Here is a 56,517-nt window from a genome sequence, read left to right on the forward strand (position 1 = left end):
CTGTCATGACTGCATCCACAATCCCGCTCAAGGATCCATCTCTCCTGACCGACAAGGCATTCGTTGCCGGCGAATGGATTTCTTCGCCAACTGGCAAGACGTTTGCCGTGACAGACCCTTTTGACGGCTCTTTGATCGCAAACGTACCGGATCTCGATCGCACTGTTGTGCAGAAGGCAATCGATGCCGCTGAAGCCGCGCAGAAGCTGTGGGCGCGGAAAACGGCAAAGGAGCGCGCTCAGGTCCTGAAGCGCTGGTACGATCTGATTGTCGCGAATGCCGACGACCTGGCTCTCATCCTCACGACGGAGCAGGGCAAGCCGCTTGCCGAAGCCAAGGGCGAGGTCGTCTCGAACGCCGCCTATCTCGAATGGTTTGCCGAGGAAGCAAAGCGCATCGATGGCGACATCATTCCGGGCGCCAATCCCGGCCAGCGCATCATGGTTCTGAAGCAGCCCGTCGGAGTCTGCGCAGCGATCACGCCATGGAACTTTCCAAACGGCATGATCACTCGCAAGGCCGGTCCTGCACTTGCCGCCGGCTGTAGCATGATCCTGAAGCCGGCGTCGCAGACGCCGCTGTCGGCATTGGCGCTTGCGGTCCTCGCCGAGCGGGCAGGTGTCCCCAAGGGCGTCTTCTCGGTTGTCACGGGCGAAGCAAAGCCGATAGGCCTCGAATTCTGCCACAATCCGAAGGTTGCGAAAATCACGTTCACCGGATCCACCGGGGTTGGCCGCTGGCTGATGAAGGAAGCAGCTGACGGCATCAAGCGCCTGTCGCTGGAACTTGGCGGCAATGCTCCGTTCATCGTCTTCGATGATGCCGACATTGATGCGGCAGTCGCTGGCGCGATGATTTCCAAGTTCCGCAACGCCGGTCAGACCTGCGTCTGCGCCAACCGCATCTATGTGCAGGAGAGCGTCGTCGAGGCCTTCACGGAAAAGCTGCTCGCAAAGGTTTCCGGGCTCAGGCTTGGCCGTGGCACCGAGGAGGGTGTCAGCCAGGGACCTCTCATCGACGAGCGCGCCGTGGCCAAGATGGAAGAGCACGTTGCCGATGCGCTCGCCAATGGCGGTAGGCTGCTTACCGGCGGCAGCAAGAGCGACCTTGGCGGCAACTTCTATCAGCCGACCGTCATCGCAGGCGTCACGCAGGCTATGAAGGTTGCCAAGGAAGAGACGTTTGCTCCGCTCGCTCCGATCATCTCCTTCAAGACAGAGGAGGACGTCATCGCGATGGCAAACGACAGCGAGTTCGGACTTGCTTCCTATTTCTACGCCCGCGACATGGCGCGGGTCTGGCGGGTTTCGGAAGCGCTCGAGGCGGGAATGGTCGGAGTCAACACCGGCATGATCGCCAACGAAATGGCGCCGTTCGGCGGGATCAAGCAGTCGGGCATGGGCCGCGAAGGCTCGAAGTACGGCATCGAAGGCTTCCTCGAGCTGAAGTACGTCTGCGTCGCGGGCATCTAGTTCGCCATCCACCTTGCGCAAATGACGAACGGCAGCCGGCAAAGGTCGGCTGCCCCCTAGACGATGCCGCAAGGCCGCTGGCCGACTAGTTTTCAAGCATCGCATCGTCTTCTTGAACGCCCGAACGGAATTGGAAGATGAAGAACGGCTATATCCTGGCAGTTGATCAAGGCACGACGTCCACGCGATCCATCGTGTTTTCCCCTGACTTCAAGGCGAAGGGGGCCGATCAGCAGGAATTTCCGCAGCAGTTTCCGCGGTCCGGTTGGGTCGAGCACGATCCGGAAGACTTGTGGCGGACAACCGTCGAGACAGCGCGCGGCGCAATTGCCAATGCCGGCCTCACGGCAACTGAGATTGCCGCAATCGGCATTACCAACCAGCGTGAAACAACTGTTGTCTGGGATCGGCGAACAGGCAAGGCGATTCACAACGCCATCGTATGGCAGGACCGTCGAACGGCCGACGCCTGCGATCGTCTTCGTCGCGATGGGGCGGCTGAGCTTATTGCCAGCCGTTCGGGCCTCCTCATCGACGCCTATTTCTCGGCCAGCAAGATCGCATGGATCCTCGACAATGTCGCTGGCGCGCGTGCTGCTGCCGATGGCGGCCACTTGGCATTCGGAACTGTCGATAGCTGGCTCGTCTATCGCCTGACGGGCGGCAGAAAGCATGTGACCGATATCACCAATGCTTCCCGCACGATGCTATGCGACATCGCAACCGGTCAGTGGGACGAGGAACTGCTGCAATGCTTCAGCATCCCCCGTTCCATTCTGCCTGAGATCCTCGACAACGTTGACAGCTTCGGGATTACAGAACGCAGCATCCTTGGTGCCGAGATTTCGATCCGCGGTGTTGCCGGCGACCAGCATGCATCGCTGATCGGGCAGGCGTGCTTCGAGCCAGGAATGATGAAGGCGACCTATGGCACCGGTTGCTTTGCGTTACTTAATACCGGGAGTGAGCGGATCACGTCCAAAAACCGGCTGTTGACGACGATTGGCTACAAGATCGGACCGGAAATCACCTATGCGCTGGAAGGCTCGATCTTCGTCGCCGGTGCCGCCATCCAGTGGTTGCGCGATGGTCTTGGCATAATTTCCAATGCCGGCCAGAGTGCCGAGCTGGCGGCAAAGGCCGATGCCCAGCAACAGATCTATCTCGTTCCGGCCTTCACCGGTCTCGGTGCGCCCTGGTGGGATCCGTCGGCGCGAGCCTCGTTGTTCGGCATGACACGAAATTCGGGTCCCGCTGAACTGGCGCGCGCGGCCCTCGACTCCATATGCCTGCAGACCTACGACCTGATGCACGCAATGAAGGGCGATTGGCCGGAGGCGTCGTTGTCCCTCTTGCGGGTCGACGGCGGCGTCTCGAAGAATGATTGGGCAATGCAGCGGCTTGCCAATATCGTCGGCGTTGGTGTGCAGCGGGCGCAGTCGGCCGAAAGCACCGCACTCGGAGCGGCATGGTTGGCCGGCTATGGGCAGGGTGCTGGCCTGAACCGAGCCGCTTTGCCACGGAATGGGTGGCCGGCGAAAGCTTTGCACCTTCCACCGATACCGAATGGAACCGTGCGCTCGTCAGGGGATGGGAAGCTGCCGTGCGTGCGACGATTCAATTTGCCGCGCACGCCTAACGATGTCCGGGCGTATGCCCGGATCCGTTCGCAACGATGATCGGCTTTCGGCTCAGGCGAAAGGTTCGGTGGGGCTCTTCGCCGGCTGGGTGAACCACTTGGCGCCTTCGGCCGTCATGTGGATATGATCCTCCAGGCGGATACCGAACAGATCCGGCAGAACGATCATCGGCTCGTTGGAGAAGCACATGCCTTCTCTGAGAGCCGTGGTGTTGCCGCGTACGATATAGGGCTCCTCATGGATCTCAAGCCCGAGGCCATGCCCGGCGCGGTGAGGCAGACCCGGAAGGCGGTAATCGGGGCCAAGCCCGTGCCGGACGAGAACGGCGCGGGCCGCATCATCAAGAGTGTGGCAAGGGGCACCGAGCTGGGCGGCGTCGAAAACGGCTTGCTGCGCTTCGCGTTCGATCGACCAGATCCGGGCGAACTCCGCATCGGGGTCGTCGATCATGTAGGTTCGCGTCAGGTCGGAATGATAGCCGTCGATGCGCGTTCCGGTATCCACGAGGATTGCCTGGCCGAGCTCAAGAACCTGGTCGCCATCGGCGCCGTGCGGCAATGCGCTGGCTGCGCCGAAGGAGACGATGCAGAACGTCGAGCCAATAGTTGCACCGAGGGCTCGATGCTGCTCGTCGATATATCGCACCACATCGGATGCGCGGATGCCGGGCCGCATGATCGAATGCGCGCGCCTGTGAACCTCGAGCGTCAGGTTCATGGCGTATTGTATCAAGGCGATTTCGGAGGCCGACTTCCGCGCACGCTGGTCGCGGATGATGCGTGTGCCATCCATGAGGCCTTCGGCGCCGAGGCTCCGCGCTAGCGCGTGATAGACAAAGAGGGGCAGACTATCATCAAGCGCTACCTTTCCCTTTGAACCGGCCAGTGAGGCAACCAGATCGGCCGGGCTCTGCTCTTCCTCCCAGGTGGCGACATCGCCCGGGAGATGCGGCAGCGTCTCGACGCGGCTAAGCTCGAATCCGGGAACGACGTAGGTGAGGGCGTCTGACGTGACAAGAGCGCCGAGCAACCGTTCGCTCTGATGCCAGACGAGACCGGTGAAATAGCGCAGGCTTTCCGACGAACCCAGCAATACCGCCGATACGCCGGCTGCGCTCATGGCCTCCCGCAGTCGCTGTAGTCGCGCGAGCCGTTCGGTGTCGTCGATAAACGGCGGAAGGGCAGGCAAAGACATGTCGACTCCTTGATCGAAAAACGGGATCACCATCGGGCGTTCTCGTCCTTCATATTTTACACGTACACAAATTGTCGACAAGAAAATTGCGTTCGCTGCCGTCCCTTGCGGATGGAATCTGTTGTTTGCGGTTTTCCGGGATGTGCGGGGTGGCATAAAAGGCAGCGATGGTTAGAAGAAGAGATCGTGTTGAATTTGCAGGAGTCGTTCCTTGCGTATCCATCCTCTCCTCTTCTTGGCCTATCTTATCTTGCCGCCGAGCAATTCCGCCTTGGCGGCGAATTTCATGACGGTCGAGCAGTTCCAGGCTCTCTGCAAGAGCGACCAGCAGGGCGCAACAAACTACATGGCCGGGTTACTGGACAGCCGGGCATATCTCGAACACCGGTTCTATGAAAGCATCCGTTCGCAGCCGACCCGTGCGGCATCATGGGAACGTTTGAGAGAGCGGCTTCTGCCAGAATACTGCATACCGACATCGAGTGCCGCGCAGGTTACCCAGGAGCTGTGCCATTGGCTCGATACCCACGAGTTGAAGAGCACGACTTCGATGAGCGCTGCGGTCAATCGGGCATTTCCGAAGAAGTTTCCCTGCCCGGAGGAGTAGGAGAAATGCGGGTTCCCACTCCTACGCCTCTGGCGCGCCAGGCACTCACCCTAGCTTCGCGAGTGAACGCAAATGTTCAACTGTCGTCGTCGGAAAGCCGAAGAACTCGAGATAGGCGGGAATTTGCTCGAACAGCATGTCCGTTCCAACTTGATAGTCGCAGCCAAGCGCCTTGGCGGCCTGCAGAAGCGGCGTCATCTGCTCCTTCATGACAACCTCGCCAACGAACGTCGAGGAAGCAAGGCGGGAGACGTCGAAGGGAAGCGGATCATTCTTCTGCATGCCGAGCGGCGTCGCGTTGACGATAATGTCGAAGCCATCTGGATCATTTGAGCCGGTCGTGACGTGAACGCTGGGGTAATGTGTTCGAAGTCGCTCCGCCAGTCCCGCCATCGATCCGCTGTCGGGATCAAAAAGCGCGATCCTGCCCACACCGGCATTTGCAAGCGACGCCGCGATCGCGGAGCCGACGCCGCCCGCGCCGGCGATAAGGACACTGGCGCCGGAGACTTTCCGGCCCTTTCGCAGAAGTCCACGTACGAAACCTTCGCCATCGAACATGTCGCCGATCAGTTCACCTTCCGGTCCGAGGCGGACTGCATTGCATGCCCCGGCAACCTTGGCATTGGTCGACGTCCGATCGAGCAGCCGCATCGTCGTGACCTTGTGCGGCATCGTGATCAGCGCACCGTGGATATTAGAAAGCCGGAAAACAAGTTTCAGAAACGAAGCATAGTCGGCTGGCTTGCATCCCATCGGCACGACCACGGCATCGATGCCGGCCTGTTCGAAATAGGGATTGTATATCAGCGGCGCCTTGAACGCCTCCGTGGGATAACCGAGGTGCGCGATGAGTTTCGTTGTACCGGTAATCATGTCATTGAACTCTTGGATGAACCCGATCGTCCGGATCGGGCCGACGGCGCGATGGGCTCGATCTAGTTGCGCAGGATCTCTCCGAGAAACTTGCGCGTCCGCTCATGTCGCGGGTTGGTGAAGAACTCCGCTGGTGGCGCTTCCTCGACGACTGCGCCGCTCGCCATGAAGATCACCCTGTCGGCCACCTGGCGCGCAAAACCCATCTCATGCGTGACGCAGATCATCGTCATTCCCTCTTCGGCAAGGCTGATCATCGTGTCGAGCACCTCCTTGACCATCTCCGGATCGAGGGCGGACGTTGGTTCGTCGAACAGCATTATCTTCGGCCGCATGCAAAGGGCTCGCGCGATGGCGACGCGCTGCTGCTGGCCGCCGGAAAGCTGCAAAGGGTACTTGTTGGCCTGTTCGAGAATCTTGACCCGGCCGAGCAGCGAGCGGGCGCGCTCCTCGGCCTCCGCCTTGCCAAGACCAAGGGCGCGCATCGGCGCCAGCATGCAATTCTGCAGGACAGTCAGGTGCGGGAAGAGATTAAACTGCTGGAACACCATACCCACCTCGCGGCGAATGGCGTCGATTGCCTTCGACTGGTTGCCCAGGAGAATGCCGCCGACCCGGATTTCCCCCTTCTGGTAGGTCTCGAGATGGTTGATGCAGCGGATGAGCGTGGATTTTCCGCTGCCGGAAGGTCCGCACAAAACGATCTTCTCGCCCTTGTGGACGGACATGTTGATGTCGTGGAGCGCGTGAAACGCGCCATACCACTTCTCCACGTTGTTCATCGTGATCATCGTATGGCCGGTCGAAGCCAAGTCGGACGTATTCATCGTTCAAGTCTCCAAAAATCGCTGGAACAGCCAGTGATCTATTCAGCGCGCCGAGGCTGCGAATTTGCGTTCCAGTCGCGCGCCGACGATCGTCAGCGGGCAACACATCAGGAAGTACAGCGCACCGACGACGCCGAAGACCGTCAGCGGCTGAAAGATCTGGTTGGAAATGATGTTTCCAGCCCGCGTCAGCTCGGTGAAGCCGACGATCGAGGCCAGCGAAGTGCCCTTGATCAGCTGGACGAGAAACCCGATCGTCGCGGGCAGCGAGATGCGGAGGGCCTGTGGCAGGATGACGTCCTTCATGCGCGAGACGTATTTGAGACTAAGAGCCTTCGCGGCCTCCGTCTGTCCTCGCGGAACCGCATCGATCGAGCCTCTCCAGATTTCACCGAGATAGGCGCTTGCGTGAAGTGTCAGGCCAATGGCCACGGCGACCCATGCGTCGAGCTTCAAGCCAACGAGGGCCAGGCCGTAATAGACGACGAAGAGCTGCATGAGCAGCGGCGTGCCTTGGAAAATCGCGATGTAACCTGCGGTCAGACGCTCCAACAGCGGGATCTGGCATGTGCGTGCGAGGGCGACGCCCAGTCCAGCGATGCATCCGCAGATAAAGCCGACGGCTGACAACAGCACCGTCCACTTGAGACCAACCAGGAGGAAAACGAACTCTTCGCGACCCATGGCTTTCGCTCCCTACTTGACCGGATAGGTGAAATAACGCGCCGAGAAGAGGGCAAAGAGGCGCATCATGACCCAGGAAATCACGAGGTAGAACAGCGTGACGGTGAAATAGACCTCGAAGCTTCGAAAGCTCTCGGACTCGATCCGTTGCGAAACCGAGGTCAGTTCGTAGGCCGAGATCGCCGACGCGATGCTTGTCGACAGCGTCAGCAAAACAAACTGGCTGGTCAGCGATGGATAGATCGCGCGCAGCGCCGGTTTGAGAATGATCAGTCTGAAGACCTGTGCCTTGTGAAGGCCAAGGGCGAGGCCTGCTTCCATTTGTCCCTTCGGGATCGACTGGACACCGCCTCGGATAATCTCGATCGCATAGGCTCCGCCGTTGATGCCGAGCGCGATGATGGCTGTCGGTGTCGGATCGAGCCGAATTCCGGCGAGCGGCAGGGCGAAGTAAAGAAAGAAGATCTGGACCAGAAACGGCGTGTTGCGGATCAGCTCCACGAAGGCGATCACCAGCCAGCGCACCGGTTTCAAGGCGCTGTCGCGTAGCGCCACGCCGCCGACGCCGATGATGATGGCGAGGATCATGCCGCAGATGGCGAGAAAGAAGGTGCCGAGACAGCCGAGAAGGAGGGTCGGGAGCCCGTCGATAACCGGCGAGAAGTCGAGTGTGTAGTTCATCGCGATCCCTCAGCCCCGTCGAACCATTCCGGCCATGGCCTGCACGGCCAGTTCATAACCATCGGCTCCGAACCCGATCAGGATTGCGGTCGCGATGCGGGAGATCAGCGATTTGTGGTAGATCTCCTCGCGCGCATGGACATTGGAAATATGCAGCTCGATCTTCGGCGGGTCGAACGTCTTCAGGGCATCGAGCAGCGCGATCGAGGTAAATGTATAGGCGGCGGGGTTGATGATAATGCCGCATGCTTGGTTACGCGCCTGATGAACGCTTTCAACGAGTTCGCCTTCAAAGTTGCTCTGCCGGAAGTCGATCTCGAAACCGAGGCCTTGCGCCTTGCTGATGCATTTCGCCCTGATGTCGTCGAGTGTTGTCGTTCCGTAGATCGCCGGCTCGCGCTGCCCGAGCAGGTTCAAATTCGGTCCATTGAGAACGAAAATCGTTCTGGTCATGATCTCGCTCCATGGCGCAAGGCAGTCTGACGGTATGAGGTGCAAGCCGGTTGGGCACCGAAGCAATGCCCAACCAACCGCATCGTCTTCTCGCTAAAGCGCGAAAGCGTCAGTTTGCGGTGAATGGAATGCCTTCGAGTGTTGCCGGGAATTCCGGAACTGGAACCTTCATCCACTTGTCGTAGACGGCCTTCAGCTCGCCGTTGCCCTTGATCTTGTCGATGAAGGTGTTGAGTGCGGCGTTGATTTCTTTCTCGCCGAGGCGTGTGCATGCGCCGTTGTAGAGCTTCTGGAACTCAAGCTTGTTCTCGAACTCGCCGGGGCGAGCCTTCTCGACGCGGTCCATGTAGAAAATGTTGCCACCGAGAGCCTGTACCTGTCCGGATGCAAGTGCCTGGACGCTGGCCGCATCGCCGTCGAAGCGCCGGATCGTCGCGGTTTGCGGGCATTCTTCGTGACCTGAGTGTCCTGGGCCGCGCCCTTGGCGACGCCGATCGTCAGGCTCGCCATGTCCTCGTTCGTCTTGATCGGCATTGACTTCGGTCCGATCAGCACGATCGCATTGGCGACATAGGGTTTGCTGAACTGCACCGCCTTGGCGCGGTCCGGCAGCATTGCCATCGTCGCAAACAACACGTCGACGCGTCCGGTGGTCAGGGCAGGAATGCGGTTGTTGACCTCGAGCGGAACGAATTCGACCGGAACGCCGAGTTCCTTCCCGAACAGGGTTGCGATGTCGGCGTCGAGACCGTCCTGCTTGCCAGCGCTGGTGACGAAACCCCATGGCGGGTTGTCGCCCTGAATTCCGACGATCAGCTTGCCTCTCGCCTTGATTTCATCCGGCGTGATTGCCGCTGCCGGTCGGGAAAGTCCGACCGCCGTCATGAGAGCTACGGCGCCCAGCATTGCGTTGCGGCGCGTCAGCATCGATTTGAACATTGTTTCCTCCTCCGTTTGACGGTCGCGTGGCTTGGCGGGCCTGCGCTCCTCTGACCGTAGGCCCGCATTGTTGTCAGAGGAGGCGACCGAAGGCAACATAGTTTTTATAAATCGTATGAGATTTTCTATTTAACCAACTGAATTGAAATTCTCACGATATTCGACATAATGTCTTTAGGCGGCGGTAGCAGGATCACTGCTTTGGGCCGCGCGCACGAATTTCCGGCGAGAAAGGCTTGGCCATGAAGACCTCAATTGCGACGGTAACCTTGAGCGGCGAGCTTCCGGAGAAGCTGGAGGCGATTGCCCGGGCGGGCTTCGACGGCGTCGAGATATTCGAGAACGACTTTCTAGCCTTTGACGGCAGTCCGGCCGACGTCGGCAGGATGGTGCGCGATCTCGGAATGCAGATCACGCTGTTCCAGCCCTTCCGCGATTTCGAAGGCATGCCGGAGCCGCTGCGCTCGCGAACCTTCGATCGCGCCGAGCGCAAGTTTGATGTCATGCAAGAGCTCGGAACGGACCTCGTCCTCGTTTGCTCGAATGTCTCGCCGGCAGCACTCGGTGGCATCGACCGCGCGGTCGCGGACTTCCACGAGCTGGGTGAACGTGCGGCAAAGCGGGGGCTGAGAGTGGGCTACGAAGCCTTGGCGTGGGGGCGATATATCAATGACCACCGCGATGCCTGGGAAATAGTTCGCCGCGCCAACCATCCGAACGTCGGGCTCATTCTCGACAGCTTTCATTCGCTGTCCCGCAAGATCGAGGTCGATTCCATCCGCTCCATACCGAAGGACAAGATCTTCATCGTCCAGCTCGCGGATGCGCCGCTGATCGACATGGACCTGCTCTACTGGAGCCGTCATTTCCGCAATATGCCCGGTGAAGGCGATCTTCCCGTTACCGCTTTCACCGAGGCGGTCGCGTCCACCGGATATGACGGCTACTTCTCGCTTGAGATATTCAACGATCAGTTTCGAGGCGGCTCAACGCGCGCGGTCGCTGCCGACGGCCATCGCTCGCTGATCTACCTTGCTGACCAGGTGCGCGCGAAGACGCAAACCCTGATCGGAGCGGCCATGCCCAAGCGCGCGGTCGTCACCGGTGTCGGGTTCGTGGAATTCGCGACAGATGAGGATGAGGCCGGCGATCTGATCGCTCTGCTCAAAACGCTCGGTTTCCGGCTTGCCGCCAAACACCGTTCCAAGAAGGTCAGCCTGTTCCAGCAAGGGGAGATCAAAATCCTCGTCAACGTCGAGCCGACGGGCTTTGCAAATGCCGCCTATGCTGTCCATGGAACATTCGCCTACGCTCTGGCGCTTGTCGTCGATGATGCAGCGGCTGCCTATCAGCGTGCACTTGCACTTGATGCAGAGCCGTTTTCCCAACCGGTCGCCGAGGGTGAACTCGAGTTGCCTGCCATCCGTGGCGTGGGCGGTGGAGTGATCTATCTCATAGACGACAAGAGCGCGCTCGGGCGCTTTTCCGATATCGACTTCGAGCCGGTTACGGATAGCGATGACAATGGTGATGCTGGCCTGCTGCACGTCGACCACGTGGCCCAGACGGTCGCGTTCGACGAGATGCTGACCTGGCTTCTGTTCTATACCTCTATCTTCGAAGCGGCGAAGACGCCGATGGTTGATATCATCGATCCGGGCGGTGTCGTGCGCAGTCAGGTCGTGGAAAGCGATAACGGCGCCCTGCGTATCACCATGAACGGCGCTGAAAATCGGCGTACGCTCGCGGGGCATTTCATCGCCGAGAAGTTCGGTTCCGGGATTCAGCACCTCGCCTTCGCGACCGATGATATTTTCGCGACCGCCCGGTCGCTGCGCGCCCAAGGCTTCAGGTCTCTCCACATATCGCCGAACTACTACGACGACATCGAAGCGCGGTTTGGCTTGGATCCGGATCTGACGGATCGGCTTAGGGCAGAGAATATCCTTTATGATCGGGATGACGGCGGCGAGTATTTTCAGCTCTACAGCGGAACCTATGGCGAAGGCTTCTTCTTCGAAGTTGTCGAGCGTCGCGGTTATCGCGGCTACGGCGCTCCAAACGCGATTTTCCGTATCGCCGCCCTGAAAAAACAGATGCGCCCTGACGGCGTGCCGAAGGATGCCGGATAGACCACAGCCAGTGGGTGACATCGTCATCCGCTGTCTAGTGCCGACAATCTGAAAGGCCCGAAAACGCTCGCCTGCTAAATCCGGCTTGACAAATGTTATCGATAACATAGTCTCCGGATAGCTGATGGAGGAGAGCATGGGCGAAAGGCGGGTTCTGTTGGAATTCCGGGGCGTGTCGAAGGATTTCGGCGGTACGAAGGCGCTCACGGACGTGAGTCTGAATCTTCAGCGCGGTGAAATCCTGGCGCTCCTCGGGGAAAACGGCGCGGGGAAGTCCACCCTCATCAAGACCTTGGCCGGCATATACAAGCCTGACGGAGGGGAGATCCTTCTGAGAGGCCAGCCGTACAATCATCGGCCTCCGAAGCCGAATGAGCGGCAGCCCGTAGCGTTTATTCATCAGGATCTCGGCCTCATCGAGTGGATGACGGTTGGCGAGAACGTCGGATTGGCTCAGGGCTTTTCGCGGCGCGGCGGGCTGATCGATTGGGCGGCAACGGAGCGTCGTACGGCGGAAGCCTTGAAACTGGTTGGCTGCGATTTTGACCCGTCGACACGGGTCCAGAGCCTTACACGCACCGAGAAATCCCTTGTCGCGATCGCCAGAGCTCTCGCCGTCGAGGCCGATATCCTGGTGCTGGACGAGCCCACGGCAAGCCTCCCGGCCGATGAAGTCGAACGGCTGTTCGCAGCCATCCGCCCACTGAAGGAACGCGGCGTGGCGATGATCTACGTCTCGCATCGTCTGGACGAAATCTTTCGGATCGCGGATCGGGTCGCGGTCTTGCGCGATGGAAGGCTGGTGGGCCAGACCGCCGTGAGCGATACGAACTCGGACGAGCTCATTCGGATGATCGTCGGCCGAAAGGCCGATCAGCTTTTTGCCAAGGCTGAGAGCACGCCCGGTCGAACGCTGGTGTCGGTAGACTCTCTGATCTGCGAGGGCGCAGGGCCGATCTCCTTCGAGATGCGCGAGGGCGAGCTTCTCGGTCTGGTCGGCTTGCGCGGCGCAGGTCAGGAACTGGTCGGTCGCGCGCTGTTCGGCTGTGTGCCATCCGAAGGGCGGGTTGAGGTTCGCGGAGTAGCGCCGGACCTTTCGAGCCCAGTCAAAGCCATTGCATCTGGGATCGGCCTCATCGCACGCGACCGCACGGAGGAATCCGTCGCCATGTCGTTGTCGATCCGAGAAAACACCTTCATGAATCCGGGTGCGTCTGGCAGGCGTCTTTTCAAATTCCTCTCGCCGTCGAACGAAGCGCGACAAACGGCCGAGATCGGTGAGAAAGTCGGGTTGCGGCCGAACGACCAGTCCCTCGCCATCGAAGCGCTCTCGGGCGGCAATCAGCAGAAGGTCGTGGTCGGCCGGTGGCTCGCGACCGGACGAAAGCTCCTGATCGCCGAAGACCCGACCGCAGGCGTCGATGTCGGCGCCAAGGCGGACATCTATCGGCTGATTGCCGCAGCTGTCGAAGCGGGGCTCGCAGTTCTGGTGATCTCAACCGATTTTGAGGAGATCGCGCATATCTGCCATCGCGCGCTCGTATTTTCGCGCGGACAGATCGTTCGCGAACTCTCCGGCGCCAGCCTGACAACGTCCGCAGTGATCGCTGCGGCCTCCGCCTCCGAAGCGGCCTGACATAGGGGATATCAATGCAATCCATCCAATCAAATGCGCTCGAACCCACGAAGGTCGATCTCAAGGGGCTGAGTAAGACGGCGAGAATTCAGCGCCTTTTGCCGGTCTACGGATTGGTGATCCTGACGGCATTGCTGATCGTTCTCTTCTCTGTTCTGCTGCCCGATACGTTTCCGACGGTCTTGAACGTGCGGTCGATAATCGCGAACAAGACGATCATCGCCATCCTTTCGCTTGCCGCCATGATACCGATGGCCTGCGGCCGCATCGACCTCACGATCGGCTACGGCATCGTGCTCTGGCACATCCTCGCAATCAGTCTCCAGACCATGTTCGGTCTGCCCTGGCCAGTTGCCGTGTTGATCGTGCTTATGCTTGGTGCCGCAGTTGGCCTGCTCAACGGCTTGCTGGTTGAGGTTGCGAAGATCGACAGTTTTATCGCCACGCTGGGCACTGGAACGGTCATCTATGCCATCGCGCTCTGGCACACCGGAGGGCGCCAGATGATCGGTGTCCTGCCTGATGGCTTCTATGCATTGAATGGTACGATGCTTTTTGGCCTTCCGATCACGGGCTATTACGTCCTCGTGCTCGCACTCGTCATGTGGGTGGTTCTCGAATACCTGCCCATCGGTCGCTACATCTATGCGATCGGGGCGAGCCCGAAAGCTGCGGCTCTGAATGGCATCCCGGTGCGCCACTATGTGATCGGCGCGTTTATCGCCTCGGGAACACTCTCGGCGGTCGCCGGCGTTCTGCTTGCCTCGCGCCTGCGGATCGGTCAGGCAAGCGTGGGGCTGGAGTACCTGCTGCCTGCCCTGGTCGGCGCGTTCCTCGGTTCGACGACAATCAAGCCCGGCCGCGTCAATGTTTGGGGAACGATGATCGGGGTCATCATCCTCGCTGTCGGCATCGCCGGTATCCAGCAGTTCGGCGGTTCGTTCTTTGTCGAGCCGCTCTTCAACGGCGTGACCCTGCTCGTGGCCATCGGCATCGCCGGATATGCGCAACGACGCCGCAGCGTGGCGGGATTGCTGCGTCCAAGGTCCGAGCAACCTGCCGAAACCAAGCAGAAATAGTCAATTCCAGCTTCACAGCTCATGGGAGGAGAAAAACGTGAAACGCAGGCATTTCTTGAACACAACTGTAGCTGTCGTCACCTTGATGATCGCAGGTCCGGCATTCGCCGATGCCATGGCGGATGCAAAGGCGGTCGTCGAGAAGTATGCGACCAAGGTCGACAAGTGGGATGGCCCGACCACCGGTCCAAAGGCCGCTGAGACAAAGAAGATCGTTGTCGTGGCCGCGGACATGAAGAACGGTGGCATTCTCGGGGTGGCGAATGCGGTCCAGGAGGCCGCTGCAGCTATCGGATGGACGGTGACGGTTCTTGATAGCGCCGGATCGATCGAAGGGCGTACTGCCGCGTTCAGCCAGGCGCTGACCTTGAAGCCGGATGGGATCATCATCGCAGGCTTTGACGCCGTCGAGCAGAAGCCCTCGATGGAGCAGGCAAAGAAAGACAATATCCCGATGGTCTCCTGGCATGCCGCCCCGGCGGTCGGCCCGGTGCCTGACGTCGGCGTCTTCGCCAACGTCACGACCGACGCGATGGAAGTCTCAAAATCTGCCGCGGACTACGCCTATGTCGACGCGGGCGGCAAGCCCGGCGTGATCATCTTCACCGACTCCACCTACTCGATCGCAATTGCCAAGGCCGATCGCATGAAGGAGGAGATCGAGAAGCTGGGTGGAACGGTTCTCGAATACGTCGACACGCCGATCGCCGAGACATCCCAGCGTATGCCGCAGCTGACGACGACGCTTCTCCAGAAGTACGGTCAGAAATGGACGCACTCGCTCGCAATCAACGACATCTACTTCGACTTCATGGGACCGTCGCTGTCCGCGGCCGGGATTGCCGGTGACGGCGCTCCGAAGAGCGTTGCCGCCGGCGATGGCTCCGAAGGCGCCTATCAGCGAATTCGGGCGAAGCAGTATCAGGCAGTGACCGTCGCTGAGCCGCTGAGCCTCCAGGGCTGGCAGTTGGTCGACGAACTCAACCGTGCTTTCGCTGGGGAGAAGTGGTCGGGTTATGTATCGCCGTTGCATGTGGTAACCGCAAGCAATGTCGAGTTCGACGGTGGTCCGAAGAATACGTTCGATCCTGATAACGGCTATCGCGACGCCTACAAGAAAATCTGGGGCAAATAGTCTCCCGACGTAAAAGAGGCGCGGTCTCGATGAGATCGCGCCTCTCGCCATCCCGGTACGGGATCAACCCCGTCGATTGAGTGCGATCGAGTAGATACTGGTCGATGCTGTAATGAACAGCACGTGTTTATGCCGGCCGCCGAAGCAGACGTTTGAAACGGTCTGCGGCACGAGAATCTTTCCGAGCAGGCGGCCGTCAGGCGCAAGGCAGTGAACCCCATCGCCTGCCGAAGACCAGAGATTGCCGTCACTGTCGACGCGCATCCCGTCCGCAGCGCCCGGCGTGATCGAGTGGAACACGCCTCCTCCCGTCAGCTGTCCATCCGGTCCCACATCGAAGACACGGATATGACGCGGATCTTCTGTGAAGATCCTTCCGGTATCCGCCACATAAAGCCGCTTCTCGTCGGGGCTGAACGCGAGACCATTCGGGCAGTTGAAGTCCGTCAGCACGGCCTCTATTCGCCCGCTGGGATCTACGCGATAGACGTTGCAGGGTAGCTCCTGCTCAGCCTTCTCGCCTTCGTAGTCCATGGAGATCCCATAATGGGGATCGGAAAACCAGATGGCTCCGTCGGATGCCACGATGACATCGTTCGGCGAGTTCAGGCGTCTGCCCTGATAGCTGTCGGCGATGACCGTTATCGATCCATCCATCTCGGTCCGCGTGACACGCCGGCCGCCGTGCTCGCACGTGATGAGGCGACCTTGCCGATCTCGCGTATTGCCGTTCGCGAAATTGGAGGGAGAGCGAAATACGCTCGTCCCCACCTCGGGAATCCAACGGTGCATGCGGTTGTTGGGAATGTCCGAGAAGACAAGGCAATTCAGATCGCCAAACCAAACAGGCCCCTCGACCCAATCGAACCCCGATGCAATCTCTTTCAATGGCGCGTTGCCGAGCACGAACGTGTTGAAGATGGGATCAACAGCCTCAAAGAATGTCACCTAAAATCTCCCATTGGTCTAGTTTCATCCAATTCAAATTCTCCTCCCGGAACCGAAGGTTCTGGTGTGACGATCGCTAGGAAAAGTCGATGTGAACCTTCATGGCCTTCGTCCGGTCCGACGCGGTTTGGAAGGCCGCCAAGGTCTCGTTCAGGCCTAGCGTGTGCGTCATGAGAGGCTTGACGTCGATCAGCCCCTTCCGCATCAGATCGACACCGATCGCAAACTCCTCATGGAAGCGGAACGAGCCGCGGAGCTCGAGTTCCTTGGCAGTAATTGCCCCCATCGGAAGGCTCATGTCTCCGCCCAGCCCAAGCTGAACGATGATGCCGCGGGGCCGCAGCGCCGCGATGCCAGCCGTCAGCGCTGCTGCTGCTCCCGAGCATTCGTAGAGCACGTCGAACGTTCCCTTGTCGGCGGAGTACTCGCCCAAGGCATCCGGCGTTTCAGCCGAGTTGATGACGCGGTCGGCTCCGACGGTCTTGGCGATCGACAGCGTAAATGATGAAAGGTCGACGGCGACAATCTCGGCTGCGCCTGCGCGCCGCGCACATAAGATCGCCAGCGCCCCGATGGGGCCGCAGCCAGTCACTAGGACGCGCTTTCCCACCAGGCTGCCGGCGCGGCGTGTTGCGTGGAGTGTCACGGCCAAGGGTTCGGCCATGGCCGCCTCCGCAGCAGAGAGACCGTCCGCCGGAACGCACTGGATCGCGTCTGCGACAAGCGATTGGCGAAAGGCGCCCTGGATGTGCGGAAACGGCATTGCGCTGCCATAGAACCGCATGTTCAGGCATTGATTGTGCAGGCCGTCTTGGCAGTAACGGCATTCGCGACACGGCCTGGATGGTGAAACGGCGACCAACTGGCCAACGCTCAAGCCCGTGACATCAGGCCCAAGCTTCTCGACGATCGCCGATACTTCATGACCGAGGATCATTGGCTGCTTGAGCCTGACGGCACCGAACCCGCCATTGTGGTAGTAGTGCAGGTCGCTGCCGCAAATGCCACCCATTGCGAGCCTCAGCTTTACCTCGCCGGGGCCGGGCTCCTCTTCAGGGCGGTCTTCTATGCGGATGTCGTGCGCCGCGTGAACGACTATCGATTTCATGGTGCCCTCACAGAACCGGGGTTGGCAGATCCCGACCGGCGAAGTGTGCCGCCAGGTTATCGCGCACCAGCTTTCCCATCGCCTTGCGGGTTTCGATTGTCCCCGAAGCATGGTGGGGCTGCAGCAAAACGTTGTCGAGCTTCAGGAAACGCGGATTGAGCTTCGGTTCGCCTTCGAAGACATCCAGCGCAGCCGAACCGAGCGTTCGTGTCTCAAGCGCTTCAAGCAGGGCCTCTTCATCGATGTTGGAGGCGCGCGCGATATTGATCAGCATGCCTTCATCACCAAGTGCTGCCAGCACATCGCGTCCAACAATATGGCGCGTCGCTGCGGAAGCGGCGAGGGTTACGAAGAGGAAATCGGAGCGGGCAGCAAGGGCGACCGGATCGGAGATAAACTCCATCCCTTCGGCGTAAGGCTTTGCCGCCGGACCGCTGTAAGCGATATCCATGTCGAACGCCTGCAGCCGTTTCGCGACCGCGAAGCCGATCCGGCCGAGGCCGAGGATACCGGCGCGTCGCCCCCAGACTCTCCGCTTCAACGGAAAGAGACCCTTCGCGGCCCAGCTTCCATCTTGCACCCACCGCTCGGCGCTGATCATCCCGCGCGACTGGCACAGCATCATGGCCACGCCCAGATCCGCGACGTCGTTCGTCAGCACGTCAGGCGTGTTCGTGACGCGAATGCCTTTTTCCCGGCAGGCTGCCAGATCGACTGCATCATATCCGACGCCGTAAACCGAAACGATCTCGAGGTTTGGACACGCGTCGATCATCGACCGCGCCGCCCCCAACTCACCTCGCGTCGCGATCGCGCGTACCTGTGGACCTACGCTGGAAAGGAAGGCAGACTTGTCTGCGGCATCGAAATAACGGTGAACCGTGAAAGCGGACTGAAGAGGAGCTTCATCCCATTCCGGATAAGGGCCGACCTGGAGGATATGCGGTTTTTCCATTGTGATGCTAACTCCCTTGACATCGTATGTTATCGATAACATAAACAGGTGAATTAGACTTGTCGAGATATGGAGAGGCGGGAAAGTGTCGCTGGAATTATTCGATCTGACCGGCCGGCGTGCCCTCATCACCGGATCGTCTCAGGGCATTGGTCTGGCACTCGCCCAGGGGCTGGCGCGGGCGGGAGCTAAGGTCGTTCTGAACGGGCGCGACCCGGAAAAGCTGGACGCGGCAGCAGCGACGATCGACGGTGCGGACACGTTGCAGTTCGACGTCACGAACCACGCAGCCGCTCGGCAAGCGATCGACGAGTTCGAGGCGAAGAGCGGTCCTATCGACATTCTCGTGAACAATGCAGGCATGCAGCATCGGACGCCGCTTGAGGACTTTCCCGCGGATGCTTTCGAACGGTTGCTGCGGACGAATATCTCGTCGGTCTTCAACGTCGGGCAGGCGGTTGCCCGCCACATGATCGCCCGGGGTGCCGGGAAGATCATCAATATCGCGAGCGTACAGACCGCGCTGGCGCGTCCGGGCATTGCCCCCTATACCGCAACAAAAGGCGCCGTCGGAAACCTGACCAAGGGAATGGCGACCGACTGGGCAAAGTATGGTCTGCAGTGCAATGCCATCGCACCCGGTTATTTCGATACGCCGCTGAACACTGCGCTCGTTGCCGACGAGGCCTTCTCTGCCTGGCTTGAGAAGCGGACGCCCGCCGGTCGCTGGGGGCATGTCGATGAACTTGTCGGTGCCTGCGTCTTTCTCGCTTCGGCAGCTTCCTCTTTCGTGAACGGGCACATTCTCTATGTCGATGGCGGCATCACGGCTTCGCTCTGAGCGCGTTTCGCGCATCGTTCTGATGGGTGTTTCCGGCTGCGGGAAAACGACCGTTGGGGTTGCCCTCGGCGCGCGGCTCGGATTGCCGTATATCGATGGAGACGACCTCCATCCGCCTGAAAACATTGCGAAGATGAGCCGGTCCGAACCCCTCGACGATTCCGATCGCTGGCCATGGCTGGCGCAGGTCGGCGATGCTCTGGCCTCCCTCAACGGAGGAGCAATCGTTGGATGCTCGGCCCTGAAGCGCGTCTATCGCGAACGGATAAGTCGTGAGGTTGGAGCGCCCGTTACCTTCGTGCATCTTGCCGGGTCTCGCGGCCTCATCGGCCAGCGGTTGGCTGAAAGGTCAGGCCACTTCATGCCGACGAGCCTGCTGGACAGTCAGTTCGCCAGCCTCGAACCGCCGAGCGCGGACGAACAGGCGATAACTGTCGACATCGACCAGCCGTTCGACAAAATCATTGCGCACATCGTTCGTGCCTTAGAGGAGCAGGATAAATGACGAACCGGGTAGCACTTATCGGCGCGGGCGCGATGGGTGGCGCGATCGGAAGCCGCCTCGTCCAGACGGGAAATCAGCTTACCGTCTTCGATCTCGATCCTCAGAAGGTGGCCGCGCTGACGGACATCGGCGCATCGTCCGCAAAGAGTGCAGCCGAAGCCGCAGCGACCGCTGATTTTGTCATCTTCAGCTTGAACTCCCCTCGGATCGTGAGGGCAGCGGCCTTTGGCCCTGGCGGCGTTGCGGATCTCGCTCGGCCCGGCACGCTGCTGATCGATATGTCTTCGATCGATCCGGATGAGACGCGCGAGCTCGCGGCGGAGGCCGAACAAAAGGGACTGCGCTGGGTCGACAGCCCGCTATCCGGCGGGGCGCCGAAGGCATTGACTGGCGAGCTGACGCTTATGGCCGGCGGGCGAACCGAAGATGTCGAAGATGCCCACCGGGTCCTGAAGCACCTTGCGACGAACTATACGCATATGGGTCCTGCGGGCGCCGGCCAGACGACGAAGCTCATCAATCAGGTGCTTTGCGGCCTGAATTTTCTCGCGGTCGCCGAGGCGACGCAGCTCGCGATCGACGCCGGCGTCGATGCGATCAAGATCCCGCAGGCGCTTCGGGGAGGGCGCGCCGACAGTGCGATCCTTCAAGAGTACATGCCGCGTTTCGTGACCAAGGACTACCGCCGCACGGGCCGTATCGACAACATGGTCAAGGATCTCAACGGTGCGCAGGATCTGGCGCGTCGGACGAACACCGCCATGCCGCTGACGGCCGTATGCGCGGAGATCCATCGCATGCTGACGGCTGCGGGGCTGGGCGGCGAGGATCAGGCTGCGCTTATGGAGTTTTTCAAGGGTACAAAAGGGGAGGTCTCGGAATGATTACGCGGTATGCGCTGTTCGAAGGCAAGGTGAAGGATGGTGAGACGGTCGCCTTCAGGCGAGCGGTCATGGAGACGATCCTGCCGAAGTGGAAGCAATTCCCGGGCGCGCTCGATGTTCGCGTCTCCTTTGCCGAAGCGCGGGACGACGGCGCGCCTGAGTTTCCGATGATCCTCGCGGTCAATTATCCTGACATGGCCGCCGTCGATGCTGCGCTGGCAAGCCCTGTACGGACGCAGGCGCGCGCAGCCACGGAAGACGTTCTCTCGCGCTTTTTCGAGGGACGTATCCACCATCATGTCACTGTGGCCAACGAGTTCAAACTCTGAAATGGCGCCGCTTGCAAACAGGCGCGATGAACTTTAGAAACGGAATGGTATCGATAACACGAGCCCGGTAGAGTTGCTGTATGCCGAACCGAAAGCCGCCGACCATGGCAGACATTGCTCGTGTTACGGGTGTATCTCCGATGACGGTGTCACGTGCGTTCAAGGGCGAGAACTTGATCAGCCCGGACACGCGCAACGCGATCCTGGAGGCGGCCGAGTCGTTGGGCTACGTGTTCGACGCCACGGCGTCGAGCCTGCGCTCACAGAAGACCGATTTCGTCGCTGTCACCATTCCGTCCGTCAACAATGCTAACTTCGCCGATACTGTCGGGGGGCTGTCGGACACGGTGGCCGCTCATGGCATGCAGATTTTGCTCGGCTATACGAATTACGATGTGGTCGAAGAGGAGCGGCTGATCGAGCAGCTGCTTCGAAGGAAGCCACAGGCGATCGTCGTCACCGGGGGCAAGCATACGCCCCGCGCGCGCCGCCTTCTCGAAAATGCCCACATACCTATCATCGAGACATGGGATGCGCCGGGCGAACCGATCGGGCACTACGTCGGCTTTTCGAATGCGAACGCTGTTCGAGAGATGGTCGATCATCTCGTCGGCGTTGGTTATCGGAAGATCGCCTTCATCGGGGGGGATGCGAGCCGGGATACGCGCGGTAGCGACCGCCGGCTCGGGTTCATCGAGGCTCTTACGAACCATGGCCTCGATGCGAACAGGCTTATTTCTGCTGGAGTTCCGCCGATCTCGATGCGGGAGGGCGCAGAAGCCATGGCGCGGCTTCTCAAGGACTTTCCTGATACGGAGGCCGTGATTTGCGTATCGGACCTTTCGGCATTCGGAGCCCTCACGGAATGTCAACGGCGCCAGATCTCGGTGCCGAGCGATATCGCGATCGGTGGCTTCGGTGACTACGAGATCGGTGACATCTGTGTACCTCGCCTGACCACAATCAACGTCGGGGCTCGCCAGATCGGTGTCGAGACGGGCAGGCTTCTCCTGAGCATCCTGGACGGCAACTCGGACGCGTCAAACGTAACGATCGTCCCGAGACTTATCGTTCGCGAGACGACGCGATAGCGCACGGCGTCGTCGCCAAGCGTCGCCTTTATCGCCGCCAGACAACCTACCTCGTCGGCATTTTGTCGAACGTCGGCAGAGCCGGGTCTATGTGATCCCAAAGATATCCGGCGGCAGTCCAGGATACCAGTTGCGGCTTGTAGCGAGCTGGGTCGTCAAGGCTTGCCGGCGTGACGATGAACACATCGGGCATGGTGGGAAATGTCAGGTAGACGGACGAGCCGCAGACCGGGCAGAAGGCGCGCCGCTTCACGGTTCCTCCGTCACCCACGGTCTGCCAATGCGTTGCCTCGCCTTCGACCTTGACCTCGGCCGCGACGAAGGTCAGGTGCGACTGATGGCCGGTTCCGCTGTCGCGTTGGCACTGGCGGCACTGGCAATCAAGCATGATGGCCGGATCGCCTGCGATCTCGTATCGGATCGCGCCACAAGCGCAACCACCAGCATAAGACATGCTCATGTCGTTCTCCCGTCGTTCAATGGAATGTTGTCGAAGACGCCTCTTCGGCGATCACCGTGTCGAGCTTCTTGACGACCTTCTTCCAGCCCTCGCTCATGTTCTGATAGGCTGTGTCGTTCGTCGGACGTTGGAAACCGGAGTGAATAAGACGCAGACGCGTCCCTGTCTCTAGGCTGGAAAGAATGAAGGTGACCACCGTTTCCAGCTTCGAACCGTACCCCTCATTTCCCGCGTGGCCGCCCCTCCATGCGTATGAAAGTCGCTCGTTTTCCACGACCTCGAGTACCTCGCAATGAATGGTGCCGTCCCATTCACCCGCGGGTCGGGTTTGAAAGGTGAACTGACTGCCAACCACGGGCTTGAAGCCGTTTGGCGCCATCAACCACCGACCGATCAGGTCGCCGTTTGTCAGTGTCTTCCAGACAACCTCTCGAGAATGCGAAAAGACCTCATCGACGACAATCGCTTGTCTGTCCTGGCTTGCGGTGTCGGTCATGGGTCGATTTCCTTCAGCAGGTTTCTCAGGTCGGCGAAACGATCACGCCAGAAGACGCCATAGTGCGACATCCAGTCGGCCAACGGCGCGAGCCCACCTGGTTGAGCGCGATAGTAGACATTGCGACCTTCCGGGCGTTCGCTGACGAGCCCCGCCTTTTTCAGAGACTTCAGGTGCTGCGAAATGGCGCCCTGGGTCACGTTGCTGCCGCGGGTCAATTCAACGACGGTAATTTCGCCGGTATTGGCGATGCGCTCGAATACAGCCCGCCGGGTCGGATCGGCGAGGGCGCGGATGACAGTCGTCAGGTCTTCAGGTTCAATCATGAAGAAATGATAGTCATCACTAATCAATTAGTCAATGCTATTTGATTTTTGCTCGCCCGCTCGCGCCGACGGTATGTATCTTCAGTACCCCCCGATCTGACCATACCTGGCACTTCGACCGCCGATTCCTTCGGTTGAACAAACGCTACCTTCCCTGTGACAAGGTGAAGCTCGCGTCACCGGCAATAGTTATTATCTGCGACCTTGCGACGGAGACTTAAATTCGTTTACTGCCTTAGCACGATCACCGGACAAGCAGCGACGTCGAGGCCCCCATGTCAAAACGGAAGACAACGATTGCCATCAACGGTTTTGGCAGGATCGGCCGATCCATTCTGCGGATCCTGCTGAGCGGCCAGCGCGACCTCGACCTGGTGCTGATCAACGATGTCGCGCCATTGGAGAGCTGTGCCTATCTCTTTCAGTATGACAGCGTGTTCGGCGCTTGGCCGGACGACGTGGTGGCTGACAATGGCGTCTTGCAAGTCGGCTCGCGTCGCATTCCATTTCACGGTGCGCGCGATATTCGCGATCTGAATCTCGAAGGCGTCGATGTGTTTCTGGAGTGCACCGGCCAGCCCTACACACGGGAATTCGTGTCCCGGGCGATCGAGGCCGGGGCGAAGCGGGTTCTCATCTCCGGACCCGCGGAGGCAGCGGATGTCACGGTCGTACTGGGTGCGAACGAGGCTGTTATTGATACGCAGACGATCATCTCGAATGCCTCATGCACGACTAACGCACTGGCACCAATCCTCAAGGTGATCGACGAAGCCTATGGCGTTGTCGGTGGACAGATGACCACCGTTCACTGTTACACGGGGAGCCAGCCGACCGTCGATCAGCCGCGCGATGATTTCGCGAGAAGCCGGGCTGCCGCGCTTTCGATGGTTCCGACCAGCACCAGCGCACACAAGCTGCTCGGCAAGGTGCTGCCCGGCCTTGCTGGCAAGATCGAGGCGCGCGCGATCCGCGTTCCAACGGCGAGCGTATCCGCCATCGACCTGACCGTGTCGCTCGATCGTGCTCCGACACTCAATGAAGCCCGAGAACACCTGCGCGATGCAGTAAAGCTATCGGCGGTACTTGGATGGATTGAGAAGCCGCTGGTCTCCGTCGACCTGCGCGCTCGGTCCGAATCCCTGGTCATCTCCGGGCCAGAGGTTTCGGTATCTCCCGGCGGGCTTCTGCGCGTATTCGGATGGTACGACAACGAGTGGGGCTTCGCGAACAGGATGCTTGATATGGCGATGCTTCTGGGCGGGAAAATCCCGCCGCGCTAGCCTCCGAGCGCGACCGCGATTGCCACCAACACCAATCCGAGGCAGGTCATCGTGATGCCTGCGTGAAACGGCCGGCCTCCCGAGGAGTTCGCCCACGCATAGCCGGTGATGAACAGCAGGATTATCAGGAACAAGTTGCTGACCCTCAAGGCCAGATCCGGATTGCCGATGAAAAGGAAAGGGATCACTGCAGGCACGGCGGTAGCGGTGACCAGGCAGAAGATAACCAGCGCGGCCAGCATATCGGCTTTTGACAGTGGGGCGTTCGCAGGGTCAGCTCGCTTCGCCAGCATAAGAAGCGCTCGATAGAGCGCATCGGTATCGCCGGCCTTCGGAGACAGCGGCATTTCATCGACGGGAAACTCTTTTGCGATCACGGCAAGTGCTGTGGTTTCGTTCTTCGCGGCCTTGATCTGCCGAAAGAGGCGCACGCGCCGACTCCTGTAGAAGGTGGTGCCGAGAATGAAGAGAATTGCATCGATGATACCCCAGGCGAGGTTGCAGCCGATCGTCGCAATGACCAGTTCGCCGACATCCAAGCCTTCCTGTTTAAAAACGAGCCTGGAGCCGACGGTCCAGGTCAGCGCCATGATCAGTCCAAACAGAACCTCGCCAAGCGCGTCGCCGGGATCGATGATTTCGGAAATGTCGTCGAGCAACGTTGGTTTCATCTACAAAATCCCAATGCCGATATCAGGTTCGAAACAACTCGACTCGATCGTGCGCCAACTCCGCGCATTGGTCATTGATCCTACGCGGGGAGCGCGCCCGCCCCGATTGCCAGAACCGTCGGCGGTGGGGCACGCAGATTTCTATCCGGAAGGTCCCATGATATAGTTCGAATAATGGCGATGTCCGCCATTGGGTTATGTGCACTGGGGCTTGTCCAATGAGCGAAGTCGACGTGCTTTTTGCCACCCTGCGCCAGGCGGCAGACCCGCAGACGGTTGATCGTATCGAGAGCGTGGTCATGTCCGGTGCGGATCGCGATCTCAACCGCATAAATGCGCTTGCCTTCGCGGACGCGCACCAACTCGATCAGGAAAAGACCATTGCAGCGCTTCTGCATGCAGCGCGCATAGGGGCCTTCGAGATGACCTGGAACGTCCTATGTCCGGGATGCGGTGGCGTCCTCGACACCGGCGCGACCCTCAAGGGCGTTGATCGCGAGACCTATCATTGCGCGCTATGCGCGGCCGGATACGAGCCGACCCTGGACGAGATGGTCGAGGTCACCTTCACGGTCAGCCCGAGAGTGCGCAGGATTGAGGCTCACGACCCCGATCGCCTCTCCCCGATCGAATACTATCGCCAGATCTTCTTCAGCTCCGGAGTCGATCTGCCGGAAGATTTCGAAGCGAAATTCTCCCGAAGCCTTTTGGAGTTGATCGAACTGGCCCCAGGAGAAAAGGCGTTCCTTTCTCTGCAATTGCCGGCGCAATTTGTCATCATCTTCGACGCAGTGACGCACTCGGCGCGGTTCCTCGATGTGAAGGGTGATGCTACGAGCGAGCGCCAGAACCTTTCGATGGTCATCAGTCAGGGGCACGCGGTAAATGAGACACTTGAATTGCGTCCAGGCCTGCTCCGGCTGACGCTCGAGAACCACACCGATCGCAGGGTGGTGCCGAACGTCTGCGTCGCGGGAGATGACCTTCATGAAATACTGGGCCGCAGGAGGCCCTTTCTGACAGCCAAGCGCCTACTGACCAACCAGAGCTTTCGGGACATCTATCGCACCGACACGCTCGACGTTGATCAGCGCCTCAAGATCACGAGCCTGACCTTCCTGTTCACAGACCTGAGGGGCTCGACCGCTCTTTATGAGCGAGTCGGAGATCTCGCCGCATTTGATCTCGTACGCGCGCATTTCAGGGTTCTTCACGAGATTGTCGCCGCCGAGGCGGGAGCGGTCGTCAAGACCATAGGCGACGCCGTGATGGCGACCTTCCCGACACCTGATCGCGCGGTGGCGGCGGCGCTGAGGATGCGCGAAGCGATGCTTCGGCTGAATACCGAACACGGCAGCGACGATCTCCTTTTGAAGATCGGCATTCACGAGGGACCTTGCCTCGCGGTCAACCTGAACGATCGGCAGGACTACTTCGGGCAGACGGTGAACATTGCCTCCCGCGTACAAGGCCTTGCCGATCCCAATGTGATTATGACCACGGAGGCGATCGTCGGGGACGCCCACGTTTCAGAGATCCTCCGGCACAGCGGCATTGCTTCGGTGTCCCGCATGGAAGAGCTTCAGGGCATAGCGCGGGAAGTCAGGATCTTCGCCCTGTCGTGAAGCGGCCTGCCGGGGCATTTCTGCAGGCGACCTCTCAGTTCAAAGAGGCCTGCCGTCTCGCGCAGCTCCAGACGGCGGATCATTCCTTCACTGACACTTTGGCATCATCTGCGATGAGGTAGCGGTTCCGGCCATCATGGAACTTGACCCCGGCGTTGCCGTCGTCGTCGACTTCGTACCGTTGCTTGTCATGCCGTTGCAATCGGGCGTTTCTCTGCCCATGCCGTTGCCGGTCCCGGAGGGGCCTCGCGTGGCGGGATTGGCGGTCTTGGGGTCGAATGGAGTGCTTCCCCGCTATTCGTGCCGTTGGGTGATAGCGTGTTACCAGTGCCGGCATCTGTTCCGGTCCCAATGCCACCGGACGCTCTGGCGCCGATCGCGCCGCCTCCCGAACTACCGGCACCCGCTGTGCCGCCGCCTCCGCTGGATGATTGTGCCACCGCAGCCGTAGCGAGGCCGATGGATAGGATAGATGTCGCGATGAGTTTCAAGAGCATGGGAAACCTCCTTGATGCCTTGTTGGTCATCGGTCACAACCTGAGCATTTCGAGCAAGTTCCCCTCAGTCGCAGATATGTGATCACGGACTCCCTCATTCGCCGGCACTCCATTCCGTTCTGAGCACGGCGGAGCGGCTCAGATCTGAAGGTGCAGGTCGCCGCCGTCAGCGGGCACCGCGCTGCAGATCAGTACCTCGCTGTCCTCCACTGGATAGCTGGGCTCCGAAGGGTAACTGACGCTTCCTTTAGTAATGGGTACGCGGCACTCGCCGCAATTTCCGGCACGGCAGCCGTATGATGGTGAAAGCCCGCGTGCCTCCGCGAGTTCCAGCAGCGAGCCGTCACCCGGCTTCCAGCTCGCCTCTTTGGCCGACTGGGTAAAGATGACCCGCGTCGGTGCGGACGCTGCGGGCTTTGCTCCCGCACGCGGTGCCGTAGCTTCTTGGCCATCGCGCTTGAAGGTCGATGGGCCGAATGCCTCGGCGTGAATGCGCTCCTCCGAGACATCAAGTCCTCTCAGCCCATCATGGATTCCCTGCATGAAGGATGATGGTCCGCACAAATAGAAGTCATAATCGCCGAAGGGCAAATACTGCTTCAGCAGTTCCACATTGATGCGCCCGGCGACATCGTAGGCTCCTTCGTCGCCCGCGGCCGGCGCACTGAGCACGCGTATATCGCGCACGGTGCCCCGGCTTCGTTCGACCAGTTCCTCGATCTCGCGATCGAACGGTCGCTCGGCAGCGCTGCGCGACGACCTGAAAAGCCAGACCGGGCGGCGATGGCGGGTCCTGTCGCCTTCGTGCACGATATGGCGTAGCATCGACAGCAACGGTGTTATGCCAATGCCAGCGGCAAGCAGGACAGCGGGCCGCTTCCGCTCCATCGCTTCGATCGTGAAGTTTCCGGCTGGCGCAAGCGCTTCGATTTCGTCGCCCGGCCGCAGGCTATGCAGCAGCTGTGAGCCTCTTCCCTCCTTCTTGATGCTCAGTCGATATTGGTGATCGGCCGGCGCGCTGGAAATGGTGTAGCTACGCCTGATGTGGCCTGCGCCATCGACGATCCTGATCGGAAGATGCTGCCCGGCGCGATGCGGAACGAGTGCTTCTGCATCCGTTGGCGCGAGATGAAGAGAACGGACCGTCGCGCTTTCGTCGACGGTGCGCTCGACACGAAAACGCCTCCAGGTGTTCGCCGTCGTAACTGCCTTCAGGCGGCGCTGAGCTTCCTCCCAGCTACCGGTCATCAGGCTGCTCGGTGAAAATCCGTTCTCCGCGAACGTCCACCGCAGCGGCAGTGCGTCGGGTCTCAGGACAACTCTGTCAGGCATTACCCGCCACAGACGTTCGGCGCCTTCAAAGGCGGCAATCTCGGGGGAATCGAGGATAAGCTCCACCCGACCAGTCAACTGAAGTACGTCGCCCGTTTCATCATCGATGAACAGCAGCCCTGCGCGGGGATTGACCACGAAGTTGCCGAGCGTGCTGAAGAACAGATTGCCGTTGAAGTCCGGTATGGTCAGCCCTCCATCAGCGTCGACACGAACGAAGCCCGGCTTGCCGCCGCGATGCGAGACATCCACCTGCCGTCCGTCATCATCGCGGTCTGCGTAGGATGCGACAAAGAACGTATCGGATGTCGCGATGATCCGGCGTGCGTCATCCGTCAAACGGTCCGTTATCACGGGTATTGAAGTCGGCTGTTTCGCCGGATCGCGCACAAAGGCAAAGTGGCGGTTCTGGATGTAGCGCGGGCAGTTGCCGAAGCTCTGGCCGACAACAACGCTGAAGCCATTGTCGCTGTCGCGCCTGATTGTGCCATTCAGCCGGTTGCGTCGCCGGGTAACAAGGTCGACGCCAACGAGACCGATCGGATCGCCGTCTTCCATCCCCCGATCCGCCGGGTCGCCCGGATCGCGCCGAGCGTCGATGGCCAAGGTCAGGGGATCAGGGGAATGAAGGAAACCCGGCTCGCCGGCCCGTATCGTTGCCCAGGGCGCACCATCCGGATCAACGGCTCCGATGATGATGAAGGGCAACAAGGGATAGAATTCGCGATGCTGGTCGAGCAGGAAATTGCGCAACACCTTGCGCCCGACGGGATCCATCTGGTCGGCAACGCCCAGTCGCCGCTGCAACTCCAGTTCACCTTCATGCCACGGTGAAAAGTTGGATTTGACGCCATCAAGCATTAACGCCTCCTGTGAAAAGCAAGGCAGCCGGAAGGACCGGCCGCATCAATGTCGTTAGGCCGCGAGCCCGGCAGGCGTGGTGGTAAACTCGACAAAGCCAGGCAAAGCTTCGATACGCGCCAGCCAATGGCGCACCTCGGGGTACGGCTTCAGATCCACATTCCCTTCGGGCGCGTTGGCGATGTAGCTGTAGAGCGCAACGTCGGCGATGGTCGGCCGATCGCCAACGATGAAACGGTGCTCTGTGAGCTCGCTTTCGATCAGCTTGAGAATCCGGTGCGCGCGGGCGATCACCTCGTCTGCGCGAAAGTCGGCGCCGAAGACCGTAATGAGGCGCGCGGCGCAGGGGCCGTAGGCGATCTCACCAGCAGCGACCGAAAGCCATTTTTGAACCTTTGCAATCGTCGGCAGATCATCGGGCAGCCAATCCTTCCGATTGAGCTTCGTGGCGACGTAAACCAGGATCGCATTGGAATCGTTCACCACCACGCCCTCGTCTTCGAGGACCGGAACCTGGCCGAATGGATTGAGCTTCAGGTAGTCGGGTGCTTTGTGACCGCCATTTGGAATATCGACCTCCACTAGGTCTGCTTTCACGCCAAGCAGCGACAGGAAGAGGACGGCGCGGTGCGCGTGGCCCGATAGCGGATAGTGATAAAGTTTCATCGCGAGTTCCTTTGCGGCGATTGAGATCATCGGCCCGAAGACCTGCACGCAAAGTAGTTGTTTCCAATTTTCTGTAGTAGGCTTCTATTTCGATAGGCATCCTCTCGATTTATGGAATGAAGATATGGATCGTCTCGACGCTATGAGCGTCTTTCTGGCGGTGGTGGACAATGGCAGCCTGTCTGCCGCCGCGCGGGCACTGCGGTCGCCGCTTCCGACGGTTAGCCGCAAGATTGCCGAGCTTGAAGCCCACATTGGCGTCCGATTGATAACGCGGACCAGCCGAAGGATTCTGCTGACGGAAGCGGGGGAAGGTTATGTCGGCGCTGCACGCGAGATATTGGGTCGCGTCGAGGAGGCGGAGCGTCGCGCCTCGGGCGAGTATCTGGCCCCGAAGGGCGATCTGACGATGACGGCGCCGATCGTCTTCGGCCGCCTGCACATCCTGCCGGTGATCACCGAATTCCTGAAAGCGTTTCCTGATATCAATATGCGGCTCACGATGAGTGACCGCTCAGTCAGCCTTGCAGATGAGCACATCGATGTCGCACTCCGCATCAGCGATCTCTCGGAAAACAACCTGATCGCCACCAGGCTCGGCTCCATTCGGCGTATTGTCTATGCCAGCCCCGACTATCTGAAACGCCATCGGCGACCGGTTCATCCTCATGAACTTGCGAGCCACGACTGCGTGGCTTTCGAGGGCATATTGTCGGCGCAGTCCTGGACTTTCAGGGAAGGGAAACAGGACATTTCAGTGTCCGTGCGCCCGCGGCTGTCGGTGAACACGGCCGAGGCGGCCGTCGACGCGGCCGTCGCTGGATTGGGCGTTACAAGAGTGATGTCGTATCAGGCCAAGCGCGCGGTCGAGGATGGCCTCCTGATTCCGCTGCTGGAGGAGTTCGAACAACCCCCGTCACCGGTCCATCTTGTACACATTTCGCAGGGAGTTCTGCCGTTGAAGCTCAGGGCATTCCTCGATTTCGCAGCGCCACGTCTGCGCACTGTCCTGCGATAGAAGTTCTGTTGGTCGCTTCAGGCGTTCGTCTAATGACACTATTTGAGCATCGTTGTCAGGGAAGCCGGCCGCTTTGGAGCACGTGCTCGACGCCGCTTCGGACGTGCCTGTGGACGACCGCACGCGCGCCGTCGATATCGCGTTTAAGCGCAAGTTCGAACAGCAGCTTGTGGTCGTCGACGACGGCTTGTCCTCGAAAGCTGCGCGCGAGCATATGGTAGCGAAGAAAGCGGTCGAAGACCGACGAGAGGGTCGCCATCAAGGTTGCGGAATTGCAGGCGGAGACGATTGCCTGGTGGAATTCCCAGTCGTATCGAACCCAATCCATGGTGCGCGACGCATCACCGGCCAACAGTTTTCTCTCTGCGGCCGTGAGCTTGTGATAGGCGGCGACGATCCGGCCCTCCCATTCGAGATTGCCGGCGACGAAGGACAGGCCGATCGCGTGGGACTCGAGGACCGTTCGGAGATCGGCCAGTTCAGCAAGCTCCTGGCGTGACGCCGGACTTACCTCGAAGCCGCGCTGTCCTTCGGCCACGACGAGGTTTTCGGTCGTCAGTCGGCTCAGTATCTCCCGCAATGATGAAATACTGATCGAGTAGCGCTCCTTTGCCTGTTCGAGCTTGATCTTGGCGCCCGGGGCAAGGACGCCTGCGATGATGTCCTGCCGGATCTGTCGGAAGACGACATCACTCACGGTCTCGGCAGGTGCGCTCAACGGCTTCAGCATGACATTTCCCGATCCCTGTAAAGGTGGAGCACCATTCTTCTCAGGGGAGCGGTCCCTTGGCCAGTGCGTGCTCCACTCCGCCCTGGATATGCGCGACCAATATCATCTTCGCAGTCTCGCCATCGCGCTTGAGGGCCGCGTCGAGCAGATGCTGGTGTTCCTGTGCGGCGACCGCGCCACGATAGGAGAGCGCTACCATCTGATAGCGCAGGTATTTGTCGAAGACGGCCGCGTGTGCCTCCATCAGCAGCTTTGAGCCGCAGGCCGAAATCAACGCCTGATGAAATTCCCAGTCGTACCGCTTCCATTCTTCCGCGTGGCTGGTGTCACCCGACGCCATCGCTTGCTCCATGCGTGCCAGCTTGTAGTGCGCGGACACAAGCCGCGCTTCCCACTCCATCTCGCCGCGGGCAAACGACTGCTCGAGCGCATGAGTCTCCAGAAGCAGGCGCAGCTCGGCTATCTCCTTCAAATCCGCAACGGACATGGGGGAGACCTCGAAACCGCGCTGGCCCTCGGCGACGACAAGGCCCTCCGATGACAGCCGGTTGAGTATCTCGCGCAGAGTACTGATGCTCGTGTCGTATGCCGTCTTCAGGTTATCGAGTTTCAATTTCTGGCCTGGCGGCAGACGGCCAAAAAGAATGTCGGCCCGAATCCTGCGATAGCTGCTTTCTGCAATGGTTTCGGTGGATGTTTCCTGGGGCAATGAGATTCTCTTTGAGATTTGGCTTTTTATCATATGCTGCCATTGATCTTCCCACGCAAGCGTTGATCGACGATGGGGCGCTCAACGGCCCGTCCAATGGTCGTCAGTCGTGGCCAAACGTGAGACATCGATCGAGAAACTGCTTCCTCTCCCAGGCGCGGGATCATACGCGCGCGGGGCGGCGGCGTAGGCTTTATCGACACCGCCAGCCAATCAGGTTGGACGGCTAGCTGTTATTTGATCTTCTTGCGCGCTTCTTGCTCACTTCAAAGACGGCGTCGACGAAGCTCTTGCTCATATCGAAATGCAATTTGATCGCCGGAAGACTTTCCCGCTGCGACAAACGCTCTTCCGCAGTCGGGTGCTGGAGATCACCGGACGGCCGTGCGTCACGATCAAGGTCGCCCCAGCTGTGTCGACGTGCGGTCATATGCTCCCCTTCAAGTCTCATCGAGGTGTCGCAGAATCGAGGCGACAATCGAAATAAAGTACCATACGGTACGATTATTTTGAATACCTTAGATCTAGTAGGGAAATTGTCCGTCGGAGGTAGCTAATCCGCACGACTTCGGCATCAACCGCGTGCAGCCCAGGAAAGTCCGCGTTGCAGTATTCGCCGCATGTGGGGGTTCTCGAACTCGGCGGCGACATGTCCCAGTGCCGAGTAGAACACGCGACCTGTGCCAAACTGACGTTTGAACGCAACCGGCATCGTCACATTGCGGCACGCGGGATCATGCTCTCCGCTGAAGAGCGTCGTCGCCAGGATGTCGATCGAAGGATCAAAGTGAAGGTAATATTGCTCGGACCGGTAATCGAAATCCGGGATGTCAGCCACAACAGGATCGTGAGGCTTGGTCACGTTGACGCGGAAATCGATGATGTTGCCGGGATGCGAAACCCATGTGACCCCACAGAGATAGCGAAACGGTGCGCTTTCCTTGAAAGACGTGGCGAGTGAGCCGTGGTGGCCGCCCAATCCCAGCCCGTTTCGCACGGACTCGACAAGTGCGTCCGCGTGGGGCTTTTCAAGCTTCTCTCCCGTGATGATGGGGACGAGAAGGTCTGCTTCGGCGACCGCTCGCCAGCCAAAGATCGCGAGATCATCCGTCACCTGGACGTCGAAATCCTCCTCGCGCAGCAACGCGGCAACTGCCCTCGCACACTCCTCCGGTTCGTGGCCCTGCCATCCGCCCCAAACGATGATCGCCTTTCGCAAAACTGCCTCCCGCTATTCCTCGGCCATGTCCTACACAATAGGGCAGCAAAGCTCCAGATCGACATTCAGGCCTTTGCAACTGGAAAGCGACAGGGGCGGTCACGCAAATGACCGCCCGATCGTTCTCGCTTTAGGGCCGAGCGTGAATCGGTTCCGCGCGATGCCAGTTTTCGAGGATCCGACCGTCCGTGTGGCTCTGCTTCGCCCAACGGATGCCGTTCGAGATGACCTTGTGCACGGTCGCGTCGTGGTAGATCGGATAGGTCTCGTGGCCGGGGCTGAAGAAGAAGATGCGACCGCGACCGCGCTGCCACGTGCAGCCGCTGCGGAACACTTCGCCGCCGGAATACCAGGAGATGAAAACCAGTTCGTCGGGTTGCGGAATGTCGAAGGGCTCGCCGTACATTTCGGACGCGTTCACTTCGAAGAACGGCGGCAATCCCTCGGCGATCGGGTGTGCCGGGTTGACCACCCAGACGCGCTCGAGATCGCCCTGCGGCGTTTCGCGCCAGGAGAGATTGGCGTTTGTCCCCATCAGTCGCCGAAACAGCTTGGAGTGATGCCCCGAATGCAGGACCACAAGGCCCATACCTTTGAGCACGCGCTGCTGTATCCGATCGATCAGACCGTCGCTGACCTCTTCATGAGCCATGTGCCCCCACCACAGCAGGACGTCGGTGTCATTGAGAAGAGAATCCGGGAGCCCCTCGTGGGGATCGTCGAGCGTGCCGCGACGGATTTCGAAGTCCGGGTTGGCGATACCGGCTGCGATCGCGCCGTCGATACGGTCCGGGTAGATCTCCTGGACCTCCTTGTGCAGCTGCTCGTGACGGCCTTCGTTCCAGATGGTGACCTTGATTGTCATGGTATCCTCGATGTTATGAAACTTGTGCCGAACGGATGACCCGGCCGGCGGAATCGAACAGGTGGCAGGCGGATGTATCCGCCGTTAGCGAGACGCGATCGCCGGTCTGAGCGCGATGTCGCCTTCGGCGCGGACGACGATTGGCTGCTCCTGCGAGCCGACGGTCATGTAGGTCTCGACCCCCAGACGCTCGACGATCATGACCTCTGCGGATAGATCGCCCTGGCCTCCCGTGGTGATCTTCAGGTGCTCCGGACGGATGCCGAGTGTCGCCTGGCCCGGCGGAACAGCCCCATCGGCGTCGGGCAGGTCGAGGTTCAAGCCAAGCGGGCTTTGGGCATGGAGCCTGCCGGCAACCGGCTTCGTGATCGACACCGGAATGGTGTTCATCTTTGGAGAGCCGATGAAGGTGGCGACGAACTCGTTGTCTGGCTGATGGTAGAGCGCCATCGGCGCCCCCTGCTGTGCAACAACACCCTTGTTGAGGACGACGATGCGGTCAGCCATCGTCATCGCCTCGACCTGATCATGCGTCACATAAACGACCGTTGCCTTTAGCTCGCGGTGCAGGCGCTGCAGTTCGGCGCGCATCTGAACGCGAAGGGCGGAATCGAGATTGGAGAGCGGTTCGTCAAAAAGGATCAGCGACGGCTTCTTGATGATTGCGCGACCGATAGCAACGCGCTGCCGCTGCCCGCCTGACAGGGCCGCCGGACGACGGTCGAGATAGTCGGTCAGCTGCAGGATCTCGGCTACCGCTTCCACTTGCCGGCGGATCTCCGTTTCTGGCACCTTCTTCAGGCTGAGCGAGAAGCCGATATTCTCGGCGACCGTCATATGTGGATAGAGGGCATAGGACTGGAATACCATCGCGATTCCGCGCTTGTCTGGCGGGACGTCGTTGATGCGTTTTCCGTTGAGAATGAGATCGCCATCGTCGATGCCCTCAAGGCCCGCGATCATCCGCAGCAGGGTGGACTTTCCGCAGCCGGATGGTCCAACGAATACCGCGAACTCGCCGTCTTCCACAGTGATATCAACGCCCTTGATGACCTCCAATGCACCGTAAAATTTGCGAACGTTCCTGAGATTAATCATCGTGTAGCTCTTTCTGGTGTCAGCCTTTGACGCCGCCGGCAAATGTCTGCACGAGGAAGCGACGCGCAAAGCCGAAGGCGACGACTGCCGGCAGGAGATAGATAAAGGCGAGTGCGGCAAGCAGGCCGTAGTCGATCTCGTTGATGCGAAGGAATGCGCGGAACAGGCCAAGTGGCAGGGTCTGCAATTCCGGAGAGGAGAGAAAGATCAACGGCAGCAGGAAGTCACCCCAGGCGGACATGAAGGCAAACAGCCCGGCGGCAGCAAGACCCGGCAATGCCAGCGGAATGAGAACGCGACGAATGCGTTGAACCAGGGTCGCGCCGTCCATAAGTGCCGCTTCCTCGTAGTCGCGCGGAAGGCCGTCGAAGAACGTCTTCATGATCCAGAGCGCCAATGGCAGCTGCATCGTCGCGAGCACGAGGATCAGGCCGAGATAGCCGTCGATGAAGCCGGTCCAGCGCATGATGGGCCGTGCGTACTCGCCGAAGATCGGCCGGAGGATAGCGCCTTCGGCATTGTTCAACGTCAGCAGGAACTTATAGAGCGGCACGACCAGCGCGGTCGGCGGCAGGACGCGGATCAACAGGATCGCATAGAGGAACGGCAGTTTCCACCAGGCCCGGGTGCGCGACAGAGCATACCCGCCAAGGCCTGCCAGCACCATCACCAGAACCGTGGCGCCGCCGACGACGAAGAGCGAATTGAACAGCCATTTCGCTCCGTCTTCCTTGGTAAAGACACGGATGTAGTTGGCGAGCGTCCATTGCTCGGGCCAGCGAAGAAAGAGCTGGGCGTTGCCGTCCAACGAGGCGAGAAGTACCCAGAAGAAAGGAACCGCACAAAAGATCGAGATCAGCGACAGCGTTGCATAGGCAAGCAGGTCCGATCGCGTCTTGTTGGCGTTTTCGCTTGGGGAGATCACCGTCATCTCAGACCTCCACTTTCATGGCGCGGACATAGCCGATGCCGAGCACAAGCGAGATCAGCAGCGCGACCACGGCCACTGCGGCGCCGTAGCCAAGCTGGAACGCCGTAAAGGATTGATTGTAAATGTAGATGCTGACGAGTTCCGTCGCTCCGCCCGGCCCGCCGCGGGTGAGGGCGTAGACGAGGCCGAAGACCGCTATGGTCGAGACTGCCGAGATCAGCATGTAGAGAAGAATGGTCGGCATCATCAGCGGCAGGGTGATCCGGCGAAACATCTGCGATGGCGTCGCGCCGTCCATGCGCGCGGCTTCGTAGATTTCGGTGGGAATGGTGCTGAGCCCTGCGGTCAGCAGGATCATGGCGGTGGCAATTCCGCGCCAGATGTTGACGATGATGATCATCGACAGCGGAAAGACCTGCAACCAGTCGGCGGGCGTTACCCCAAAGAAGCTGACGATGCGGCTGAGCGTTGCCTGCTCTCCGCCGGCCAGCATCGAAATCCACATGAAGCCAGCGACCACCTCGGGCGCGGCATTCGGGAGAAGAATGATCGAGGAGAAGAGGCGCCGGAAATGAATGCGGCGGCGAAGCGCCATCGCCGAAACGAGGCCGAGCACGAACTGCCCGATGACAGCCGATCCAACGACGAACAGGAATGTGACAAGCAAAGCGTTCCAGAACTTCGCATCGTTCAACAGTCGCGCATAGTTCCGGATACCGACGAAGCGCGGCCGCAAGGCCGCGGCCCCGGTCAATGCTTCGTTGGTGAAGCTCAGATAGACCGAGTAAAGCGCGGGATAGATCACGAAGGCCAAAAGCAGCGCAAGCGAAGGCAACAGGATCAAAAGAAGCTGTCGTTCAGTGCGCCTTTCGTGGACGTTTAGGGCCATGGAAAGCTCTGCTACTCGTTCGAACGGAAATTTGGAGACGCGGATCGGGCCGCGTCTCCTGGCGGTGAGTAAGAGGAGGCTTACTTCACAACCTCGTCGCCGAGGGTTTCCTTGACGTAGTCGACAAGGATCTTCTGTGCGCCGGCAGCGTCGGTTTCCTTGCGCAGCAGCGCTTCCGTGGCGCGGGCGACACCTTCGGCAACGGTGCCGAAGCCGGACGCCTGCTTGAGGAATGTGCCGTTCTCGGCCGCAGCATGGATCGGAACAAGTTCCGTCAGCTTCTGGAAGTCGGCGTTCTTAGCCGCATCCTTGCTCGCCGGAATGTTGCCGATGCGGGCTGCATAGGAAACCTGCGTTTCGACGGAACCGATTTCCATCAAGGCTTTCTTGGCGAGCTCGACATTGGCCGACTTGGCGTTAACCGCCCACGGGGCTGCAAGGTTGGCAAGGACATACTGGCCGCCGTTCTGACCGGGAACGGTCCAAGTGCCGACAACCTTCGTTAACTCAGGAATCGGATTCTTGCTCTCACGGCCCCAGTCGAAGATGTAGCACCAGGATCCGCAGGTGGTGGCAGCGAGCTTGCCGGAAGGGAACATCTGGTACTTCGGCACGACCCATGGCTCCGGTCCGAGCAGCGGCTGCGTCGGCATGAGGTCGTTGTCGATCAGTTGCTTGTAGACGTCGAAGGCATCCTTCACGCCCTCGCCATTCAGATCGAGCTTGCCATCAGCATCGACGAGCTGCGGCGTCTTCGAACCGACGATCAGGTGCTGGAAGCCCTCGTCGAAGGCGCCGCTTCCCCAGGAAACGCCGGCCGGGAAAAGCAGTCCGTAGGCGCCGGTCTTCTTCTTGATTTCAGCGGCGCGATCGAGAAGTTCCTTCCAGCTCTTTGGCTGTTCCGTCGAGATGCCAGCTTTATCGAGAACATCCTTGCGGTAATAGATTTCCTGGATGCCGAGCATGAACGGCATCACATAGGTCTCACCGTCGGGGCTGACTGCCAGCTTTTTGGCGACATCATAGAAATTGGCATAGCCGTCCCAGGCTTTGATTTCCTTGGTGACAGGGGTGAGGTAACCAGCCTCGACCATATCGGCGACGGCCGCGGTCGTGGGGATGGAGAACAGGTCCGGCGCGTTGCCGGCGCCGAGTTCGGTCAAGAGCTTGGTCAGGTAGTCCTTGTCCGGTGCGGGGTATTCGACGACCTCGACGGTCACGCCGTATTTCTTCTCGATCTTCTCGACCGTCGCCTTCATGGCGTCGATGCCGGCCTGACCGTGATTGGCAATTCGGATTGTCTCAGCATGCGCCAGCGTCGAAACGGCGCTGAGCAGAATGGCGCACAGGCCACCAATGACCGTCTTCTTCAACGGAAGTCCTCCCTTTTGGTTCGCGGCGCCCTCCAGCACCACGATGAAAAATGTACACGTATTCCATTCGCAGGCAAGTCTGTTTTCAGAGATTGCTGTTGCAGGCCATAATTCATTGATTTTATGTGATTTAATAAATCTTGTCTTTGCTGTCTCGTTTGTGTAACCGTTTACATAGTGCATTTCGGGAGGATTTTTCATGTCAGGGAAACTGCGGCTTGGCGTCATCGGCGCAGGCTTGAAGGCGGCTGAGTATGCGGCGAGCTGGGCGCTCATGCCCGAGATCGAATTCGTCGCGCTCGCCGACACGATCCCTTCCTCCCGCCAGCGCCTGATCGATGTGTGCGTTGCGGCTGGGGCCGCAGAGCCGCGCAGCTTCGATGACTACCGGGAGATGCTGGCGACTTGCCGTGATGATCTGGACATCGTTTACGTCTCCACGCCGCACGCTTTTCATGGAGAGCAGGCAACGGCGGTCGCGGAAGCCGGGCTCGACCTTTTCCTTGAGAAGCCTATGGTGACGACGGTTGCTGAGGCGGAACGGCTGATCGCGGCGCAGAAGAAGAGCGGCGTCACCGTTGTAACTGCATTCCAGGGCGGTCTTTCGCCCCTGGTGATCGATACCCGCAGGCGCGCGCTAACCGGCGAGTTCGGGGATCTGATCGCAATCTCCGGAATGATCTGGGAAAGCTGGTCCGGGAACTACGACGGTCATTGGAAGCAGCAGCCGGAGATTTCGGGCGGCGGATTCATGTTCGATACGGGCGCGCACCTGATGAACACCGTCTGCCTGCTCGCGAATTCGGATTTTGAGAGCGTGTCGGCGTATATGAACAATCATGGCAAGAAGGTCGACATCGCTACGGCCGTTTCCGCCCGCCTGAAGAACGGCGCGCTGGCGACGCTGACGGCTGCCGGCGAAGGTCCTCCCGGTTGTGCCTCCTACATCACTTTTTTCTATTCGAAGGCAATCGTTCGCATCGATGCCTGGGGCGGATGGCGGGAGATCAGCGTCGGGCGCAATGCCGAACCGCGCGAAGAGGCGGAAATTCTCGGAAATCCGATGAAAAACTTCCTCGCCATTCGCGCCGGGGCGATTGAGAACACCGGCTCCGTTGAAATGGGCCTGCGATTCGCTAGGCTCTGGGACGCAATCAAGGAATCGGCTGCGGCAGACGGGGCGCCCGTCAGGATCGTCGCGCCATAGGCGTGGAATGCTGGAAATGAACAAGCGACGGATCACCTCGAAGGAACTGGCAAAGCTCGCCGGGGTGTCGTCTGCCACGATCTCGCGGGCCTTCTCGCCCGACTCCAGGATCGGAAGCGCGACCCGCGATCGGATACTGGCCGTTGCTCGTGAATATGGCTACCAGCCGAATGCGATTGCGCGCTCGCTCAACAATCAGCGGTCGCGGCTCGTGGCGCTGGTCGTCAACGCAATCGGCAATCCGTGCGAAGCGGAGGAGCAGCAGCTTCTGGTTCATCGGCTGCAGGAAAGGCAGCTTCTGCCGATCATTCTGTGCTGCGCCGATCACGACGACCGGCTGCAACTGATGCGGCTTGCCTCAACCTACCAAGTCGATCACGTCGTCGTCTTCTCCGACATGGTATCGATGCAGGATGCGGTCGATATATTTCATACGACAAAGCCGATCATCGTTTCCTTCGAACCGCTCGATAATGAAAAGGTCTCCAGCATCCGCATAGACGGATCGGCGGCTGCCGACGAGATCATCGACAAGATCGTCGGTGATGGAAAGAAGCGCTTCGCCTATCTATCAGGAACAAAATCCAGCTGGATCGACAAGCTCAGGCGCAAGTGGTTTGCCGATGCCCTCGCAAAGCGAGGGCTCGCCCTGCAGGCGGAGGCGTTCGGCGACTACAGCTACGACTCCGGTTTCAAGGAGGCTGTGCTGCTGCTTCACCGCGCCAAGGTCGATGCCATCATTTGCGGCAATGACGTCATGGCGATCGGTGCGCGGGACGCGGCCCGGCGCGTGCTTGGCAAGAACACGCCTGATGATATTGCCATTGTTGGCCAGGATGGGATCGCGATGGCTGCCTGGGACTGCAACGATCTGACGACGCTCAGCCTCGATCATGTCGCTTTCATCGATGCGGTTGTGGAGCTTATCGAGCGTCACGATGCCGAACTGGAAGGTCCGCACAGCATCACCCTGACCTGCACGGCGCGATGGGGCTCAACGGCCTAGAAATAGCTGCCTGTTTCCGGTCGCGAAGGGAACTGCGTTGCACGCACACGAAGGCATCGGGCGGCGAGACTCAATATCCCGCCGCGCCGGCCGTGCTAGTTCGGCTGGGCGCCAAGCGCGTAAAGGATGCCGCGAAGCTCCGCCAGGCCGCGTAGGCGGCCGATCGCCGGATAGCCCGGTGTGACGGTCTTGTTGAGATCATCGAGCATCCGATGGCCGTGATCGGAGCGGAACACGATGGTCTGGTCCGCCGCACGCCGGCTATCCTCGGCGACGAGCTCCTTCAGAACGGCGACCATATCGACGTCGCCCTCGAGGTGCGCGCTTTCGTGGAAACTACGCCCATCTCCCTCGCGCTTGGTGGCCCGCAAATGCGCGAAATGAATACGCGATGCGAAGCGGCGGGCGATCGCCGGGAGGTCGTTGTCGGCGCGGACACCAAGGCTGCCGGTGCAATAGCACATGCCGTTTGCTTCAGAGGGGACAGCGTCGAAGAGGGCCGCATAATCATCGGCAGTCGATGCGATGCGCGGCAGACCGAAGAGCGAGCGCGGCGGGTCGTCCGGATGCAGTGTCAGCTTCACACCGCGTGCTTCGGCGGCGGGTGTCACGGCCTCCAGGAACTCGATGAGGTGTTGTCGCAGTTTCGCGGCGTCGATGCCCTCGTAAGCCGCGAGCTTTTCGCGAAATTGCGGGATCGTCAGCGGCTCGGTCGTTGAGCCCGGCAGGGCAGAGGTGATGTTTCGGGTAATGTCGGCGATCTCGTCCTCGCCCATCGCCTTGAATACCTCGGCGGCACGGGACCGGTCTGCCTCGGAATATTGCTGCTCGGCCCCTGCGCGCTGGAGCACGAAGAGGTCGAAGGCGGCGAATTTCTCGTGATCGAAACGCATGGCGGTCGAGCCGGTATCGATGACGTAGTCGAGCTCTGTGCGTGTCCAGTCTACGACGGGCATGAAGTTGTAGCAGACGATCGGGATTCCGCAGGCAGCAACAGCTTCGAGGCTAGCGATCCAGCTCTCGATTTCGGCTTTTGCCCGTCCGCCATTACGCTTCACGGCATCGGGGATCGGGATGCTCTCGACGACCGACCAGGTCAGGCTCGAGCGACCGGGCGGCGTTGTTTCGATCAGGGCCTGCCGTTCGCGGACTTCGGCCTCGGTCCAAGCGCGGCCGATCGGCACCTGGTGCAGCGACGAAACGATGTTGGTCGCTCCAGTCTGGCGCACCTCGTCAAGCGTCACGGGTGCTTGCGGCCCGAACCATCTCCAACCTTGGCGCATCTGTTCCTCCTTGGTGTCTTGTCGTTGCTGCCGATAGTTCAGCAGAAATAGTCTGGATATTGGGTGCGAAGCTCGGCGACATCCGGAATGACGGCGCTGAGGTGATGCATCATCGCCGCGCGTGCGGCTTCCCTATCATGGCCCGCGATGGCGTCGCGAATAAGCCCGTGCTCGTGTACGACATTGTCCATGCGGCCGAGGACCGGCAATGTCAGACGGCGAGCCCTGTCGATCTGTACCTTTACGGTCCGGAGGATCGTCCAGATGCCGGGATATCCGGCAATGCCTGATATCGCTTCATGGAAGGCTTCATCCTCTTCATGAAATGCCGATGTGTCGCCAAGTGCGGCCAGCGATCTCTGCCGCGAAATGATCGCATCCAGGCGCCCGATGTCGGCTGGTGTGGCGATCTCGGCAGCGCGCTCGACGGTGGTACCTTCCAGCGACTTGCGAACGACCACGGCCTCCGGGATTGCTGAGACCGGCACGCGTGACACCACCGTTCCTGATTGTGGGTAGATATCGACAAGTCCGCCTTCGGAAAGACGCAACAACGCTTCGCGGACTGGCGTGCGGCTGACATTGAACTCTTCCGCGATCCGCTTTTCCTGAAGCGGCATGCCGGGCGGCATCCGCAGTGCCAGGATATCCGCGTAGAGCCGGTCGAAAATTGCATCTGCAGTTGTCACGCGGCGCAGCTTCGCTGGCCTTTCGGCTTCGGAAGCCATGGCGACCGGAACGGAAACAACTGCTGCCTGCATTGGGGGTCCTGAAGTTGACTTGCTCGTGCATACTAGTATATCAATTTATTGCGACTGCCAAGGCGCACCGGGGAGGAACGGTGTTTTTGGCAATCATTTCAGGAGGTTTCACACAATTTGAGACGAGGTTCCGGTCCTGCGACGACCGGGCCGGGAAGCCCGGATTTCTGTATCTGGCGCGTCCGGCAACAAGAGGAGGAGAAACAGAATGAAAGTTACCCGCAGAACATTTGTCGGCACCGCCGCTGGCGCGGCCGTTGCTACCATGCTGCCGCTCAAGGTCTTTGCGCAGGCCAAGAAGCCCGCAAGCCCAGTCACCATCACGATCGCAGATGTCGCCGGCAACCTGGCGCTGACGCAGGGCATGTTCGAAGCCTATGCCGCGGAAAAGGCAGACTGGGTTTCCAGCTTCGCGTTCACAAAGGCGCCGGCACCGGAACTGCCCGGCAAGATCAAGGCGCAGCAGGCGGCCGGCAAGGTTGATATTGATCTCGTTCTGACAGGCACCGATGCGCTTTCGGCTGGTCTCGACCAAGGCCTCTGGATCGATCTGGCGGCACACAAGTCCGAACTCCCGAACCTCGAGCAGGTGCTGCAGCCGCAGGCCTTCAAGATGCAGGCGCTGGCGAAGGATCAGGGTGTCGTCATCACCTATTATCCCTCCGGGCCCCTCATCGAATACATGCCCGACAAGGTGCCGACACCGCCGAAATCCGCTCAGGAACTGCTGGAATGGGCGAAGGCGAACAAGAACCGTTTCATCTATGCCCGACCGGCAAATTCCGGCCCCGGCCGTACGTTCCTCATGGGTCTTCCCTACCTCCTCGGCGATAGCGATCCGCGTGATCCGGCCAAGGGCTGGGCAAAGACCTGGGACTACCTCGCCGCGCTTGGCGAACATATCGAGTATTATCCGACCGGTACCGGCCAGGTGATGAAAGAACTGGGCGAAGGCACGCGCGACATCGTCGTCTCCACAACGGGCTGGGACATCAACCCGCGTGCTCTTGGCATTGTTCCGGCGGAAGCGAAGGTACAGAAGCTCGACGGTTTCCATTGGGTTACCGACGCTCATTATGCTGTGATCCCGAAGGGCGTTTCGGATGAGAAGATCGGCGTGCTGATCGACGTTCTCAATTACATTCTGCAGCCCAAGCAGCAGGCGATCGCCTACGACGCCGGCTATTTCTATCCAGGCCCCGCCGTCAAGGACGTCACCCTGGAGATGGCGCCACAGGAAAGCCAGGACACGATCAAGGAATTCGGCAGGCCGGAATATGCCGATTGGATAGCCAACAATCCGCTGGAAGTGCCGCTGGAGCCGAAGCAGCTGGTCGAAGCCTTCCGCATCTGGGACGAAAAGATCGGCGCAAAGAAAGGCTGATCGAGCGAAGCAAGTCGGCCCGGGATAGCCTTTCGGGCCGGCCACATCATGCTGCAGATGGAGATTGGTTTGACCTCGGTTTCGAATGCCCCCGCACCGATGCGCAAGAACGCACGCCTCGAACTCGACGGAATGCGTCGAGCATTCGGCGCATTCAACGCCCTGAACGGTATCGATCTGGCGATCGAGCCGGGAGAATTCGTGGCCCTGCTCGGTCCGTCTGGCTGCGGCAAGTCCACCGCGCTGAACTGCATCGCCGGCCTGCTGGGGCTGACGGGCGGCGAAATTCGTCTCGGCGGCACGCGCATCGATCAGCTTGAACCAGAGCGCCGTGGTTTCGGCATGGTCTTTCAGAGCTATGCGCTTTTTCCGCACATGAGTGTTCGCAAGAATGTTGGGTTCGGCCTTGCCATGCAGGGCATCAAGGGTCCGGAAGCCGATCAGCGCATCCGCGATGCGCTGGCGCTGGTGCGTCTGGAAAGCCAGGCGGACAAGCTGCCCGGCCAGCTTTCCGGCGGCCAGCAACAACGCGTGGCGATCGCGCGCGCCATCGTCATCCGGCCGCCGATCGTGCTGATGGACGAGCCGCTTTCCAACCTCGATGCCAAATTGCGGCTGGAGATGCGCGCTGAAATTCGTGGCATCCATGACCAGATCGGCTCCACCACCATTTACGTCACCCATGACCAGGATGAGGCGCTGTCGCTCGCCGACCGTATCGTGGTCATGAGCCAAGGACACATCGAGCAGATTGGAACACCGCAGGATCTCTACCAGCGGCCCGTCAACGTCGAGGTCGCAGACTTCATGGGTTTCCGAACTCGCGTTGCCGGCCGCATTACTCGCGTCTCGAACGACGAAGCTGAAATCGAGGTCGCCGGCGCAAGGCTCTCCGGCACAATGCGGTCGCCGCTGACGGTTGGCGATGCGGCGGTCTTGTCTGTCCGCCCGGAAGATCTCGTGGCATCGGGCAGCGAGGGCATTGCCGCGACTGTCATCAGCATGGAGTATCGCGGGCGCGCCTTCTTCGGCATGGCACGGGCTGTCGATGGTTCCGAACTCTACTTCCGCGCAGATGAACCGCTGCCCCGCGGTGCACCGACCAGGCTGCAGCCAGTCGCCGGCCGGGCGCTGATCTTTGCGGGAACGACCGGATGAGCGGGCCGTCGCTGCAAACACGGCTTGCCGCGCGTGGTCTCGACGGCACCACGCTCCTGCTGCTACCCGGGCTGATCTTCATGCTCGCGCTCTTCGTCTACCCCTTCCTTTATGGGGTGGCCGACTCCTTGCTGCCGAAAGAGGGGGCCTGGTACGCGAACTATGCAAAATTCTTCAGCGATCCGTTCCAGTACCGGACCATTGCCGCGACCATGTGGCTGGCCTTGCCGGTGACCGTCATGAATCTCGCCTTCGCGGTGCCGGTTGCGCTTCGCGTTCGCCTGATGCGCAGGCAGCGATTGCTTACCACCATTCTCGTGCTGCCGATCACTCTCGGCACGGTCTTTGTCGCCGACGGGCTTCTGACGTTTCTCGGGCCGCGTGGCTGGTTCAACCACACACTGCTGATGCTCGGCATTCTCGACAATCCTGTGAAGCTGACCAACAACTATTGGGGCGTCTTCGCCTCGTTGTTGATCACCGGCTTTCCCTTCGCCTTCCTGCTGACGTTGTCCTACGTGACCGGCATCGACCCGGCCATCGAGCAGGCGGCGGCGACCTTGGGGGCCGGGCCACGGCAGAGGTTCTTCCGCGTCTTCCTGCCGCTCCTGGTTCCGGGGCTTGCCGTCACGTTCTGCCTTGCCTTCGTACAGGCCTTTGCCGTGTTTCCCTCTGCAGTCCTCCTAGGGGCACCAGCCGGACCGACGCGAGTCATCTCGATTGCGGCCTATCAGGCTGCCTTCGAGCAGTATGACCATTCGCTCGGCTCCGCGATCGCGCTCATCATGGGCGGCGTGGAGCTCGTTGTCGTGCTGGCGGTCCTCGGTATGCGCTCCCTCTTTTACCGCGGCCCGGCCGGCGGCACGAAAGGCTAGTCATGATCCGCGATCAGGGCCTCACATCGAAGATCTGGCGCTTCGCCATCTGGGCGCTTGCTATCCTGTTTGTGCTCAATCTGCTGGCCGTCATTGCCGCGGTCATTGTCAACTCGTTCGCAACACGTTGGCTCGGCACCTGGCTGCCGGCCGGCTGGACGACAAGATGGTACTTCAGCGCCTGGAAGGAATTCCAGCTCTCCAGTGTCGTTCTCGTCACCTTCGAGATCGTCTTTACAGTCGTCATCATCTCGGGGATCCTTGGTGTCACGACGGCCTATGCGCTCGCACGACGCGATTTCCCCGGAAAGCGTCTGGTTGTGCTGCTTTTCCTACTGCCGTTGCTCATTCCGCCCCTGACCTACGGCATTCCGTTGGCAACAGTGCTCTATCAGCTGGGGCTTGGCGGGACATTCTGGGGCGTCGTGTTGATCAACATCGTGCCATCGCTGCCGTTTGTGGTACTCGTCATGATCCCCTTCATCGAACAGATCGATCCGCGCATCGAAGCAGCGGCACGGGTGTTCGGTGCCGGGACGACCAGCCTCTTCGTACGCATCCTGCTACCGCTGCTTCTGCCGGGCATGCTTGCCGCATTGTTGCTGGTACTCGTGCGAACCATCGCAATGTTCGAACTGACCTTCCTCATAGCGGGACCGACGACGCAAACGCTGGTCGTGTCGCTCTACTACGCTGTTTTCGCATCAGGGGTCCGCGCAGGCCAGTCGATCGATGCGATGGCCGTGGTCTACATGGTCACGACATTGTTCTGGCTTGTGCTGGCCTTGCAGTTCGTGAACCCGACCCAGATCGTTGCGCGCGCAAAGCAGCAAAGCGCTCATTGAGGAAATCAGGGGGCAATTTCGACACGCTGCCCCCTGGTCGACAAATGTGCTATCTGCGCCCTCGATACTTGCAAGGAGAGTCTTCTTGGGCGCGGCAGTGACTGACGCGGATCGCCGAATTGGCGATCTGATCCAGAAAATTACGCTTGAGACGCCGCTGCGGGCCGCGGGATTTATCGTTACCATCTATGGGGACGTGGTCGAGCCGCGGGGCGGCGTTGCGTGGGTGGGCAATCTCATCGAGACATGCGCGATCGTCGGGATCAGTGAAACGCTGGTGCGAACTGCGGTCTCCCGATTGGTCGCCGCTGGTCAGCTTGTCGGTGAGCGCGAGGGACGGCGCAGCTATTATGGTCTTTCGCAAGCCGCGCGCACCGAGTTCGCGGTAGCCGCTACCACCCTTTTTGGCGGCACGGATGATCACGGCTGGCAGTTTGCGCACGCCTTGGGAGATGCGCCTGAAGAGGCCATGGCGGCTCTGGAACGGATGGGCTACAGCCGCGTCAATGCTCGGCTTGCAGTCGGGCCCATCAGACACCTCGACAGTAGCCATCCTCTTCTTCTTTTCAAAGTCGGAACAATCTCGAGCGAACCGGGATTGCGAGCGTTCGTTGCCGAGAATTGGGACCTCGAAAGGTATAAAGCTGCCTACCGGGCGTTCATGGAGCAGTTCTCACCCCTGGCAGATGGCGCTGTCGAAGGTGATCTGACCCCCGCCATGGCACTGACTGCGCGGCTTCTGCTCATCCATCGCTTCCGGAGTGTGTTGCTGCACGATCCGCGTCTGCCCGACGACGCGTTGCCGACCGACTGGCCGGGTCGCGAGGCACGTGTTCTGTTTGCGCGCCTTTATATGGCGCTGTCTTCCGCGGCCGATCGCTATATCGCGGAGAACTTTGTCAGTCCGGCGGGCGGTCTGGCTGCTAGAAGTTCGGCGACCGACCAGCGCCTGGCCTCGCTTAAACGAAGCGCATAGCGTCTCTGCCCTCACGGGTCAGGCAATGTTGGCTGCTACTTCCGTCCGGCTCACATGCGGGACCGGTGCAACCTCTAGGACCGTGACGTTCGCCTCCGCTGCCGCGCTTAGCAGTGCGCTTCGTACACGCTCGGGAGTCGTATCGCCATAAATGGCATCCAGGCAGGCAATGATGGCGTCGGCGAAGTCTTCTCCATCGTCAGCAGGCCAATGCTGCAAGAGGGTTATCGCCGCAGAACGAACGGAGTTAACAACCCTGTATTCGCCAATGCACGGCATGGCCAGCCCGAGGGGACGGAACATCAATGTGTGCTGTTTCATGACACTGCGCCTCCGATACAGCTTTAACGAAAGCTACGTCGCAAGCTTCGTGCCAGGACGCGAGTTCCGATCACATTAACTGCCCCGAAAATGGTAGTTGCGTATCCGCGCCGTCAGGTGCGATTGTCTCGCCTCGAACTGAGGAGGCATCGGATATGGACACGCGGTGGCGTCATGTCGTTTTGATCGCGTGCAAGAGAACCGGCTCGATGCAGGCGATCGAGACTACCCAGCAGGCCTTGCACTGCCTGTTGACCCATTGGCCGATTGCCGAAGGCGCGGCCTATATGCGGGCTTTGCAGATTTGCGAAGGCGTTGAGGCCAAGCGCGCACTGGCCGATGAAGCCGAGGCTGCGTTTCGCGATGCCTGCGACGAGGCGCATATCACATATGATGTCGTCATGCCGTCCGCAGTTCTAGGAGCCTAGCCAAGGGTGCCCTGAGCCTGCATCACGCTGCGTTCGGCAGAAGAATTTCAGCCCTGAGCCCGCCTGATGGCCGATTGAAGACGACGAGGCTGCCGCCGTGGGCCACGATGATGTTACGGGCGATCGACAAACCGAGCCCGATTCCGCCTGTTTCGGTGCTTCTGGAGGCCTCGAGCCTCACGAACGGCTTGAACGCATCCTCGATCTGATCCTCCGGAATGCCGGGACCGTCGTCTTCGACCGAGAGAAGAATACCGTCGCCGGATCGATCGAGCCGCAGCCGGGCGCTCGATCCGTAGCGGGTGGCATTCTCGACCAGATTTCGGACGGCACGCTTCAACGCTACAGGCCGGCAGGGATAACCGGTCGGTGGCAGCGGCGCGGCCGAGACGTTGCTTCCCGCCATGCGAAATTCGCTGACGATATCGCCGACAAGTTCATCGAGGGCGACAAGCTTGGTTTCCTCGCCAACCGCTTCGGCTCGCGTGAAAGCCAGCGTCGCTTCGCAGATCAGCGTCAGCTCCTCAATTGTCTTGACGAGATCCTCCCGCACCACATCGTCCTCGATGAATTCCGCCTTGAGGCGCAAGGTGGTGAGGGGCGTACGAAGATCATGACTGATGCTGGCAAGAAGGCGAAGCCGATCGCGGAGAAACTGGCTGAGACGCTCCTGCATGGTGTTGAAGGCCTGCCTCGTGGCCGCAACCTCGGCAGGTCCACTGACCGCGAGCGGCGGAATGATTTCTCCTCGTCCGAGACGCTCCGATGCAATCGCCAGCTCACGGAGAGAACTGGTCTGTGAACGGATCACAACGACGACAACTGCGGCGACGGCAAGCGAGGAAAACAGGAACGACAGTATTGCCGCCCGATTCCAGAGACCGGGAACGTCGATCGCGGTGCGGACCGTTAGCCACCTGCCATCCTTTAGCGGGACATGCATGGCGAGTGCCACGACGCGGAATGGTTTGCCTGAAGACGTGTCGGGTTCGGCGAGATTGCTCGCCGAAACATCCCGGTCGCAGGGGTGCGCCGAATGCGCCAGCGGTTCGATGGTTATCTGAAGCTGGCTCGCCTCGACCTGATGCAGACGCTCCGCCAGCAGATGGGCGAGCCGGGTTTCCGATGCATCCATCTTGTGGTTTGCCGGAGGCGCTGCGCTGACATAGGCGCATGATTGCCTCGAACCGAACGCGTCGGCCAGGCGCTGGCTTTCCGCTGGCGGATATGTGTCGACGAGCCGCGCCAGCGATACCGTCAGGTTCAGCGCTTGCCCGTGAACGACGCCGTCGACGACGACGTCCTGCTGGCCGCGCAACGTGATGAAGAGGGCGACCTGGGCAACCGCGAGGGCGACCATCAGCGGCACGATCAGACGTGTGGCGAGGCTACGCGGCCAAATTCGGCGATTGCCCGTCACGCAAGTTTCTCCACGGCAGTTGCAAAGGTGTATCCGTCTCCCCACACCGTCTTTATCAGGCTGGGCTGCTGCGGATCGGGCTCGATGCGTCGGCGCAGGCGGCTGACCAGGTTGTCGATGCTTCTGTCGAAAACCTGTGCCGACCGGCCTGCGGTAATATCCAGCAACTGATCGCGCGTCAGCACGACACCGGGGCGGCTAACAAAAGCCAGGAGCAGCCGAAACTCGGCGCTGCCGAGCGCTATGTCCTGACCGGTCTCGTCGATCAGCACGCGACGCGAGGCATCAAGGGTCCAGTTCTGGAAGCGATAGCGATGAGCATCGACCTCGCTCGGCGCCTGCGCGGCGGTAAACGCACTGCGGCGCAGGAGCGCGCGGATACGCGCCAGCAGTTCTCGTGGATTGAATGGCTTGGTAACATAATCGTCGGCGCCGATCTCCAGGCCGATGATCCGGTCTGTTTCGTCCGATATCGCGGTCAGCAGGACGATAGGGATCGAACTGTTCTGCCGTAGGTATCGGCAGAGCGACAAACCGTCTTCACCGGGCATCATGATGTCGAGCACCACGAGATCAATACTGGATGTCCGCATGTGCTGGCGCATTTCCGCCCCGCCATTCGCGGCCGTCACGCGCAATCCGTTCTTTGCAAGGTATCTGGCGAGGAGGTCTCGAATTTCCTGATGGTCGTCCACGACCAGGATATGGGGTGTTCGCTCCATGTGACCTCCGCTCGCCTGCGCCGTCTCGCAGCCAGATCACTCTTCTGTGACGTTGTGTTGCTGGGGCACGCAAGGTCTAAATTGTAACCAATTGTAGCAGTGACTGGATGTAGGGAAATCTCGTTACCGTTTTCATCCGCCGTGACAAACTCTCATGACAAAGCCCGGCCAATGTCCGGCCAACTCAAAGAGATGAATTGTCGATATTGTTGGAGTTTCAAATGTCCCTGGTGACCATTCGGCCACTGCCCACCCTGGTGAAGCTGCTCGCCGTGTGCTGCTTGCTATCAGCGTGCAACGAAAAGAGCGGCGGCGCTCAACAGAGCAACGCCGCGGGCGTGAAACCTGAAGTCAGCGCCGTGACCCTTCATGTCCAGTCGGTCGCGCTGACGGCGGAGGTACCCGGCAGAACCGCGGCCTCGTTGATTGCCGAGGTCCGCCCCCAGGTTGGCGGCATCATCCGTGCGCGAAACTTCAAGGAAGGCAGCGAGGTCAAGGCCGGCGATATTCTCTACGAAATCGACCCCAGCGCCTACCAGGCGTCCTATGACAGCGCCACGGCTGCCTTGCAGAAGGCACAAGGCGCCGTCCCGAGCGCGCAGGCAAAGGTCGATCGTTACAAGGGCCTGACATCGCAGGCCGTCGTCAGCAAGCAGGATCTGGACGACGCCCAATCGACATTGACGCAGGCGCAGGCCGATGTCGCGGCCGCAAAAGCAGCTCTGGAAACGGCACGGATCAATCTCGACTACACGAAGATCAGGGCTCCGATTTCCGGTCGCATCGACGCTTCAGCGGTAACCGTGGGTGCGCTTGTTACCGCCGAGCAGACGACCGCGCTGGCGACCATCAACCAGCTCGATCCGATCAACGTCGATGTCACCCAATCCAATACGAACCTTCTCGCCCTGCGGCGCGCTGTCGCCGAAGGCAGGCTGAAGGTCGTCGGATCGAATGTGTCGGTGAAACTTCGACTGGAGGATGGCACCGCCTATCCGTTGCCGGGAGCGTTCGAGTTTTCCGTAGCCTCCGTTTCCGAGACGCTCGGCACCGTCACCGCTCGTGCAAGCTTTCCCAATCCGGACCGCCTGCTTCTCCCCGGGATGTATGTTCGCGCCACGATCGAGGAGGGTATCGCGCCCAATAGTTTCCTCGTTCCCCAACGCGCGGTCACCCGCAACACCAAGGGCGAGCCCATCGCCATGTTTGTCGACGCTGACGGCAAGGTTCATCAGCGCGTGCTTGTGACCCAGCGCAGCATTGGTAACAGCTGGCTCGTCGGCGAGGGCATCAAGGATGGCGAGCGTGTGGTTGTCGAGGGAATACAGCGCATCCGCGACGGACAGGACGTCAAGGTCGACGACGTCGTGATCGACGACGGCACCGGCGAACTGAAACAGTCGGCCTCCGCCGCCGCATCGAAACAGGCCGCCAACGCGGCCGTAGTCGAGTGAGGTGACCGGTGTCTCGTTTCTTCATTGACCGGCCCATCTTTGCATGGGTGATCGCAATCTGCGTCATGCTTGGCGGATTGCTGTCCATAACCACACTGTCGATCTCGCAGTACCCGCAGATCGCGCCAACCACCGTCAGAATCTCCGCCAACTATCCCGGAGCTGATGCCGAGACCGTCGAAAACTCGGTGACCAAGGTCATCGAGCAGGGCATGACGGGTATCGATAACCTCGACTATATGACCTCGACATCCCAGTCGACGGGCGCTGCATCGATCTCGCTCACGTTCACCAACAAGGCTGATGCGGACGTCGCTCAGATGCAGGTGCAGAACAAGCTGCAGCTTGTCGAGGCGCAGCTGCCGCAGAGCGTTCAGAACACCGGCCTGACGGTTACGAAATCGACTTCGAACTTCCTGATGGTTATCGGCTTCGTGTCGACGGACGGAAAACTGAACTCGACCGACCTTGCCGACTACGTCAACAGCACTCTTAATGATACGCTCAAGCGTGTTCCGGGCGTCGGCGATACACAGCTCTTCGGATCGGGCTACGCCATGCGTATCTGGGTCGATCCCGACAAGCTCGCCAAGTATTCGCTGATGGTCAGCAATGTGACGGCGGCCATTGAGGCACAGAATACGCAGGTCGCCGCCGGTCAGCTTGGTGCGCTACCGCAACGCAAGGGCCAGCAGCTGAACGCCACCGTCACGGCCAAGAGCCGGCTGCAGACGCCCGAGCAGTTCGAAAACATCATCCTGAAGAGCAACGCCGACGGCTCGCTCGTGCGGCTGAACGACGTCGCGACCGTCGAGCTTGGCGCGGAAAGCTACTCGAGCTCGAGCACTTACAATGGAAAACCCTCGGCTGGCCTTGCCATCATGCTGGCTTCGGGTGCCAACGCGATCGATACGGCGGAATCCGTCCGTTCGACGATCGAGACTTTGAAGCAGACGCTGCCCGCCAACGTCGAGGTCGTCTATCCCTACGACACCACGCCCTTCGTCAAGCTGTCGATCGAAGAGGTCGTCAGAACGCTGCTGGAGGCGATTGCGCTCGTCTTCATCGTCATGTTCGTCTTTCTGCAGAACTTCCGGGCGACGCTCATTCCGACGCTTGCCGTTCCTGTGGTTCTGCTCGGAACCTTCGGTATCCTTTCCTTCTTCGGATACTCCATCAACACGCTGACCATGTTCGGTATGGTGCTGGCGATCGGTCTTCTCGTCGACGACGCGATTGTTGTTGTCGAAAACGTCGAACGCGTGATGGAAGAAGAGGATCTCTCGCCCAAGCAGGCGACGATAAAGTCGATGGGCGAGATCACCGGCGCGCTGATCGGTATTGCGACCGTGTTGTCCGCCGTGTTCGTGCCGATGGCCTTCTTTTCGGGATCTGTCGGCGTCATCTACCGCCAGTTCTCCGTGACGATCGTATCGGCGATGCTGCTATCGGTTCTGGTCGCGTTGATCCTGACGCCGGCCCTCTGCGCCACCATCCTCAAGCGCCCCAATCATGGAGCGAAAAAGAAGGGTGTCTTCGGCATCTTCAACCGGGCTTTTGAGCGTGGCACCAGCGGATATCAGCGCGGCGTCGGCGGCATATTGCGGCGACGTGCCCTGTTCCTCGTTGTCTTCGTGCTGATCGCTGTTGGTGTTGGCTTCATGTTCAACCGCCTCGCAAGTTCGTTCCTCCCGGACGAGGACCAGGGTATCCTGATCACCAGCGTGCAGTTGCCCGTTGGAGCAACGGCCGATCGTACGGCCAAGGTGCTGCAGCAGGTCACCGATCACTATCTCAATGACGAGAAGGATTACGTCACCGGCGTGATGGGCGTTGTCGGGTTCGGTTTCGGCGGTCAGGGGCAGAACGTCGGCATCGCCTTCGTGAAGCTCAAGGACTTCGAGGAGCGCAAGACGCCTCAGTCGAAGGCGCAGGCGATTGCCGGTCGAGCCATGAAGGCATTTCAGGGGATCAAGGACGCGAACGTTTTTGCCCTGTCGCCCCCCGCCATCCCAGGCTTCGGCAACAACAGCGGCTTTGACTTCTATCTGAAGGATACGAACGGTGCCGGTCACCAGAAGCTGATCGAGGCGCGCAACCAACTGCTGGCTGCTGCTGGAAAGAGCAGCAAGCTCGTCGGCACGCGTCCGAATGGCCAGGAGGATACGCCGCAGTATTCCGTGGATATAGATGAAGAGCGCGCCAGTGCACTCAACCTCGACCTGTCGGACATCGACACCACCTTGTCGACGGCATGGGGCGGAAACTACGTCAATGATTTCATCGATCGCGGACGTGTGAAGAAGGTCTATGTTCAGGCCGACAAGGATTTCCGCATGCAGCCGGAAGACTTCGATCGCTGGTATGTGAAGAACTCCGACGGCAACATGGTTCCGTTCTCGTCTTTCGCGAGCGGCCACTGGAAGTTCGGATCTCCTCGCCTGGAGCGCTACAACGGCTCGTCTGCTGTCGAAATCCAGGGTTCCGCGGCAACCGGAGTCTCTTCTGGGGATGCAATGAACGAGATCGATGCGCTCGTGAGCCAGCTTCCGCAAGGGTTCACGCACGAGTGGACGGGCCTGTCGGCGCAGGAACGCCTCTCAGGCAGCCAGGCGACGCAACTCTACGCGATCTCGATTCTTGTGGTCTTTCTGGCGCTGGCCGCCCTCTACGAGAGCTGGTCGATCCCGTTCGCGGTCATGCTTTCGGTTCCGATCGGGGTCTTCGGGGCTCTGCTTGCGGCGCTACTCTTCGGCCAGACCAATGACGTCTATTTCAAGGTTGGTCTGCTCACGACGATCGGCCTGGCGGCGAAGAATGCGATCCTGATCGTCGAATTCGCCATCGAGCAGCAGAAGCAGGGCAAGGATCTCGTGGCGGCGACGCTCGAGGCGTCGCGGCAGCGTCTGCGTCCAATCCTGATGACGTCCCTTGCCTTCATTCTCGGTGTCCTGCCGCTGGCGATTGCGAATGGTGCCGGCTCCGGAAGCCAGAACTCGATCGGCATCGGCGTCATGGGCGGCATGATCGCGGCAACGGTACTTGGGATCTTCCTCATTCCGCTGCTCTTCGTCGCGGTTCGCGGCATCTTCAAGGGCAAATCGCCCCAAGAGGAGCACCACGCGGGTGACGCGTCTGCGCAGGATAATGGGCACGCTGATCGGGCATAAGGGAAAAGGCAGTCACGCGGGAAGCGGAGAGGTGAGCTCTCGAACAAATCGGGGTGGTTTCCCGCGTGACCATCACCACATTATCGCGACGCTTTGGAAAATTGAAGTACCGAATAGTACGTAATATGGATGAGGCAGCGCGACAAACGCGGGGGCTTTCGGGCTGCCGTCGTCGGACTGGTCATCGCGGCGTTTCTGGTTTAGGCAAAAGCCTACCCCGCAATGAGCTCGCAACTCCAATGGACGCCGACGAAACAGAACCAGCGCCAACGGCGCGCATGCTTCAATGGGCTCGAAACTCGACGATCTATCGTGTGCAACGAAAGATGATGTCGGAACATGAGCTGAGGCAGGCTATCCTTCGCAAGGCGCGAGAGAAGTTCGAAGATATTTCGGCCGCGCAATTGCAGCGTCTCGGAGAGGAGGCTGTCGCATGCGGCTA

At 60.1% G+C, this 56,517-nt stretch carries 54 protein-coding genes and 3 pseudogenes (2 of these 57 cut by a window edge); 27 read left to right on the forward strand and 30 right to left on the reverse strand.

Going from position 1 to position 56,517, the window contains the following annotated elements; translation table 11 throughout:
• The 3 genes and pseudogenes from FZ934_RS28355 to glpK all read left to right on the forward strand — a co-directional run.
• Positions 1–9 carry the 3' portion of a hypothetical protein gene (locus FZ934_RS28355; protein ID WP_246737966.1) on the forward strand. It extends 228 nt beyond the left edge of the window, so the window shows 9 of its 237 coding nt (coding positions 229–237); the start codon falls outside the window, past its left edge; the stop codon is at positions 7–9.
• Positions 6–1,472 (forward strand): NAD-dependent succinate-semialdehyde dehydrogenase, encoded by a 1,467-nt coding sequence (locus FZ934_RS26805; RefSeq protein ID WP_153273802.1) that lies wholly within the window; start codon positions 6–8, stop codon positions 1,470–1,472. The genes FZ934_RS28355 and FZ934_RS26805 overlap by 4 nt, the downstream gene beginning before the upstream one ends.
• Before the next feature lie 137 nt (positions 1,473–1,609).
• Positions 1,610–3,111, forward strand: a pseudogene (gene glpK, locus FZ934_RS26810) (glycerol kinase GlpK).
• A gap of 52 nt (positions 3,112–3,163) precedes the next feature.
• On the opposite strand, the gene FZ934_RS26815 reads toward glpK, so the two are convergent.
• Positions 3,164–4,306, reverse strand: coding sequence for a M24 family metallopeptidase (locus FZ934_RS26815; RefSeq protein ID WP_153273804.1), 1,143 nt, complete (start codon positions 4,304–4,306; stop codon positions 3,164–3,166).
• Positions 4,307–4,517: 211 nt separating this feature from the next.
• Here FZ934_RS26815 and FZ934_RS26820 point away from each other — a divergent pair, with 211 nt between their 5' ends.
• A complete protein-coding gene (locus FZ934_RS26820; RefSeq protein WP_153273805.1) occupies positions 4,518–4,913 on the forward strand; it encodes a Rap1a/Tai family immunity protein in 396 nt (131 codons plus the stop codon).
• 45 nt (positions 4,914–4,958) lie between these two features.
• Here FZ934_RS26820 and FZ934_RS26825 read toward each other — a convergent pair whose 3' ends face one another.
• The 6 genes and pseudogenes from FZ934_RS26825 to FZ934_RS26850 all read right to left on the reverse strand — a co-directional run bounded on the left by FZ934_RS26825 (position 4,959) and on the right by FZ934_RS26850 (position 9,373).
• Positions 4,959–5,789 (reverse strand): shikimate dehydrogenase family protein, encoded by an 831-nt coding sequence (locus tag FZ934_RS26825; RefSeq protein WP_153273806.1) that lies wholly within the window; start codon positions 5,787–5,789, stop codon positions 4,959–4,961.
• A 62-nt stretch (positions 5,790–5,851) separates the two neighbouring features.
• Positions 5,852–6,580: an amino acid ABC transporter ATP-binding protein gene (locus FZ934_RS26830; RefSeq protein WP_153274062.1), complete on the reverse strand. Its 729-nt coding sequence runs from the start codon at positions 6,578–6,580 to the stop codon at positions 5,852–5,854.
• A gap of 78 nt (positions 6,581–6,658) precedes the next feature.
• Entirely contained in the window at positions 6,659–7,300 is a 642-nt protein-coding gene (locus FZ934_RS26835; protein ID WP_153273807.1) for an amino acid ABC transporter permease, read from the reverse strand.
• A gap of 12 nt (positions 7,301–7,312) precedes the next feature.
• Entirely contained in the window at positions 7,313–7,981 is a 669-nt protein-coding gene (locus FZ934_RS26840; protein WP_153273808.1) for an amino acid ABC transporter permease, read from the reverse strand.
• Between the two features lie 9 nt (positions 7,982–7,990).
• Positions 7,991–8,434 carry a type II 3-dehydroquinate dehydratase gene (aroQ, locus tag FZ934_RS26845; RefSeq protein WP_153273809.1) on the reverse strand — a complete coding sequence of 148 codons (444 nt, stop codon included), beginning with the start codon at positions 8,432–8,434 and terminating at the stop codon, positions 7,991–7,993.
• A gap of 109 nt (positions 8,435–8,543) precedes the next feature.
• Positions 8,544–9,373, reverse strand: a pseudogene (locus FZ934_RS26850) (transporter substrate-binding domain-containing protein).
• Positions 9,374–9,615: 242 nt separating this feature from the next.
• Here FZ934_RS26850 and FZ934_RS26855 point away from each other — a divergent pair.
• The 4 genes from FZ934_RS26855 (at position 9,616) to FZ934_RS26870 (ending at position 15,355) form a co-directional block, all read left to right on the forward strand.
• On the forward strand, positions 9,616–11,505 hold the full coding sequence (locus FZ934_RS26855) for a bifunctional sugar phosphate isomerase/epimerase/4-hydroxyphenylpyruvate dioxygenase family protein (protein WP_153273810.1): 1,890 nt from the start codon (positions 9,616–9,618) through the stop codon (positions 11,503–11,505).
• A gap of 136 nt (positions 11,506–11,641) precedes the next feature.
• Positions 11,642–13,141, forward strand: a complete 1,500-nt coding sequence (locus tag FZ934_RS26860) for a sugar ABC transporter ATP-binding protein (protein WP_153273811.1) — start codon at positions 11,642–11,644, stop codon at positions 13,139–13,141.
• Between the two features lie 14 nt (positions 13,142–13,155).
• Positions 13,156–14,220, forward strand: a complete 1,065-nt coding sequence (locus FZ934_RS26865) for an ABC transporter permease (protein ID WP_153273812.1) — start codon at positions 13,156–13,158, stop codon at positions 14,218–14,220.
• Between the two features lie 37 nt (positions 14,221–14,257).
• Positions 14,258–15,355: an ABC transporter substrate-binding protein gene (locus FZ934_RS26870; protein ID WP_153273813.1), complete on the forward strand. Its 1,098-nt coding sequence runs from the start codon at positions 14,258–14,260 to the stop codon at positions 15,353–15,355.
• A 63-nt stretch (positions 15,356–15,418) separates the two neighbouring features.
• On the opposite strand, the gene FZ934_RS26875 is transcribed toward FZ934_RS26870, so the two are convergent.
• From FZ934_RS26875 to FZ934_RS26885, 3 genes are all read right to left on the reverse strand, one after another.
• Positions 15,419–16,303 (reverse strand): SMP-30/gluconolactonase/LRE family protein, encoded by an 885-nt coding sequence (locus FZ934_RS26875; RefSeq protein WP_153273814.1) that lies wholly within the window; start codon positions 16,301–16,303, stop codon positions 15,419–15,421.
• Between the two features lie 76 nt (positions 16,304–16,379).
• On the reverse strand, positions 16,380–17,411 hold the full coding sequence (locus FZ934_RS26880) for an L-idonate 5-dehydrogenase (RefSeq protein WP_153273815.1): 1,032 nt from the start codon (positions 17,409–17,411) through the stop codon (positions 16,380–16,382).
• 7 nt (positions 17,412–17,418) lie between these two features.
• Positions 17,419–18,366, reverse strand: a complete 948-nt coding sequence (locus FZ934_RS26885; protein WP_153273816.1) for a 2-hydroxyacid dehydrogenase — start codon at positions 18,364–18,366, stop codon at positions 17,419–17,421.
• A gap of 85 nt (positions 18,367–18,451) precedes the next feature.
• Here FZ934_RS26885 and FZ934_RS26890 point away from each other — a divergent pair, with 85 nt between their 5' ends.
• From FZ934_RS26890 to FZ934_RS26910, 5 genes are all read left to right on the forward strand, one after another.
• Positions 18,452–19,207, forward strand: coding sequence for an SDR family oxidoreductase (locus FZ934_RS26890; protein ID WP_153273817.1), 756 nt, complete (start codon positions 18,452–18,454; stop codon positions 19,205–19,207).
• On the forward strand, positions 19,176–19,712 hold the full coding sequence (locus FZ934_RS26895) for a gluconokinase (protein ID WP_153273818.1): 537 nt from the start codon (positions 19,176–19,178) through the stop codon (positions 19,710–19,712). The genes FZ934_RS26890 and FZ934_RS26895 overlap by 32 nt, the downstream gene beginning before the upstream one ends.
• A complete protein-coding gene (locus FZ934_RS26900) occupies positions 19,709–20,596 on the forward strand; it encodes an NAD(P)-dependent oxidoreductase (RefSeq protein WP_153273819.1) in 888 nt (295 codons plus the stop codon). The genes FZ934_RS26895 and FZ934_RS26900 overlap by 4 nt, the downstream gene beginning before the upstream one ends.
• Positions 20,593–20,925 carry a hypothetical protein gene (locus tag FZ934_RS26905; protein WP_153273820.1) on the forward strand — a complete coding sequence of 111 codons (333 nt, stop codon included), beginning with the start codon at positions 20,593–20,595 and terminating at the stop codon, positions 20,923–20,925. The genes FZ934_RS26900 and FZ934_RS26905 overlap by 4 nt, the downstream gene beginning before the upstream one ends.
• A gap of 140 nt (positions 20,926–21,065) precedes the next feature.
• Positions 21,066–22,016: a LacI family DNA-binding transcriptional regulator gene (locus FZ934_RS26910; RefSeq protein WP_246737967.1), complete on the forward strand. Its 951-nt coding sequence runs from the start codon at positions 21,066–21,068 to the stop codon at positions 22,014–22,016.
• Positions 22,017–22,062: 46 nt separating this feature from the next.
• Here FZ934_RS26910 and FZ934_RS26915 read toward each other — a convergent pair whose 3' ends face one another.
• Genes FZ934_RS26915 through FZ934_RS26925 form a run of 3 tightly spaced genes read right to left on the reverse strand, consistent with a single transcriptional unit; the run spans position 22,063 to position 23,298 of the window.
• Entirely contained in the window at positions 22,063–22,476 is a 414-nt protein-coding gene (locus FZ934_RS26915; RefSeq protein WP_153273822.1) for a GFA family protein, read from the reverse strand.
• A 16-nt stretch (positions 22,477–22,492) separates the two neighbouring features.
• Entirely contained in the window at positions 22,493–22,972 is a 480-nt protein-coding gene (locus tag FZ934_RS26920; protein WP_153273823.1) for an SRPBCC family protein, read from the reverse strand.
• Positions 22,969–23,298 (reverse strand): ArsR/SmtB family transcription factor, encoded by a 330-nt coding sequence (locus FZ934_RS26925; protein WP_153273824.1) that lies wholly within the window; start codon positions 23,296–23,298, stop codon positions 22,969–22,971. Before FZ934_RS26925 ends, FZ934_RS26920 begins: the two co-directional genes overlap by 4 nt.
• 275 nt (positions 23,299–23,573) lie before the next feature.
• Here FZ934_RS26925 and FZ934_RS26930 point away from each other — a divergent pair, with 275 nt between their 5' ends.
• Complete coding sequence (locus tag FZ934_RS26930; RefSeq protein ID WP_153273825.1) at positions 23,574–24,581, forward strand: type I glyceraldehyde-3-phosphate dehydrogenase; 1,008 nt, start codon at positions 23,574–23,576, stop codon at positions 24,579–24,581.
• On the opposite strand, the gene FZ934_RS26935 is transcribed toward FZ934_RS26930, so the two are convergent.
• Positions 24,578–25,252: a VIT1/CCC1 transporter family protein gene (locus FZ934_RS26935; RefSeq protein WP_153273826.1), complete on the reverse strand. Its 675-nt coding sequence runs from the start codon at positions 25,250–25,252 to the stop codon at positions 24,578–24,580. The two genes, FZ934_RS26930 and FZ934_RS26935, sit on opposite strands and share 4 nt — an antisense overlap.
• A gap of 218 nt (positions 25,253–25,470) precedes the next feature.
• Here FZ934_RS26935 and FZ934_RS26940 point away from each other — a divergent pair, with 218 nt between their 5' ends.
• Entirely contained in the window at positions 25,471–26,877 is a 1,407-nt protein-coding gene (locus FZ934_RS26940) for an adenylate/guanylate cyclase domain-containing protein (protein ID WP_153273827.1), read from the forward strand.
• Between the two features lie 635 nt (positions 26,878–27,512).
• Here FZ934_RS26940 and FZ934_RS26945 read toward each other — a convergent pair.
• Together FZ934_RS26945 and FZ934_RS26950 are read right to left on the reverse strand one after the other, a co-directional pair.
• Positions 27,513–29,567: a pyridoxamine 5'-phosphate oxidase family protein gene (locus FZ934_RS26945; protein WP_153273828.1), complete on the reverse strand. Its 2,055-nt coding sequence runs from the start codon at positions 29,565–29,567 to the stop codon at positions 27,513–27,515.
• A 54-nt stretch (positions 29,568–29,621) separates the two neighbouring features.
• Complete coding sequence (locus FZ934_RS26950) at positions 29,622–30,233, reverse strand: glutathione S-transferase family protein (RefSeq protein ID WP_153273829.1); 612 nt, start codon at positions 30,231–30,233, stop codon at positions 29,622–29,624.
• A gap of 124 nt (positions 30,234–30,357) precedes the next feature.
• Between FZ934_RS26950 and FZ934_RS26955 the strand changes: the two genes are divergently transcribed.
• Complete coding sequence (locus FZ934_RS26955) at positions 30,358–31,251, forward strand: LysR family transcriptional regulator (protein WP_153273830.1); 894 nt, start codon at positions 30,358–30,360, stop codon at positions 31,249–31,251.
• 55 nt (positions 31,252–31,306) lie between these two features.
• On the opposite strand, the gene FZ934_RS26960 is transcribed toward FZ934_RS26955, so the two are convergent.
• The 9 genes and pseudogenes from FZ934_RS26960 to FZ934_RS27000 form a co-directional block, all read right to left on the reverse strand.
• Entirely contained in the window at positions 31,307–31,981 is a 675-nt protein-coding gene (locus FZ934_RS26960; RefSeq protein ID WP_153273831.1) for a GntR family transcriptional regulator, read from the reverse strand.
• 40 nt (positions 31,982–32,021) lie between these two features.
• Complete coding sequence (locus tag FZ934_RS26965) at positions 32,022–32,690, reverse strand: GntR family transcriptional regulator (protein ID WP_432443649.1); 669 nt, start codon at positions 32,688–32,690, stop codon at positions 32,022–32,024.
• A 226-nt stretch (positions 32,691–32,916) separates the two neighbouring features.
• Positions 32,917–33,120: a hypothetical protein gene (locus FZ934_RS26970; protein ID WP_153273833.1), complete on the reverse strand. Its 204-nt coding sequence runs from the start codon at positions 33,118–33,120 to the stop codon at positions 32,917–32,919.
• Between the two features lie 144 nt (positions 33,121–33,264).
• Positions 33,265–33,909, reverse strand: a complete 645-nt coding sequence (locus FZ934_RS26975; RefSeq protein ID WP_153273834.1) for a ThuA domain-containing protein — start codon at positions 33,907–33,909, stop codon at positions 33,265–33,267.
• A gap of 130 nt (positions 33,910–34,039) precedes the next feature.
• Positions 34,040–34,774: a ThuA domain-containing protein gene (locus tag FZ934_RS26980; protein WP_113362338.1), complete on the reverse strand. Its 735-nt coding sequence runs from the start codon at positions 34,772–34,774 to the stop codon at positions 34,040–34,042.
• A 13-nt stretch (positions 34,775–34,787) separates the two neighbouring features.
• Positions 34,788–35,872 (reverse strand): annotated as a pseudogene (locus FZ934_RS26985) (ABC transporter ATP-binding protein).
• 19 nt (positions 35,873–35,891) lie between these two features.
• Positions 35,892–36,803, reverse strand: coding sequence for a carbohydrate ABC transporter permease (locus FZ934_RS26990; protein ID WP_153273835.1), 912 nt, complete (start codon positions 36,801–36,803; stop codon positions 35,892–35,894).
• A gap of 1 nt (position 36,804) precedes the next feature.
• Complete coding sequence (locus FZ934_RS26995; protein WP_153273836.1) at positions 36,805–37,692, reverse strand: carbohydrate ABC transporter permease; 888 nt, start codon at positions 37,690–37,692, stop codon at positions 36,805–36,807.
• A gap of 80 nt (positions 37,693–37,772) precedes the next feature.
• Positions 37,773–39,065, reverse strand: a complete 1,293-nt coding sequence (locus FZ934_RS27000) for an ABC transporter substrate-binding protein (RefSeq protein ID WP_153273837.1) — start codon at positions 39,063–39,065, stop codon at positions 37,773–37,775.
• A gap of 199 nt (positions 39,066–39,264) precedes the next feature.
• Here FZ934_RS27000 and FZ934_RS27005 point away from each other — a divergent pair, with 199 nt between their 5' ends.
• The gene (locus FZ934_RS27005; RefSeq protein ID WP_153273838.1) at positions 39,265–40,272 is read left to right on the forward strand and encodes a Gfo/Idh/MocA family protein; all 1,008 of its coding nucleotides are present in this window, start codon (positions 39,265–39,267) and stop codon (positions 40,270–40,272) included.
• Between the two features lie 7 nt (positions 40,273–40,279).
• On the forward strand, positions 40,280–41,278 hold the full coding sequence (locus FZ934_RS27010) for a LacI family DNA-binding transcriptional regulator (RefSeq protein WP_153273839.1): 999 nt from the start codon (positions 40,280–40,282) through the stop codon (positions 41,276–41,278).
• A gap of 95 nt (positions 41,279–41,373) precedes the next feature.
• Here FZ934_RS27010 and uxuA read toward each other — a convergent pair whose 3' ends face one another.
• On the reverse strand, positions 41,374–42,561 hold the full coding sequence (gene uxuA / locus FZ934_RS27015; RefSeq protein WP_153273840.1) for a mannonate dehydratase: 1,188 nt from the start codon (positions 42,559–42,561) through the stop codon (positions 41,374–41,376).
• A 38-nt stretch (positions 42,562–42,599) separates the two neighbouring features.
• Positions 42,600–43,322, reverse strand: a complete 723-nt coding sequence (locus FZ934_RS27020) for a GntR family transcriptional regulator (protein ID WP_153273841.1) — start codon at positions 43,320–43,322, stop codon at positions 42,600–42,602.
• 208 nt (positions 43,323–43,530) lie between these two features.
• On the opposite strand from FZ934_RS27020, the gene FZ934_RS27025 reads away from it, so the two are divergent.
• The 5 genes from FZ934_RS27025 to FZ934_RS27045 all read left to right on the forward strand — a co-directional run bounded on the left by FZ934_RS27025 (position 43,531) and on the right by FZ934_RS27045 (position 48,560).
• Positions 43,531–44,706: an extracellular solute-binding protein gene (locus FZ934_RS27025; RefSeq protein WP_153273842.1), complete on the forward strand. Its 1,176-nt coding sequence runs from the start codon at positions 43,531–43,533 to the stop codon at positions 44,704–44,706.
• 57 nt (positions 44,707–44,763) lie between these two features.
• The gene (locus FZ934_RS27030) at positions 44,764–45,864 is read left to right on the forward strand and encodes an ABC transporter ATP-binding protein (protein WP_153274063.1); all 1,101 of its coding nucleotides are present in this window, start codon (positions 44,764–44,766) and stop codon (positions 45,862–45,864) included.
• Positions 45,861–46,739, forward strand: coding sequence for an ABC transporter permease (locus FZ934_RS27035; RefSeq protein ID WP_153273843.1), 879 nt, complete (start codon positions 45,861–45,863; stop codon positions 46,737–46,739). Before FZ934_RS27030 ends, FZ934_RS27035 begins: the two co-directional genes overlap by 4 nt.
• 2 nt (positions 46,740–46,741) lie before the next feature.
• Positions 46,742–47,584, forward strand: coding sequence for an ABC transporter permease (locus tag FZ934_RS27040; protein WP_113362328.1), 843 nt, complete (start codon positions 46,742–46,744; stop codon positions 47,582–47,584).
• Between the two features lie 85 nt (positions 47,585–47,669).
• Entirely contained in the window at positions 47,670–48,560 is an 891-nt protein-coding gene (locus FZ934_RS27045) for a PaaX family transcriptional regulator C-terminal domain-containing protein (RefSeq protein WP_153273844.1), read from the forward strand.
• Between the two features lie 18 nt (positions 48,561–48,578).
• Here FZ934_RS27045 and FZ934_RS27050 read toward each other — a convergent pair whose 3' ends face one another.
• The gene (locus FZ934_RS27050) at positions 48,579–48,881 is read right to left on the reverse strand and encodes a DUF982 domain-containing protein (protein WP_153273845.1); all 303 of its coding nucleotides are present in this window, start codon (positions 48,879–48,881) and stop codon (positions 48,579–48,581) included.
• Between the two features lie 155 nt (positions 48,882–49,036).
• On the opposite strand from FZ934_RS27050, the gene FZ934_RS27055 reads away from it, so the two are divergent.
• Entirely contained in the window at positions 49,037–49,309 is a 273-nt protein-coding gene (locus tag FZ934_RS27055; RefSeq protein WP_153273846.1) for a DUF982 domain-containing protein, read from the forward strand.
• Between the two features lie 22 nt (positions 49,310–49,331).
• Here FZ934_RS27055 and FZ934_RS27060 read toward each other — a convergent pair whose 3' ends face one another.
• Together FZ934_RS27060 and FZ934_RS27065 are read right to left on the reverse strand one after the other, a co-directional pair.
• Positions 49,332–50,729 carry an ATP-binding protein gene (locus FZ934_RS27060; protein WP_246737968.1) on the reverse strand — a complete coding sequence of 466 codons (1,398 nt, stop codon included), beginning with the start codon at positions 50,727–50,729 and terminating at the stop codon, positions 49,332–49,334.
• A complete protein-coding gene (locus FZ934_RS27065) occupies positions 50,726–51,451 on the reverse strand; it encodes a response regulator (protein ID WP_153273847.1) in 726 nt (241 codons plus the stop codon). Before FZ934_RS27065 ends, FZ934_RS27060 begins: the two co-directional genes overlap by 4 nt.
• A 221-nt stretch (positions 51,452–51,672) precedes the next feature.
• On the opposite strand from FZ934_RS27065, the gene FZ934_RS27070 reads away from it, so the two are divergent.
• From FZ934_RS27070 to recX, 3 genes are all read left to right on the forward strand, one after another.
• Positions 51,673–52,905, forward strand: coding sequence for an efflux RND transporter periplasmic adaptor subunit (locus FZ934_RS27070; RefSeq protein WP_153273848.1), 1,233 nt, complete (start codon positions 51,673–51,675; stop codon positions 52,903–52,905).
• An 8-nt stretch (positions 52,906–52,913) separates the two neighbouring features.
• The gene (locus FZ934_RS27075; RefSeq protein WP_153273849.1) at positions 52,914–56,075 is read left to right on the forward strand and encodes an efflux RND transporter permease subunit; all 3,162 of its coding nucleotides are present in this window, start codon (positions 52,914–52,916) and stop codon (positions 56,073–56,075) included.
• 239 nt (positions 56,076–56,314) lie between these two features.
• Positions 56,315–56,517, forward strand: the 5' end (the start) of a protein-coding gene (gene recX / locus FZ934_RS27080; RefSeq protein WP_153273850.1) for a recombination regulator RecX. The gene runs 349 nt beyond the window's last position; only the first 203 of its 552 coding nucleotides appear in the window; it begins with the start codon at positions 56,315–56,317; its stop codon lies beyond the right edge, outside the window.

The sequence above is a fragment of the Rhizobium grahamii genome (genome assembly GCF_009498215.1).
In the GTDB taxonomy this organism is placed as follows: Bacteria; Pseudomonadota; Alphaproteobacteria; order Rhizobiales; family Rhizobiaceae; genus Rhizobium; species Rhizobium grahamii_A.

What these genes read in the sequence shown, in the direction of transcription:
- FZ934_RS26805 (WP_153273802.1), top strand. Translation starts at nt 6, where the DNA reads ATGACTGCATCCACAATCCCGCTCAAGGATCCATCTCTCCTGACCGAC.
- FZ934_RS26815 (WP_153273804.1), bottom strand. Translation starts at nt 4,306, where the DNA reads ATGTCTTTGCCTGCCCTTCCGCCGTTTATCGACGACACCGAACGGCTC.
- FZ934_RS26825 (WP_153273806.1), bottom strand. Translation starts at nt 5,789, where the DNA reads ATGATTACCGGTACAACGAAACTCATCGCGCACCTCGGTTATCCCACG.
- FZ934_RS26830 (WP_153274062.1), bottom strand. Translation starts at nt 6,580, where the DNA reads ATGATCACGATGAACAACGTGGAGAAGTGGTATGGCGCGTTTCACGCG.
- FZ934_RS26835 (WP_153273807.1), bottom strand. Translation starts at nt 7,300, where the DNA reads ATGGGTCGCGAAGAGTTCGTTTTCCTCCTGGTTGGTCTCAAGTGGACG.
- FZ934_RS26840 (WP_153273808.1), bottom strand. Translation starts at nt 7,981, where the DNA reads ATGAACTACACACTCGACTTCTCGCCGGTTATCGACGGGCTCCCGACC.
- aroQ (WP_153273809.1), bottom strand. Translation starts at nt 8,434, where the DNA reads ATGACCAGAACGATTTTCGTTCTCAATGGACCGAATTTGAACCTGCTC.
- FZ934_RS26855 (WP_153273810.1), top strand. Translation starts at nt 9,616, where the DNA reads ATGAAGACCTCAATTGCGACGGTAACCTTGAGCGGCGAGCTTCCGGAG.
- FZ934_RS26860 (WP_153273811.1), top strand. Translation starts at nt 11,642, where the DNA reads ATGGGCGAAAGGCGGGTTCTGTTGGAATTCCGGGGCGTGTCGAAGGAT.
- FZ934_RS26865 (WP_153273812.1), top strand. Translation starts at nt 13,156, where the DNA reads ATGCAATCCATCCAATCAAATGCGCTCGAACCCACGAAGGTCGATCTC.
- FZ934_RS26880 (WP_153273815.1), bottom strand. Translation starts at nt 17,411, where the DNA reads ATGAAATCGATAGTCGTTCACGCGGCGCACGACATCCGCATAGAAGAC.
- FZ934_RS26885 (WP_153273816.1), bottom strand. Translation starts at nt 18,366, where the DNA reads ATGGAAAAACCGCATATCCTCCAGGTCGGCCCTTATCCGGAATGGGAT.
- FZ934_RS26895 (WP_153273818.1), top strand. Translation starts at nt 19,176, where the DNA reads ATGTCGATGGCGGCATCACGGCTTCGCTCTGAGCGCGTTTCGCGCATC.
- FZ934_RS26900 (WP_153273819.1), top strand. Translation starts at nt 19,709, where the DNA reads ATGACGAACCGGGTAGCACTTATCGGCGCGGGCGCGATGGGTGGCGCG.
- FZ934_RS26905 (WP_153273820.1), top strand. Translation starts at nt 20,593, where the DNA reads ATGATTACGCGGTATGCGCTGTTCGAAGGCAAGGTGAAGGATGGTGAG.
- FZ934_RS26910 (WP_246737967.1), top strand. Translation starts at nt 21,066, where the DNA reads ATGACGGTGTCACGTGCGTTCAAGGGCGAGAACTTGATCAGCCCGGAC.
- FZ934_RS26915 (WP_153273822.1), bottom strand. Translation starts at nt 22,476, where the DNA reads ATGAGCATGTCTTATGCTGGTGGTTGCGCTTGTGGCGCGATCCGATAC.
- FZ934_RS26920 (WP_153273823.1), bottom strand. Translation starts at nt 22,972, where the DNA reads ATGACCGACACCGCAAGCCAGGACAGACAAGCGATTGTCGTCGATGAG.
- FZ934_RS26925 (WP_153273824.1), bottom strand. Translation starts at nt 23,298, where the DNA reads ATGATTGAACCTGAAGACCTGACGACTGTCATCCGCGCCCTCGCCGAT.
- FZ934_RS26930 (WP_153273825.1), top strand. Translation starts at nt 23,574, where the DNA reads ATGTCAAAACGGAAGACAACGATTGCCATCAACGGTTTTGGCAGGATC.
- FZ934_RS26935 (WP_153273826.1), bottom strand. Translation starts at nt 25,252, where the DNA reads ATGAAACCAACGTTGCTCGACGACATTTCCGAAATCATCGATCCCGGC.
- FZ934_RS26940 (WP_153273827.1), top strand. Translation starts at nt 25,471, where the DNA reads ATGAGCGAAGTCGACGTGCTTTTTGCCACCCTGCGCCAGGCGGCAGAC.
- FZ934_RS26945 (WP_153273828.1), bottom strand. Translation starts at nt 29,567, where the DNA reads ATGCTTGATGGCGTCAAATCCAACTTTTCACCGTGGCATGAAGGTGAA.
- FZ934_RS26950 (WP_153273829.1), bottom strand. Translation starts at nt 30,233, where the DNA reads ATGAAACTTTATCACTATCCGCTATCGGGCCACGCGCACCGCGCCGTC.
- FZ934_RS26955 (WP_153273830.1), top strand. Translation starts at nt 30,358, where the DNA reads ATGGATCGTCTCGACGCTATGAGCGTCTTTCTGGCGGTGGTGGACAAT.
- FZ934_RS26960 (WP_153273831.1), bottom strand. Translation starts at nt 31,981, where the DNA reads ATGCTGAAGCCGTTGAGCGCACCTGCCGAGACCGTGAGTGATGTCGTC.
- FZ934_RS26970 (WP_153273833.1), bottom strand. Translation starts at nt 33,120, where the DNA reads ATGACCGCACGTCGACACAGCTGGGGCGACCTTGATCGTGACGCACGG.
- FZ934_RS26980 (WP_113362338.1), bottom strand. Translation starts at nt 34,774, where the DNA reads ATGACAATCAAGGTCACCATCTGGAACGAAGGCCGTCACGAGCAGCTG.
- FZ934_RS26990 (WP_153273835.1), bottom strand. Translation starts at nt 36,803, where the DNA reads ATGACGGTGATCTCCCCAAGCGAAAACGCCAACAAGACGCGATCGGAC.
- FZ934_RS26995 (WP_153273836.1), bottom strand. Translation starts at nt 37,692, where the DNA reads ATGGCCCTAAACGTCCACGAAAGGCGCACTGAACGACAGCTTCTTTTG.
- FZ934_RS27005 (WP_153273838.1), top strand. Translation starts at nt 39,265, where the DNA reads ATGTCAGGGAAACTGCGGCTTGGCGTCATCGGCGCAGGCTTGAAGGCG.
- FZ934_RS27010 (WP_153273839.1), top strand. Translation starts at nt 40,280, where the DNA reads ATGCTGGAAATGAACAAGCGACGGATCACCTCGAAGGAACTGGCAAAG.
- uxuA (WP_153273840.1), bottom strand. Translation starts at nt 42,561, where the DNA reads ATGCGCCAAGGTTGGAGATGGTTCGGGCCGCAAGCACCCGTGACGCTT.
- FZ934_RS27020 (WP_153273841.1), bottom strand. Translation starts at nt 43,322, where the DNA reads ATGCAGGCAGCAGTTGTTTCCGTTCCGGTCGCCATGGCTTCCGAAGCC.
- FZ934_RS27025 (WP_153273842.1), top strand. Translation starts at nt 43,531, where the DNA reads ATGAAAGTTACCCGCAGAACATTTGTCGGCACCGCCGCTGGCGCGGCC.
- FZ934_RS27030 (WP_153274063.1), top strand. Translation starts at nt 44,764, where the DNA reads ATGGAGATTGGTTTGACCTCGGTTTCGAATGCCCCCGCACCGATGCGC.
- FZ934_RS27035 (WP_153273843.1), top strand. Translation starts at nt 45,861, where the DNA reads ATGAGCGGGCCGTCGCTGCAAACACGGCTTGCCGCGCGTGGTCTCGAC.
- FZ934_RS27040 (WP_113362328.1), top strand. Translation starts at nt 46,742, where the DNA reads ATGATCCGCGATCAGGGCCTCACATCGAAGATCTGGCGCTTCGCCATC.
- FZ934_RS27050 (WP_153273845.1), bottom strand. Translation starts at nt 48,881, where the DNA reads ATGAAACAGCACACATTGATGTTCCGTCCCCTCGGGCTGGCCATGCCG.
- FZ934_RS27055 (WP_153273846.1), top strand. Translation starts at nt 49,037, where the DNA reads ATGGACACGCGGTGGCGTCATGTCGTTTTGATCGCGTGCAAGAGAACC.
- FZ934_RS27065 (WP_153273847.1), bottom strand. Translation starts at nt 51,451, where the DNA reads ATGGAGCGAACACCCCATATCCTGGTCGTGGACGACCATCAGGAAATT.
- FZ934_RS27070 (WP_153273848.1), top strand. Translation starts at nt 51,673, where the DNA reads ATGTCCCTGGTGACCATTCGGCCACTGCCCACCCTGGTGAAGCTGCTC.